General features: G+C 69.3%; 52 protein-coding genes (2 of these 52 only partly in view). 26 read left to right on the forward strand and 26 right to left on the reverse strand.

The annotated features are described in order from the left end of the window. Together dnaE and J4030_RS09075 are read left to right on the forward strand one after the other, a co-directional pair. A protein-coding gene (gene dnaE / locus J4030_RS09070) for a DNA polymerase III subunit alpha (RefSeq protein ID WP_208048897.1) crosses the window boundary here: on the forward strand, positions 1-3,512 show its 3' portion. Its footprint begins 58 nt before the window's first position; only the last 3,512 of its 3,570 coding nucleotides appear in the window; its start codon lies off the left edge, out of view; it ends in the stop codon at positions 3,510-3,512. A gap of 1 nt (position 3,513) precedes the next feature. After that, entirely contained in the window at positions 3,514-5,628 is a 2,115-nt protein-coding gene (locus tag J4030_RS09075) for a S9 family peptidase (RefSeq protein ID WP_208048898.1), read from the forward strand. A 99-nt stretch (positions 5,629-5,727) separates the two neighbouring features. On the opposite strand, the gene J4030_RS09080 is transcribed toward J4030_RS09075, so the two are convergent. Then, positions 5,728-7,227: an amidohydrolase gene (locus tag J4030_RS09080; RefSeq protein ID WP_208048899.1), complete on the reverse strand. Its 1,500-nt coding sequence runs from the start codon at positions 7,225-7,227 to the stop codon at positions 5,728-5,730. Between the two features lie 16 nt (positions 7,228-7,243). Continuing rightward, positions 7,244-7,963 carry a TetR/AcrR family transcriptional regulator gene (locus J4030_RS09085; RefSeq protein WP_208048900.1) on the reverse strand — a complete coding sequence of 240 codons (720 nt, stop codon included), beginning with the start codon at positions 7,961-7,963 and terminating at the stop codon, positions 7,244-7,246. 122 nt (positions 7,964-8,085) lie between these two features. On the opposite strand from J4030_RS09085, the gene J4030_RS09090 reads away from it, so the two are divergent. Further along, positions 8,086-8,574 (forward strand): VOC family protein, encoded by a 489-nt coding sequence (locus tag J4030_RS09090; protein ID WP_208048901.1) that lies wholly within the window; start codon positions 8,086-8,088, stop codon positions 8,572-8,574. Positions 8,575-8,632: 58 nt separating this feature from the next. Here the strand turns inward: J4030_RS09090 and J4030_RS09095 are convergent, their stop codons facing one another. After that, complete coding sequence (locus J4030_RS09095; protein WP_243763115.1) at positions 8,633-8,887, reverse strand: DUF4031 domain-containing protein; 255 nt, start codon at positions 8,885-8,887, stop codon at positions 8,633-8,635. A 129-nt stretch (positions 8,888-9,016) separates the two neighbouring features. Continuing rightward, complete coding sequence (locus J4030_RS09100; protein WP_208048903.1) at positions 9,017-11,185, reverse strand: MMPL family transporter; 2,169 nt, start codon at positions 11,183-11,185, stop codon at positions 9,017-9,019. 296 nt (positions 11,186-11,481) lie between these two features. Here J4030_RS09100 and J4030_RS09105 point away from each other — a divergent pair, with 296 nt between their 5' ends. Continuing rightward, positions 11,482-12,117 carry a hypothetical protein gene (locus J4030_RS09105; protein WP_208048904.1) on the forward strand — a complete coding sequence of 212 codons (636 nt, stop codon included), beginning with the start codon at positions 11,482-11,484 and terminating at the stop codon, positions 12,115-12,117. A 142-nt stretch (positions 12,118-12,259) separates the two neighbouring features. Further along, positions 12,260-12,916, forward strand: coding sequence for a nitroreductase family protein (locus tag J4030_RS09110; protein ID WP_208048905.1), 657 nt, complete (start codon positions 12,260-12,262; stop codon positions 12,914-12,916). A gap of 63 nt (positions 12,917-12,979) precedes the next feature. Here the strand turns inward: J4030_RS09110 and J4030_RS09115 are convergent, their stop codons facing one another. Further along, entirely contained in the window at positions 12,980-13,450 is a 471-nt protein-coding gene (locus J4030_RS09115) for a nuclear transport factor 2 family protein (protein ID WP_208048906.1), read from the reverse strand. A gap of 251 nt (positions 13,451-13,701) precedes the next feature. On the opposite strand from J4030_RS09115, the gene J4030_RS09120 reads away from it, so the two are divergent. The 4 genes from J4030_RS09120 to J4030_RS09135 all read left to right on the forward strand — a co-directional run bounded on the left by J4030_RS09120 (position 13,702) and on the right by J4030_RS09135 (position 17,533). After that, positions 13,702-14,982 (forward strand): alkaline phosphatase family protein, encoded by a 1,281-nt coding sequence (locus J4030_RS09120; protein WP_208048907.1) that lies wholly within the window; start codon positions 13,702-13,704, stop codon positions 14,980-14,982. Further along, a complete protein-coding gene (locus tag J4030_RS09125; RefSeq protein ID WP_208048908.1) occupies positions 14,982-16,109 on the forward strand; it encodes an alkaline phosphatase family protein in 1,128 nt (375 codons plus the stop codon). The genes J4030_RS09120 and J4030_RS09125 overlap by 1 nt, the downstream gene beginning before the upstream one ends. A 210-nt stretch (positions 16,110-16,319) precedes the next feature. Then, positions 16,320-16,625, forward strand: a complete 306-nt coding sequence (locus tag J4030_RS09130; RefSeq protein WP_208048909.1) for a hypothetical protein — start codon at positions 16,320-16,322, stop codon at positions 16,623-16,625. Between the two features lie 239 nt (positions 16,626-16,864). Next, a complete protein-coding gene (locus tag J4030_RS09135; RefSeq protein ID WP_208048910.1) occupies positions 16,865-17,533 on the forward strand; it encodes a DUF6308 family protein in 669 nt (222 codons plus the stop codon). Between the two features lie 416 nt (positions 17,534-17,949). On the opposite strand, the gene glnA is transcribed toward J4030_RS09135, so the two are convergent. After that, positions 17,950-19,374 carry a type I glutamate--ammonia ligase gene (gene glnA / locus J4030_RS09140; protein ID WP_208048911.1) on the reverse strand — a complete coding sequence of 475 codons (1,425 nt, stop codon included), beginning with the start codon at positions 19,372-19,374 and terminating at the stop codon, positions 17,950-17,952. 172 nt (positions 19,375-19,546) lie between these two features. Between glnA and J4030_RS09145 the strand changes: the two genes are divergently transcribed. Continuing rightward, on the forward strand, positions 19,547-19,996 hold the full coding sequence (locus J4030_RS09145) for an RDD family protein (RefSeq protein WP_307864626.1): 450 nt from the start codon (positions 19,547-19,549) through the stop codon (positions 19,994-19,996). Positions 19,997-20,374: 378 nt separating this feature from the next. Here J4030_RS09145 and J4030_RS09150 read toward each other — a convergent pair whose 3' ends face one another. From J4030_RS09150 to lipB, 3 genes are all read right to left on the reverse strand, one after another. Continuing rightward, on the reverse strand, positions 20,375-21,163 hold the full coding sequence (locus J4030_RS09150) for a DUF4191 domain-containing protein (protein ID WP_208048913.1): 789 nt from the start codon (positions 21,161-21,163) through the stop codon (positions 20,375-20,377). A gap of 5 nt (positions 21,164-21,168) precedes the next feature. Next, positions 21,169-22,194, reverse strand: a complete 1,026-nt coding sequence (gene lipA, locus J4030_RS09155) for a lipoyl synthase (protein ID WP_208048914.1) — start codon at positions 22,192-22,194, stop codon at positions 21,169-21,171. Positions 22,195-22,424: 230 nt separating this feature from the next. Beyond that, positions 22,425-23,054: a lipoyl(octanoyl) transferase LipB gene (lipB, locus tag J4030_RS09160; RefSeq protein WP_208048915.1), complete on the reverse strand. Its 630-nt coding sequence runs from the start codon at positions 23,052-23,054 to the stop codon at positions 22,425-22,427. Between the two features lie 92 nt (positions 23,055-23,146). Here lipB and J4030_RS09165 point away from each other — a divergent pair, with 92 nt between their 5' ends. Further along, positions 23,147-24,289 (forward strand): citrate/2-methylcitrate synthase, encoded by a 1,143-nt coding sequence (locus J4030_RS09165; protein WP_208048916.1) that lies wholly within the window; start codon positions 23,147-23,149, stop codon positions 24,287-24,289. A gap of 6 nt (positions 24,290-24,295) precedes the next feature. Here J4030_RS09165 and J4030_RS09170 read toward each other — a convergent pair whose 3' ends face one another. Next, complete coding sequence (locus tag J4030_RS09170; RefSeq protein WP_208048917.1) at positions 24,296-25,465, reverse strand: citrate synthase; 1,170 nt, start codon at positions 25,463-25,465, stop codon at positions 24,296-24,298. Between the two features lie 90 nt (positions 25,466-25,555). Here J4030_RS09170 and J4030_RS09175 point away from each other — a divergent pair, with 90 nt between their 5' ends. Continuing rightward, positions 25,556-27,196: a serine/threonine-protein kinase gene (locus tag J4030_RS09175; RefSeq protein WP_208048918.1), complete on the forward strand. Its 1,641-nt coding sequence runs from the start codon at positions 25,556-25,558 to the stop codon at positions 27,194-27,196. 18 nt (positions 27,197-27,214) lie between these two features. Here J4030_RS09175 and J4030_RS09180 read toward each other — a convergent pair whose 3' ends face one another. From J4030_RS09180 to J4030_RS09210, 7 genes are all read right to left on the reverse strand, one after another. Next, the gene (locus tag J4030_RS09180; protein ID WP_208048919.1) at positions 27,215-28,027 is read right to left on the reverse strand and encodes an ABC transporter permease; all 813 of its coding nucleotides are present in this window, start codon (positions 28,025-28,027) and stop codon (positions 27,215-27,217) included. Next, positions 28,027-28,827, reverse strand: coding sequence for an ABC transporter permease (locus J4030_RS09185; protein ID WP_208048920.1), 801 nt, complete (start codon positions 28,825-28,827; stop codon positions 28,027-28,029). Before J4030_RS09185 ends, J4030_RS09180 begins: the two co-directional genes overlap by 1 nt. After that, positions 28,827-29,741: an ABC transporter ATP-binding protein gene (locus J4030_RS09190; RefSeq protein ID WP_208049037.1), complete on the reverse strand. Its 915-nt coding sequence runs from the start codon at positions 29,739-29,741 to the stop codon at positions 28,827-28,829. The genes J4030_RS09185 and J4030_RS09190 overlap by 1 nt, the downstream gene beginning before the upstream one ends. Before the next feature lie 75 nt (positions 29,742-29,816). Further along, the gene (locus J4030_RS09195) at positions 29,817-30,731 is read right to left on the reverse strand and encodes a TIGR01777 family oxidoreductase (RefSeq protein WP_208048921.1); all 915 of its coding nucleotides are present in this window, start codon (positions 30,729-30,731) and stop codon (positions 29,817-29,819) included. 7 nt (positions 30,732-30,738) lie between these two features. Beyond that, positions 30,739-32,550 carry a 2-oxoglutarate dehydrogenase, E2 component, dihydrolipoamide succinyltransferase gene (sucB, locus tag J4030_RS09200; protein WP_208048922.1) on the reverse strand — a complete coding sequence of 604 codons (1,812 nt, stop codon included), beginning with the start codon at positions 32,548-32,550 and terminating at the stop codon, positions 30,739-30,741. Positions 32,551-32,594: 44 nt separating this feature from the next. After that, complete coding sequence (gene lpdA, locus J4030_RS09205; protein WP_208048923.1) at positions 32,595-33,992, reverse strand: dihydrolipoyl dehydrogenase; 1,398 nt, start codon at positions 33,990-33,992, stop codon at positions 32,595-32,597. 67 nt (positions 33,993-34,059) lie between these two features. Beyond that, positions 34,060-35,553: a leucyl aminopeptidase gene (locus tag J4030_RS09210; protein WP_307864627.1), complete on the reverse strand. Its 1,494-nt coding sequence runs from the start codon at positions 35,551-35,553 to the stop codon at positions 34,060-34,062. Positions 35,554-35,645: 92 nt separating this feature from the next. On the opposite strand from J4030_RS09210, the gene gcvT reads away from it, so the two are divergent. Continuing rightward, a complete protein-coding gene (gene gcvT / locus J4030_RS09215) occupies positions 35,646-36,794 on the forward strand; it encodes a glycine cleavage system aminomethyltransferase GcvT (protein ID WP_208048925.1) in 1,149 nt (382 codons plus the stop codon). 86 nt (positions 36,795-36,880) lie between these two features. Here gcvT and J4030_RS09220 read toward each other — a convergent pair whose 3' ends face one another. Next, positions 36,881-37,387, reverse strand: a complete 507-nt coding sequence (locus tag J4030_RS09220; RefSeq protein WP_208048926.1) for a bifunctional adenosylcobinamide kinase/adenosylcobinamide-phosphate guanylyltransferase — start codon at positions 37,385-37,387, stop codon at positions 36,881-36,883. Positions 37,388-37,528: 141 nt separating this feature from the next. On the opposite strand from J4030_RS09220, the gene J4030_RS09225 reads away from it, so the two are divergent. After that, positions 37,529-38,701 carry an NADP-dependent malic enzyme gene (locus J4030_RS09225; RefSeq protein WP_307864628.1) on the forward strand — a complete coding sequence of 391 codons (1,173 nt, stop codon included), beginning with the start codon at positions 37,529-37,531 and terminating at the stop codon, positions 38,699-38,701. Between the two features lie 102 nt (positions 38,702-38,803). After that, entirely contained in the window at positions 38,804-39,019 is a 216-nt protein-coding gene (locus J4030_RS09230) for a hypothetical protein (protein WP_208048927.1), read from the forward strand. Positions 39,020-39,047: 28 nt separating this feature from the next. Here the strand turns inward: J4030_RS09230 and J4030_RS09235 are convergent, their stop codons facing one another. After that, positions 39,048-39,689: a DUF3043 domain-containing protein gene (locus tag J4030_RS09235; RefSeq protein WP_307864629.1), complete on the reverse strand. Its 642-nt coding sequence runs from the start codon at positions 39,687-39,689 to the stop codon at positions 39,048-39,050. A gap of 39 nt (positions 39,690-39,728) precedes the next feature. Between J4030_RS09235 and J4030_RS09240 the strand changes: the two genes are divergently transcribed. After that, the gene (locus J4030_RS09240) at positions 39,729-41,111 is read left to right on the forward strand and encodes a dipeptidase (protein ID WP_374221988.1); all 1,383 of its coding nucleotides are present in this window, start codon (positions 39,729-39,731) and stop codon (positions 41,109-41,111) included. Next, the gene (locus tag J4030_RS09245) at positions 41,108-42,139 is read left to right on the forward strand and encodes a glutathione S-transferase family protein (RefSeq protein ID WP_208048929.1); all 1,032 of its coding nucleotides are present in this window, start codon (positions 41,108-41,110) and stop codon (positions 42,137-42,139) included. Before J4030_RS09240 ends, J4030_RS09245 begins: the two co-directional genes overlap by 4 nt. Positions 42,140-42,188: 49 nt before the next feature. On the opposite strand, the gene J4030_RS09250 is transcribed toward J4030_RS09245, so the two are convergent. Next, positions 42,189-43,049 carry a DMT family transporter gene (locus J4030_RS09250; protein WP_208048930.1) on the reverse strand — a complete coding sequence of 287 codons (861 nt, stop codon included), beginning with the start codon at positions 43,047-43,049 and terminating at the stop codon, positions 42,189-42,191. Continuing rightward, entirely contained in the window at positions 43,049-43,933 is an 885-nt protein-coding gene (locus J4030_RS09255; protein ID WP_208048931.1) for a MurR/RpiR family transcriptional regulator, read from the reverse strand. Before J4030_RS09255 ends, J4030_RS09250 begins: the two co-directional genes overlap by 1 nt. A 69-nt stretch (positions 43,934-44,002) precedes the next feature. Between J4030_RS09255 and J4030_RS09260 the strand changes: the two genes are divergently transcribed. From J4030_RS09260 to J4030_RS09300, 9 genes are all read left to right on the forward strand, one after another. Beyond that, positions 44,003-44,713, forward strand: a complete 711-nt coding sequence (locus J4030_RS09260; protein WP_208048932.1) for a M50 family metallopeptidase — start codon at positions 44,003-44,005, stop codon at positions 44,711-44,713. Positions 44,714-44,744: 31 nt separating this feature from the next. Continuing rightward, complete coding sequence (locus J4030_RS09265; protein ID WP_208048933.1) at positions 44,745-45,848, forward strand: glycerate kinase; 1,104 nt, start codon at positions 44,745-44,747, stop codon at positions 45,846-45,848. Positions 45,849-46,342: 494 nt separating this feature from the next. After that, positions 46,343-46,723 (forward strand): iron-sulfur cluster assembly accessory protein, encoded by a 381-nt coding sequence (locus J4030_RS09270; protein WP_208048934.1) that lies wholly within the window; start codon positions 46,343-46,345, stop codon positions 46,721-46,723. A 126-nt stretch (positions 46,724-46,849) separates the two neighbouring features. Then, complete coding sequence (locus J4030_RS09275; RefSeq protein WP_208048935.1) at positions 46,850-47,836, forward strand: carbohydrate kinase family protein; 987 nt, start codon at positions 46,850-46,852, stop codon at positions 47,834-47,836. 26 nt (positions 47,837-47,862) lie between these two features. Further along, on the forward strand, positions 47,863-48,552 hold the full coding sequence (gene aat / locus J4030_RS09280; protein WP_307864630.1) for a leucyl/phenylalanyl-tRNA--protein transferase: 690 nt from the start codon (positions 47,863-47,865) through the stop codon (positions 48,550-48,552). Positions 48,553-48,700: 148 nt separating this feature from the next. Continuing rightward, positions 48,701-49,642: a cytochrome c oxidase subunit II gene (gene coxB, locus J4030_RS09285; protein ID WP_307864631.1), complete on the forward strand. Its 942-nt coding sequence runs from the start codon at positions 48,701-48,703 to the stop codon at positions 49,640-49,642. Continuing rightward, complete coding sequence (gene ctaD / locus J4030_RS09290) at positions 49,642-51,408, forward strand: cytochrome c oxidase subunit I (protein ID WP_208048936.1); 1,767 nt, start codon at positions 49,642-49,644, stop codon at positions 51,406-51,408. The genes coxB and ctaD overlap by 1 nt, the downstream gene beginning before the upstream one ends. Beyond that, a complete protein-coding gene (locus J4030_RS09295; RefSeq protein ID WP_208048937.1) occupies positions 51,405-51,806 on the forward strand; it encodes a cytochrome c oxidase subunit 4 in 402 nt (133 codons plus the stop codon). Before ctaD ends, J4030_RS09295 begins: the two co-directional genes overlap by 4 nt. Before the next feature lie 68 nt (positions 51,807-51,874). Continuing rightward, a complete protein-coding gene (locus J4030_RS09300) occupies positions 51,875-52,891 on the forward strand; it encodes an NADP-dependent oxidoreductase (RefSeq protein WP_208048938.1) in 1,017 nt (338 codons plus the stop codon). A gap of 53 nt (positions 52,892-52,944) precedes the next feature. On the opposite strand, the gene J4030_RS09305 is transcribed toward J4030_RS09300, so the two are convergent. The 5 genes in view from J4030_RS09305 to J4030_RS09325 are tightly spaced (at most 52 nt apart) and all read right to left on the reverse strand, a layout consistent with a single transcriptional unit that may run on beyond the window. Next, the gene (locus tag J4030_RS09305; protein WP_208048939.1) at positions 52,945-53,775 is read right to left on the reverse strand and encodes a 2-phosphosulfolactate phosphatase; all 831 of its coding nucleotides are present in this window, start codon (positions 53,773-53,775) and stop codon (positions 52,945-52,947) included. A gap of 28 nt (positions 53,776-53,803) precedes the next feature. Beyond that, positions 53,804-55,624: a ubiquinol-cytochrome c reductase cytochrome b subunit gene (locus tag J4030_RS09310; protein ID WP_208048940.1), complete on the reverse strand. Its 1,821-nt coding sequence runs from the start codon at positions 55,622-55,624 to the stop codon at positions 53,804-53,806. Beyond that, entirely contained in the window at positions 55,621-56,745 is a 1,125-nt protein-coding gene (locus J4030_RS09315; protein ID WP_208048941.1) for a ubiquinol-cytochrome c reductase iron-sulfur subunit, read from the reverse strand. Before J4030_RS09315 ends, J4030_RS09310 begins: the two co-directional genes overlap by 4 nt. Continuing rightward, positions 56,745-57,530, reverse strand: a complete 786-nt coding sequence (locus J4030_RS09320) for a c-type cytochrome (RefSeq protein WP_208048942.1) — start codon at positions 57,528-57,530, stop codon at positions 56,745-56,747. The genes J4030_RS09315 and J4030_RS09320 overlap by 1 nt, the downstream gene beginning before the upstream one ends. A 52-nt stretch (positions 57,531-57,582) precedes the next feature. After that, positions 57,583-57,671, reverse strand: partial view of a heme-copper oxidase subunit III gene (locus tag J4030_RS09325; RefSeq protein ID WP_307864632.1) — the end only. Its footprint extends 565 nt past the window's final position; the window shows 89 of its 654 coding nt (coding positions 566-654); the start codon falls outside the window, past its right edge — the gene reads right to left on this strand; the stop codon is at positions 57,583-57,585.

Genomic DNA, 57,671 nt, shown 5'->3' on the forward strand with positions numbered 1-57,671 from the left:
CGCTGGACGGGGCGGCCAAGATCAAGCCGATGTTCGCCGAGGCGGAGCGGCTCGGGATGCCCGCCATCGCGATGTCGGACCACGGCAACATGTTCGGTGCGTACGAGTTCCAGCTCGCCGCCCAGAACAGCCCGGTCCGGCCCATCATCGGCATCGAGGCGTACGTCGCGCCCTCCACCCGCCACTCGCGCACCCAGGAGTTCTGGGCGAGCTCGCGCGATCGCGACGCCAACGTGGACGGCGAGGGCGGCAAGGACGTCTCAGGAGGCGGCCGCTACACGCACATGACCATGTGGGCGCAGGACGCGCAGGGATTGCGCAACCTGTTCAGGCTGAGCTCGCTGGCCAGCTTCGAGGGCTACTACATGAAGCCCCGGATGGACCGGGAGCTGCTCTCCGAGCACGGCAAGGGCATCATCGCCACCACCGGTTGTCCCTCCGGTGAGGTGCAGACCCGGCTGCGGCTGGGGCAGTACGACGAGGCGATCGCCGCTGCATCGACCTACCAGGACATCTTCGGCGCGGAGAACTACTTCCTGGAGCTGATGGACCACGGACTGTCCATCGAGCGACAGGTGCGCGACGGCCTGCTGAAGATCGCCCGCGAGCTGCACATCCCGCTGCTCGCGACCAACGACAGCCACTACGTCACCGAGGATCAGGCCGACTCGCACGACGACCTGCTGTGCGTCGGGGTCGGCAAGAACAAGGACGACCCGCACCGCTTCAAGTTCAACGGCTCCGGCTACTACCTCAAGACCGCCGAGCAGATGCGTGAGCTGTTCGCGGAGCTGCCGGAGGCGTGTGACAACACGTTGGCGATCGCCGAGCGGATCGGCGACTACAGCGAGGTCTTCGCCCCGGTCGACCGGATGCCGCAGTTCCCGGACGTTCCCGAGGGTCAGACCCAGGCGGCGTACCTGCGCGAACAGATCCAGGTGGGCCTGCAGGAGCGCTACGGCGACGCCGATCCCGGGCCCGAGGTGCTCGAGCGGATCGAGACCGAGATGGCCGTCATCGAACCGATGGGCTTCTCCTCCTACTTCCTGGTGGTCGCGGACATCTGCCGTTACGCGCGCGACAACGGCGTCCCGCTCGGCCCCGGGCGCGGTTCGGCGGCCGGATCGCTGGTGGCCTATCTGACCCGGATCATCGAGGTGGATCCGCTGGAGCACGGCTTGTTGTTCGAGCGGTTCCTCAACCCCGAGCGCATCTCACCGCCCGACGTCGACCTCGACTTCGACGACCGTCAGCGCGACAAGATGGTCCGCTACGTGACGACGAAGTACGGCGCCGAGTACACCGCACAGGTCAACACCTTCAGCACCATCAAGGCCAAGGCGGCCGTCAAGGACGCCAACCGGATCCTGGGTTTCCCGTTCGCTCTCGGCGAGCAGATCAGCAAGGCCATGCCGCCCGACGTCCAGGGCAAGGGCGTGCCGCTCACCGGCCTGTTCGACCCCAAGCACCCGCGGTACGCCGAGGCGGTCGACTTCCGGGCGCTCTACGAGGCGCAACCGGAGGTCCGCAAGGTCGTGGACACCGGGCGCGGACTGGAGGGGATGATCCGCGGCACCGGCGTGCACGCCGCTGCGGTGATCCTGTCCTCCGAACCGCTGCTCGACCTCATCCCGATGCACCGTCGGGACAAGGACGGCACCATCATCGCCGGCTTCTCCTTCCCGCACTGCGAGGAGATGGGCCTGGTCAAGATGGACTTCCTGGGCCTGCGCAACCTGGGCATCATCGATCAGGCGATCCGCAACGTGGAGTCCAACCGCGGCGAGCGGCTCGACACCAAGACCATCCCGCTGGACGACCCCACGACGTACGAGTTGCTGGGCCGCGGTGACACGCTCGGGGTCTTCCAGCTCGACGGCGGCGGCATGCGCACCCTGCTGCGGCAGATGGCGCCCGACGCGTTCGCCGACATCACGGCCGTGCTCGCGCTCTACCGGCCCGGACCGATGGCCGCCAACGCGCACACCGACTACGCCGACCGCAAGAACGCGCGCAAGCCGATCCAGGCCATCCACCCCGAGCTGAAGGAAGCGCTCGACCCGATCCTGGGCGAGACCTACCACCTGCTGGTCTACCAGGAGCAGATCATGGCCATCGCCCGCGAGCTCGCGGGCTACACCCTCGGTGGCGCGGACCTGCTGCGCCGGGCGATGGGCAAGAAGAAGGCCGAGATCCTGGAGAAGGAGTTCGACAACTTCTCCTCAGGGATGGAGAAGAACGGCTTCAGCTCCGAGGCGACGATGGCGTTGTGGGACGTCATGCTGCCCTTCGCGGGGTACGCGTTCAACAAGTCGCACGCCGCGGGCTACGCGCTGGTGTCCTGCTGGACGGCGTACCTCAAGGCCAACTACCCGGCCGAGTACGCCGCCGCGCTGCTGACCAGCGTCGAGGGTGACAAGACCAAGATGGCCACCTACCTGGCCGACACCCGCAAGCTCGGCATCAAGGTGCTGCCTCCGGACGTGAACGAGTCGGTGGCGGACTTCACCGCCGTCGGCACCGACATCCGCTTCGGCCTCGCGGCCGTCCGCAACGTCGGTGGCAACGTCGTGGAGGCCATCGTCAAGGCGCGCGCGGAGAAGGGGCGGTTCGCCTCGTTCGAGGACTTCCTGCGCAAGGTGCCGGCGGTGGTCTGCAACAAGCGCACTATCGAATCCCTCGTCAAGGCAGGGGCCTTCGACGACCTGCAACATCCGCGACAGGGCCTGGTGCATATCCACGAGGCCTATGTCGACGCCGTCGCGGAGGAGAAGCGCTTCGAGGAGCGCGGCCAGGACTCCCTCTTCGGTGGATTCGGCGACGAGGCCGCGATCGAGCTGGCGGCGTTGCCCGCCATCCCTGAGATCGAGTGGGACAAGCCCACCCTGCTGGCGTTCGAGCGGGACATGCTCGGGCTCTACGTCTCTGATCACCCGCTCTTCGGGATCGAGCACATCCTGTCCCAGCACGCCGACATGTCGATCGCCCGGCTGCACGGCGAGGACGCGCCCAAGGACGGCTCGCAGCTGACCATCGCCGGGCTGATCACCGGGATGCAGCTGAAACGCAACAAACGCGGAGAGCTGTGGGCGATCGCGACGGTCGAGGACCTCGAGGGCGCGGTCGAGGTGATGTTCTTCGCGAAGACCTACATGACCGTCTCCACCATGCTCAACCCCGATGTCGTGTGCGTCATCAAGGGGCGTTTCCAGATGCGCGACGACGGTCCGCAGTTGATGGCCTCCGAGCTCACCCTCCCGGAGTTGAAGGGCGACGTGCGCGGCCCGGTCGTGCTGAGCATGCCGCTCGCCCGCGCCAACACCGGTCTGGCGCACAAACTGCGCACCGTGCTCGTCGAGCACCCCGGTGCCACAGAGGTGCACCTGAAACTGCACCAACCCGGTCGATCCGTCACCGTCAAGCTGGAGGACTCCTTGCGCGTCACCGCATCACCCGCCCTGTTCGGCGACCTCAAGGCGTTGCTCGGCCCGTCCTGCCTGGTGGGTGCCTGAGATGGCACTTCACGAGGTCGCAGCTCCGGTCGCACGGCGTACGGCGACGGTGCGCGAGCACCACGGCGACCGTTTCGAGGACCAGTGGGAGTGGTTGCGCGACAAGGAGTCCCGCGAGGTGATCGCCCACCTGGAGGCGGAGAACGCCTACACCCAGGCACGCACCGCGCACCTGCAGCCCCTCGTCGGGATCATCTTCGAGGAGATCAAGGGCCACGTCGTCGAGACCGATGTCGACGTGCCCGTGCGCAAGGGCGAGTGGTGGTACTACTCGCGCACGGCGCAGGGTGCGCAGTACGCCGTGCACTGCCGCGCGCCGTACGTCGGGGGCGCACCCCGTCCGGTGCCTGCCCCGGGCGAGCCGGTCGACGGTGAGGTCGTGCTGCTGGACGAGAACCACGAAGCCGGTGCCCACGAGTTCTTCGAGCTGGGCGGTCTGGAGATCAGCCCGGACGGTCGGCTGCTCGCCCTGCTGGTCGACGTCAGCGGCGACGAGCGCTACGACCTGCAGGTGCGCGACCTCGCCACCGGCATGGTCCTCGACCAGAGCGTGCAGGACGCGCACTACGGGCTCGCGTGGTCCCTCGACGCGGGCACGGTCTTCTACATCCGGCACGACGACGCCTGGCGGCCCCACCAGATCTGGCGCCACGTGGTCGGCGGCGACCCCGCGCAGGACGTGCTGGTCCGCGAAGAGGCCGACCCGGAGTTCGGGATCGGTTTCGAGGTGTCGCGCGACGACCGGTGGATGATCGTGGAGGCGGCGTCGCGCACCAGCAGCGAGGTGCTGCTGGGAGACCTGTCCCGACCCGATGCCGACCTGGTCATGGTCGAGCCCCGCGCGGCCGGCGTGGAGTACTCCGTCGAGGTCGACGGTGACCGGATCTTCATCGCGCACAACCTCGTTCGACCCGACTTCGATCTGGCGCAGGCGCCGGTGGCGACACCCGGTCGGGAGCACTGGACCACGGTGCTCGCACTGCAGGACGGCGAGCGGCTCGAGGGAGTGGACGCGTTCGCGGGCTTCGTGGCGGTGTCGCTGCGCTCGGGCGGCCTGCCCACCGTGCGGGTCTTGCCCAAGGTCGGCACCGGCCTCGGGGAGGCGGTGCACGTGCCGACGGAGAGCCCGTTGGCCGTCGTACGCCTCGGTGCCAACGCCGAGTACGACGAGTCGACGCTGCGCCTGTCGATGGGTTCCTACCTGCTGCCGCCGAGCGTGCTGCAGTTCGACCCGGTCTCCGGTGACGTCCAGCTGCTGAAGCAGCAGGAGGTGCCGGGGTACCGGTCGGCCGACTACCTCGAAGAGCGGCTCTGGGCCCGCGGCGACGATGGCACCCAGGTGCCGATCTCGCTGATCCGTCGCCATGACGTCGTTGCCGATGGGAGCAACCCCGGGCTCGTCTACGGGTACGGCTCCTACGAGATCCCGTCCGACCCGCGGTTCTCCGCGAGTCGTCTCTCCCTGCTCGACCGGGGTGTCGTCTTCGCCGTGGCGCACGTGCGCGGCGGCGGCGAGCTCGGTCGCCGGTGGTGGGACGAAGGCAAGATGCTGGCCAAGCGCAACACCTTCACCGACTTCGTGGCGTGTTCTCGCGCACTGGTCGACGCTGGATGGGTGTCGCCGGATCGCCTTGCCGCAGAGGGTGGTTCGGCAGGAGGCCTGCTCATGGGCGCCGTCGTCAACCTGGCGCCCGAGCTCTACCGGGCCGTGCACGCCGCGGTGCCCTTCGTCGATGCCCTCACCACGATGCTCGATCCGTTGCTGCCGCTCACCGTGGGGGAGTGGCAGGAGTGGGGCGACCCGCTGCACGACCCGGCGATCTACGCGTACATGAAGAGCTACACCCCGTACGAGAACGTCGCCCCGACCGCGTACCCCGCGATCCTGGCGACGACCAGCCTCAACGACACCCGGGTCTTCTACGTCGAACCGGCCAAGTGGGTGCAGCAGTTGCGGGCGACGGTGACCTCGGATCCGGACGATCGGCCGGTGCTGCTGAAGTGCGAGATGGTCGCGGGACACGGCGGCGTGAGCGGTCGGTACGACGCGTGGCGCGACATCGCCTTCGAGTTGGCCTTCCTGCTGGATCAGCTGGGCGCGACCGACCTGCACTGACCGCGCTGCACGACGCGACCGCGGCGCAGCCAAGGCCGAGGGACACAGGCTGACCTGTGTCCCTCGGCCTTGCCCGCGTCATCGTCGGGTGGCGACGCCTCAGAGCGCGTCGTGCACGACCCGGCCGCCCACGAGCGTGGCGGCGACCCCCATCGTTCTCAACGTGTGTGCTGCCGTTGCGGAATCATGAGCGACGGCAAGGGGATCGGCGTCGAGGAGCACCAGGTCTGCCCGCGACCCGACGGTGGGCGTCTGCTGTCCGTCGGTGCTCGCGCAGAGCGCTTCAGCGGGCGTGATGGCCTGCGCCGCTCCCCACGGCCCGCGACTGTCGGCACTGCGGTGCACCGCAGCAGCCATCGCCAACCACGGGTCCAGCGGCGCGACGGGGGCGTCCGACCCGAGCGCGAGTTGGACTCCGGCGTCCACCATCGACCGCAGCATGAACGAGCGGTCGGCGCACCCGGGCCACAGCTGCTCGGACAGGTCGCGGTCGTCGTAGAGCTGCGCCGGTTGCACCGACGCGCGGACCCCTAGCGTCGCCATTCGCGTGATGTCTGCGGGGTCCAGGAGCTGAGCATGCTCGATGGATCCTCGGATCCCGCTGTCCCGGAACGCATCCAGGACCATCGTCGCGGCCGCGTCCCCGATCGCGTGCACGGCCGCGTCGAGGCCGTGCGCGCGTGCCGAGCGCAACGCCTCGAGGAGTTCCTCGGGCGAGACGTTGCAGGTCCCTCGGGTGTCGTGTCCCGCGTACGGTGCGCAGCACAGAGCAGTCATAGTGCCGAGCGACCCGTCGGCGATGATCTTCAGCGGCCCCATCGTGGCGACCGCACCGCCGCCGGGCAGCGGGTCGCCGGTGCGTAGTCCTGCGGCGATGGTCGCCTCGAGGCCGTAGAGGTACGTCGACGCACGGACCCGCAGGGTGTCCAACCCGAGCGGCACCATCCGGCCCCACGTCGCGACCGAGCTCTCGAACTCCATGTCGGTGATGCCGACGACGCCCTTACCGGCTGCGTCCTGCAGCACCGTGCGGTAGGCGTGCACGGGGTCCGGTTCGGCGCCCGGGAGGGCCGCGAGCAGCGGGAAGACGTCGAACCACGCGTTCTCGCTGATCGGGGTGTCGCGCAGCGGCAGGTCGAGCAGTCGCAGCGCCGTGGAGTTCAGCCAGCCGTTGTGCGCGTCGCCGGAGATCAGCACGACCGGCCGGTCCGGGACTGCTTCGTCCAGATCGCGCACGGTGGGGGCACTCGCCCAGCCCGCCGAGCGGTAACCGAAGCCGACGATCGTGCTGTGACGGTCCGTGCTCGCCCGGTCGTGCGACCGGACGATCCGCAGAACGTCACCGGGACTGCTGCTTCCGCTCACGTCGAGCCGCGACAGGGTGTGCGCCCACTGGGTCATGTGGACGTGGTGATCCCACAGGCCCGGTATCAGCCACCGGCCGGCGACATCGATCTCGCGAGAACCGTCGTCGGCCAACGCTGGCCCGATCTCGGAGACATGACCGTCGCGGATGCGCAGATCGATGGGTCCGGACGGTGCGGGACGACCGACGGGGACGATGCGTGCAGCGCGGATGGTGAGGGGTTCGTACTGCACCGCACCAGGGTAGGGGTCAGCCCGTGGGCCCCTTCGCACCCGCCCCGGGGCGACGACCCGTGGTCGAGGTCGCCGCAGGATCGGCGCCCACCACCCCGGCGATGGCAGCGTCCACGACGTACTCGGCCAACTTCGCCACCGTCGCGCGGTCCTGCGCGTGCAAGGGTCCGCGGGTCGCCAGGTCGGAGAGTCCGTGCACGGCCGACCAGCAGGCCCATTCGGCGTTCGATCGGTGTGCGGCGGGCAGCACTCCGACCTCGACCAGCTCGTCTAGGGCGGAGATGAGCAGCACCAGCGGGTGCCGAACCTGGTCGCTGGGCGCGGCATAGTCGTGCGCGCCGGATGGTGCCGGTGTCTGGAAGGCCAGTTGGAACAGTCCCGGCTCGGCCAGTGCGAAGTCGATGTACCCCAGGCCCACCGCGCGCAGGTGCCCGCGTGCACGGCGAGCGGGATCGGCGTCGGCGCCGTCGTCGTCCATCCGAGCCTGCATGGCCAGGCCGGCCTGAGACAACGCCCGGTCGGCCACAGCGGATACCAGCGCGGCGCGGTCGGTGAAGTGCCGGTACGCGGCGCTGGGGCTCACGCCCGCGACGCGGGTGGCCTCGCGCAGACTCAGTGCCTCCGGGCCGCCCGCGCGGACGAGTGCGAGGCCCGCCGTCACCAGTGCGGTTGCCAGGTCACCGTGGTGGTAGCGGTCCTGGGCGGAGGACGCCGTCCCCGGGGTGCCGTCAGTCATCTTGTCGCCCCGTTCCGGCATGTGTACGGTGTGAACATCAGCAAGTGCACGCCGTACACATTACGACTGGATGGCGCGGCTCATCTCTACCGCCCGTCCGTGACGAACCGGGAGAGACCCTCATGAGCACTGAACTGACCACCTGTCTCTGGTTCCCGGGCAACGCCTCGGAGGCCGCCGAGTTCTACGCCGGTGTGTTCCCCGATGTGCGCATCGAGGGTCAGGACGAATACCCCCAGGCGGCGGACGACGCGGGCGCCGGCACGGCCGGGGAGGTCATGACGGTGAGCTTCAGCATCGGCGCGCAGCGTTTCGTCGGTCTGAACGGCGGGCCGGGATTCCCCTTCACCGAGGCCATCTCCTTCCAGATCCCGTGCGCCGATCAGGCAGAGACCGATCGCTACTGGAAGGCGCTCACCGCGGACGGCGGTGAGGAGAGTCAGTGCGGGTGGTGCAAGGACCGCTTCGGCGTCTCATGGCAGGTCGTGCCGACCCGGCTGACGGAGCTGGTCTCCGACCCGGACAAGGACCGCGCCGGCCGGGCGATGCAGGCGATGTTCACGATGCGCAAGATCGACATCGCCGAGATCGAGCGCGCCGCCGCCGGGTGACGGGTTCGGTCAGGCGCACCGGGGCACATCCGACCCGCTGTGCATGTCTGAAGCTGAGCTACCGCTCACGTTGGTGCTTGCGCAGCCCGCTGTCGAGCAACCGCCGGATGAGTTCACGTCCGGCGACCTCCTGCGCGCCGGCGGCGACGACCGCCTCATAGCGCTCCTGCGGCACGTCGTAGTGGTCGCCGTCGTAGAGCCGCTCGGGGAGCCCTGCGGCGAGCGCGAACTCGCGCAATTCGTCGTACGACGTGTCGCTCACCAGGTGCGACCACAACCGTCCGTGCGCCGGCCAGGTCGGCGGGTCGATCATTACGGTCACGCCTCGCAAACTACTCCGGGAGTGCAGCCGCCGGATGAGCGGCTCGGCCGAGTCGACGTACGTCGCCGACGTACGTCGCCGACGTACGTCGGTGACGGTCGAGGGCGCCGGGCGCACCTGTCAGCGGGTTGAGCCGATCAGCCGGCCGGTCTCGTCGTACTCGCGCGGGCCGGCGTGCGTCTCGTCGCGTAGCGGTGAGGGTTGGACGAACAAGACCTTGGCGAGGCCGTCCGGCAGCCACCAGTTGTACTTGCCGAACAGGCTGACCAGGGCGGGCACCAGTAGTGCGCGCACGATGGTCGCGTCGATGAGGATGCCGACGCCGAGCGCCGTACCGAGCACCTTGATGTCCGTGCCGGGTGACGACGCGAGCGCGGCGAACGCGAAGAACAGGATCAGCGCGGCCGAGGTGACCAGGCGCCCGGTGCGCCCGAGGCCGACCGTCACGGCGGCGGCCGTGCTGCCGGTGGCGTCGTACTCCTCCCGCATGCGGGCCAGGATGAACACCTCGTAGTCCATCGACAGGCCGAAGAGGAACGCGAAGATGATGATCGGCAGCCAGAACGTGATCGCGCCGGTGCCCGCGATGTCGAAGACGGTGCCGGAGCCGTGCCCCTCCTGCCAGAAGAAGGTGACGGCGCCGAAGACGGCCGACAGGGAGACCAGGTTCATCACCACGGCCTTGATCGGCAGCAGCACCGAGCGGAACTGGCGCATCAGCAGCACGAACGTGACCAGCGCGATCAGCCCGAGCACGTAGGGGAACTTGTCGTAGACGGCGTTGAAGTAGTCGTCGACGACCGCGCCCTGCCCCGCGATGAGGACGTCGCCGTCGACCGCGCCGTCCACGGCGGTGCGGACCCGGTGCACGACCTGGACTCCGGAACTGTCCACGGTCTCCTTCGTGGGCAGCACGTCCACGACCGCCATCGGCGCACCGGCGGACTTGTTGCCCGTGGCGAACTGGACCCCGTCGACCTTCCCCGCGGCGGCGATCGCCTTGTCCTGCTGATCGGCGGGCACCAGGACGGTGATCGGGGTGAGTACGCCGCCTCCGACGCCCTGCGCGCGCAGGCTGCCCAGCGTCTGCACCGCCGGACCGGTCTTGCCGAGCGACGCGATGTTGGACTGGCCGATCTTGAGGCCGAAGACCGGCGCGATGAGCAACGCCAGCACCACGACGCCGACCCCCACCGCGATGACCCGTCGTTTCACGATCAGCCGCGCCCAGGCGGTCCACCCGCGCGAGGCCCGACCCTCGTGCCGCACCCGCGGCCAATCCACCCGTGGGCCGATCTTGGACAGCATCGCCGGCAGCAGCGTCAACACGACGGCCACGCTGACGAGGGGGATGAGCATGCCGCCGAAACCCATCGAGCGCAGGAACGGCACAGGGACGACGACCAGCGCGACCAGGCTGATCGCCACGGTCGCTCCCGAGGCCAGCACGGCATGGCCCGCGGTGCGCACCGCGGTGACGATCGCCTCGTCGTTGGACTGCCCGTGGGCGCGTTCCTCGCGCCATCGCGACACCAGCAGCAGGGAGTAGTCGATGGCGATGCCGAGGCCGACCAGCGAGATCAGGAACTCGACGACGAAGCTCACGTCACTGAACGTCGTGAGCACCAGGACCAGCAGGAACGTCGTCAGGATGGACACGGCCGCGATGATCAACGGCATCAGCGCGAGGAACGACGCGAACACGAAGAGCAGCACCGCGAGGGCACCGAGCGCGCCCAGGAGCGTCTCGACCAGGACGCTGGGACCGCCGCTCTGGTCGGTGCCGGCGGACAGCAACTGGTACGACGTGGTGCCCGACTCGAAGCCGGCGCGCTTGGCTGCCACGTTCAACGCCTTGCCGAACTCCGCGCCGGAGCTGACCGCGAAACTGGTCGGGGGAGTGGCCTGCACGAGCGCGTACGTGGTCCGGCCGCCGTTGACGACGAACTTCTGATCGCCGGTGGTCGCGAAGTCCACGACGCGGGCTCGGGGGATCGTCGGCACCCGCGTCGCGGCCTGGAAGATCTGCGCGATCTTCGCGGACTGCTGCTGCACGGTCTGGCCCTGGGGCACGGTGACGGTGAGGACCGTCGTGTCGAAACTGCTCACGCCGTACTGCTTGATCAGTGCCTTCTCGGCGGTGTCGCCGGGTTGGCCGGGCAGGGAGAAATCGGTGGTCAGGCGGCCGGGGACCACCCCGGCGGCGGCCGCGCCTCCGATGAATGCCACCAGCCAGAAGAGGCCGACGATCAGTCGGTGGTGAATGACCCAACGAGCGAGGACGTCCATGAGATCTCCGGGTGACGGCGCGGCGAATCACGAGGTGGCGGCAGGTACGGCGACCCGCCAAGTGTCCAGCACGTCACCAGTTCTTGCACAGTCTTTTTGGACGGCGACCGGGCGCCGGCGCTGATGGCCCCACGAGTCTTGACGGCGTTCTTTACCACCCATATAGTTCGCTCGACGCGGACAGCAGGGCCTGTCGGCGCGGGGAATCAGGTCGTCGGCGTCACCGACGACTCAGGGGACACGGAGAATAAACAATGCGTCGATTCGTTACGTCATGTGCGGTTGCTTTGACGGGTATGGCTGTCTCAGCGGGACTGATGGCGGGGGCTCCGACCGCCAGCGCGGCTCAGAGCTGCACCCTCTCCGCACCAGCTCGGGTGTCGGTGTGGCATTCCTACACGGGGGTGCCGTTGCGGGCGTCCGGGGCGTGCACCATCGGCAGCGGCTGGGGCGCCTGGGACCTGATCCACCCGACCCAGGGGAGCCAGGACACCGCCTTCTTCGATGGCACGGCGACGGACACCTGGGACTACTACACGTTCGAGCCGATGGGCCGGATGACTTGGCGACCGAGCGATGCCTACGACAGTTACTCCAACATGCTGTCGCAGAACGCTCCGGTGAGTGAGGTGCGGCTCGGATCCTGGGCCGGCCTGACGGCGACGCGGTCCGGATCCGCGGTGACGCTGAACGTTCGAGCGGTGCGCTACTGGGTCAGCGGTGACAAGAACATCCCGTTCACCTCTGCGGCCGGCACGATCCAATACCGGGCACCCGGAACGACGGCGTGGAAGTCGCTGAAGTACGTGTCCACCAACTCCTCGGGCGCGTACCAGTACCGGTACGCGTCCTCGGCAGCGCGCGACTACCGCGTCGTCCTCAACGGCACCTCGTCGATCTGGAACGCGGCCAGCGCCACCGTTCGCAGGTAGCAGGTGCGCCTCGACGGTGTGCGTGGTGCGCGCACCTGAGCCCCCGACGTCGTCGCCCTATCGCCGTGGGTCCGGACACCGGGGAGGATGTGCGCATGACGGAAGATCTGAACACCGCAACGACCTGTTGTGCGAGGACGCGATGAGTGACTTTCCGCGGTCGCCGCTGGATCCGCTCGAGCTGCTGACGACGACCCGCGCCGTACGCAAACGGCTCGATCTGACCCGGCCGGTACCGCTCGATCTGATCAAGCAGTGCCTGACCATCGCGCTGCAGGGCCCGTCCGGCTCGAACCGTCAGCACTGGCACTGGGTCGTCGTCACGGACCCCGCTCAGAAGTCGGCGATCGGGGACCTGTACCGGCGGGCCGTGCAGCAGTACGCCGCTTCCGCAGGATTCGCCGGGAACCTCGCCGAGGACGACACCGAACGCTCGAGGGTCCAGCATCGGGTCGGCGACAGCGTCCTCCATCTGGGTGAGGTGCTGCGCGACGTCCCCGCGATGCTCATCCCGTGCATCGACACCGGCGGGCCGCTGCCGGAGGGCAACCAGGCCGACATCTGGGGCTCGGTGCTGCCCGCCGCCTGGAGTTTCATGCTGGCCGCTCGGGCGCACGGGTTGGGTACCGCCTGGACGACCTTGCACCTGGACTACGAGCGGGAGGTCGCGGACATCCTCGGGCTTCCCGACGGCGTGCACCAGGCGATGCTGACGCCGATCGCGTACTACACGGGGACGAGCTTCCAACCGGCGCCACGCGAACCCGTCGACGACGTGCTGCACGTCGACCGCTGGTGATCATCGACGCCGGCGGATGACCTGAGGACTGTCATCGCGGCTCGCGACGTCCTGCTGAAGGGGTCAGAGAGTTCGACCGGCACCGGCGAAGGCGTCGCCGCTGAACTCGGAGAAGTCGACCCACAGGTAGGTGTACTGGCGGCTGGCGAAGACCCATCCGTCGCTCGTGCGCTGGAACCGGTCCGACCACACCCCGTTGTTGCGGTAGAAGCGGCCATCCGGCCCGCTGGCCGCCTCGTGGCAGACGGTGCGTGTGGTGGCGGTGTCCCCGTCCAGGTCGACGGTCCCGGGGATCGCGAAGTGGGTGAAGTAGTCGTTGCCCTGCCACAGGTGGCGGAGCATCGCGACGATGTCGTCGGTCCCCGAGGCGGCGATGTCGGTGGGCTTGCCGATGGTCCACCTGGCGTCAGGGGCCCACAGGGTGGCGAAGGTGTCGTAGTCCTCGCGAATCGCGCAGTCGGCGAATCTGGCGATCAGGTCGCGGATCGCCGCCTCGTCGAGCAGTCGGGCGAGTCGAGTCTCGATGGTGGGCATCGCTGTCTCCTGTTGGTGTGTCGTGATCGTCGTGTCCACCAGCGTGCGCGCTCGATCAGGCCTCAACCAGAGAGCGCGCGACCCCAGGACTGGCGGTACCACCTCTCGTGCTCGGCGCGCCACGACCGCCGCCGAGGCGCTAGGACACGTCGTCCCGGCAGCGGTGAACCCAAGATGAACGTTCAACCAACGGCTTGGCCGTTCCGTTCTGCCGGACCTAGCGTCCTCGGCATGACTTCGGTACGGCAGACATGACCTTCTCGCGGCGACAGTTCCTCGGCGCTGCGGCCGCCGTCGGAGGGACGGCATTCGCGACCGACGCGCTCGGCTCACATCTCCCCGCCGCTGCGGCGACCTCGGCGACGCTTCCCGCGCCGAACGCCTCGGGCATCGACCACATCGTGGTGGTGATGATGGAGAACCGATCCTTCGACCACTTCATGGGATGGCTCCCCGGCGCCGACGGCAAGCAGGCCGGACTCACCTACACCGACCGGTACGGCGTTCCCCGTAGCACGTACCACCTCAAGCAGTTCGCGAGCTGCGGCCACGCGGATCCCGACCACTCGTACGAGGGTGGGCGCATCCAGTTCGACGACGGGCGGGTGGACGGCTGGCTTCGCGCCGGCGAGGACGACCTGCTGCCCATCGGCTACTACCAGCAGCCGGACCTGGCGTTCCTCGGTCAGGCCGGCCCGCGCTGGACCGTCTGCGACCGCTACTTCTCGGCCGTGATGGCCGAGACGTACCCCAACCGCTTCTACATGCACGCGGCCCAGACCGACCGCCTGCACAACTCGACCGTGACCGCGACCATGCCGACCATCTGGGACCGGCTGGCCGCAGCCAAGCTCACCGGTCGCTACTACTTCTCCGACATCCCGTTCCTGGCGTTGTGGGGCACGAAGTACCTGTCGATCTCCCGGCCGTTCTCCACGTTCCTCACCGACGCGGCCGCAGGGACCCTGCCGCAGGTCAGCTTCATCGACCCGCGGTTCGAGGACGAGGCCTCCGGTACGTCCTCCGACGACCACCCGCACGCCGACATCCGCGCCGGGGAGCAGTTCCTCAACCAGGTGTACCGCGCCGTCACGACGAGCCCGAACTGGGCGCGCACGTTGCTGGTCGTCAACTTCGACGAGTGGGGCGGCTTCTACGACCACGTCGCGCCCGCAACGGCCCCCGACGTGAGCCCGCAGACCGCGTTGCGCGGGTTCAGGGTGCCGGCGCTCGTCGTCTCGCCCCAAGCACGGCGCAAGTTCGTCGCTCACGGCACCTACGACCACACCTCGGTCCTCAAGGCGATCGAGTGGAGGTGGGGGCTGCCCGCCCTCACGCCGCGCGACTCCGCTGCCCGCAACATCGCCGAGGTCCTCGACTTCGGCACACCTCCCAACCTCTCTGCCCCCGCGTTCGCGCAACCGCCGTTCGTCGCGGCCGCTTGCGCACCCGCCGCGCTGTCGGGGCCGGAACAGGCCGAATGGCCGGACCTGCGCACCAAAGCCCTCGCCGACGGATGGAGTCTCCCGTGATGAGTCGTCAACGGATCGTTCGCCTCGCCCTGGTGATCGTCGCCGCCTGTTTCGCCCTCGGCGTCGCGGCCGCCCAGCCCTGGCTCTCCGGTGGCGCCCGCGCGGTGACAGCGCCTTCGTCCGCGTACCTTCCGCCGGCCAAGCACGTCTTCGTCATCAACATCGAGAACAAGGGGTACGACGCCACGTGGGGCCCCAGCTCGGCGGCGCCGTACCTCTCGAAGACGTTGCGGTCCAAGGGAGTGTTGCTCAACACGTACTACGGCACGGCGCACAACTCTCAGCCCAACTACGTCGCGCAGATCTCGGGCCAGGGCCCAAACAGCCAGATGCAGAGCGACTGTCAGACCTACTCCGACTTCGTCGGGACCGGCACGGCTTCGCCCGGCCAGGCGGTGGGCTCGGGGTGCGTCTTCCCGGCCAGCGTCCCCAACCTCACCGATCAGCTGAAGAGCAAGGGGCTGACCTGGCGCGGCTACATGGAGGACATGGGCACCGCCTGTCGTCATCCCGCCGCCAACAGCGTGGACACGACGCAGAAGGCCAAGCCGGGCGACCAGTACGCGGTGCGACACAACCCGTTCATGTACTTCAAGTCGATCACCAACTCGCCCGACTGCGCTTCTCATGTGGTGGACCTGTCTCAGCTCAGCACCGACCTCACGAGCACGACGACCACCCGCAACTTCACCTACATCACGCCGAACCTGTGTCACGACGGCCATGACACGCCGTGCGTTGACGGGCAGCCGGGCGGACTGACGAGCGTCGACGCCTGGATGAAGGTGTGGGTCCCCAAGATCCTTGCCTCACCCGCCTTCAAGAGCGACGGCATCCTCGCCATCACCGCGGATGAGTCCGACAGCCCTCAGGCCGATGCCTCGGCCTGCTGCGGCGAGGGGCCCGGCCCGAACTCACCGCTGCCCGGCATCGTCGGGCTCGGTGGGGGAAAGATCGGCGCCCTCGTGATCTCGCCCTACACGAAGCCGAACACGTGGAGCACCACCTCGTACAACCACTACTCGCTGCTGGCGTCGATCGAGGACGTCTTCGGGCTCCCACGGCTCGGGTACGCGCAGACGCCGGGCCTGAACCGATTCGGCCTCGACGTCTACAACGCGCGCTGACCCGCGCCACGCAGCCGCCGACTGGTGGCATCAGAGGATCTACGCCTCCAACCACAGGCGGCGGTTGACCTGAGACATCTTCTCGTCGACCGCCGTCTCAGGAGCTGAGAGAGCTGTTCTAGCTGTCGTGACCGATCAGACGGTTGTTCTCCGTTGCCCGGCTGCAGATACTTCGACGGGCTGTCACCGGTCCCGCTTAGCGTGCGTGTCATGGTTCAGCGCGCCAGCCTTGCCGACATCTCCAGCCTGACCGACAGGAGCACCGTGATGGTGCGCGCCACGGTCCGGCACCTGCAGCTCAAGAGAAACATTCTTGGCGACCTTTGGGCTGCGCTGAAAATTCACGACAACGGTGTCTCAGGGACAGTTCTCGTTTTCTCCAGAACGTATGCCGGCTTGGCGCGGGAAGGTCTGATCGAAGGCGCGTTGTGCGACCTCCTCGTAGAGGTCCATTTCGGGCAGGACGGTAAACCGAAGATGCGCCTGGACTCTTGGTCGATCGCCACTGATGCTTGATTGCGCCACCTCATCATGGAGTCGTGTGCCCCCGCCGCTCGCGCTGGACTGTGCGACCCTCGCTGCCGGATCAAGCTGGTTTCATGTCGTCCTGTACCTGTGGATGCAACCGTTCTGTGGGTCACAGAAGGCGTCCTTGGTGGATTCGGCCACTCCTGACCAGGCACGCTCGGTCTCGAATCGAGACGCTTTTTCCGCGACCAGCGCATCTCCGGCTGATATGCGAGATGCTGCGCGATATGACTACTTACGACGGACTGACCCTTACCCCTTCGCTGCAACCAGGTGCGCAGGATCAGGCGGTCGCCGTGTTGAAGGAGTACTTCACCCACCGAGGCGCATCGGGCAACCTTCTGTATAGCGGCGGGGCATTCGATGGGTGGGACCCATCGGGCACGCGAACAGCGAGCGAGAACATTTTCACTGCTGATGACATTGTCGCCGTCTCGCTTCTTTCAGTCGACGTTCCCGGCCAGGCGGCGATATCGATCTTGGAGACTCGCCGCAACGAGTTCGCCACCTTGTTGGGGGCAGTCGGGCCCGATCGTGACCTCGTGGACGAACCGTCGATCGAGGAGGGAGTGTTTCCAGGCTGGCCTCTGTGGCGGGCACTGATGGATCTACCCGGCATGGGCCCGACGACTGTGAGCAAGATCCTTGCCCGCAAGCGGCCACGTTTAATTCCTGTTTACGACTCAGTCATCAGGACGCACGTCTTCAACAATTCCGGCATGCAGTGGGTGCCGCTCTGGAATGCACTCCGAGCTGACGATGGCGCGCAGCAACAGCAGCTCGTTCAACTCCGAGCGTCGGCCGGGTTGCCGGAGTACATCAGTCCGCTCCGTATTTTCGATGTGCTGGCGTGGATGGACGGCACAGGCCGTACTCAGGCGCTTCTTGCTCGGTGAGCTCGGCGCTGCCATTTCAAATTCTCACCTGGCTTCGTCTGGCCCATTGTCCGGAATGACAGTTCCAATCCGACCCGAGAGCCCGCGCGAGCAGCCATGGGTGCGGTGGCGGCTGCTCGCGCGGACTTGTTGGTCGACACGACACAATTGACGTGCCGGCGTATCCGCGCCACGCAGGCCCGGTGGCTCACAGCGCCTATGCGAATCGAGATCAGCAGGTGTTCTCGTGCCTCCCACGACAAACGGCAGTCGACCTGAGAGATGCTCAGGTCGACCGCCGTTCTGTAGCGTCCAGAAACAGCTCTAGTGGTTCGTGCTCGATCAGATGGCTGTTCTTTCTACGACATCTGATCCGTCGCTCCGGGAAAGGCGGAACCTTCGCTGCGCTCCGGTCCCACCTATCCCTGCACGACTACTCAGATGTCGTAGTACATCTCAAACTCGTGCGGGTGCGGACGGAAGCGGAGCGGGTCCACCTCGTTGGTGCGCTTGTAGTCGATCCACGTCTCGACCAGGTCCTCGGTGAAGACACCGCCCTCGGTGAGGTAGTCGTGGTCGGCCTCGAGCGCGTCGAGCACGTCCGGCAGCGACCCCGGCACCTGGCCGATGTTCTCCAGCTCCTCCGGGGGCAGCTCGTAGAGGTCCTTGTCGACCGGCTCCGGCGGCTCAATGCGGTTCTTGATGCCGTCCAGGCCGGCCATCAGCTGCGCCGCGAAGCAGAGGTAGGGGTTCGCCGACGGGTCGGGGATCCGGAACTCGATGCGCTTGGCCTTCGGCGACGTGCCCGCGATCGGGATGCGGATACACGCCGAGCGGTTGCGTGCGGAGTAGACGAGGTTCACCGGCGCCTCGTAGCCCGGCACCAGACGGTGATAGGAGTTCATCGTCGGGTTCGTGAACGCCAGCAGCGACGGCGCGTGCTTCAGCAACCCGCCGACGTACCAGCGAGCAATGTCCGAGAGGCCGCCGTACCCGTTCTCGTCGAAGAACAGCGCCTCGCCGTCCTTCCAGAGCGACTGGTGGGTGTGCATGCCCGACCCGTTGTCACCGAAGAGCGGCTTCGGCATGAACGTGACGGTCTTGCCCGCCGCGAACGCCGTGTTCTTCACGATGTACTTGAACTTCATCATGTCGTCGCCGGCGCCGAGCAGCGTCGAGAACTGATAGTTGATCTCCTGCTGGCCGGCGGTGCCCACCTCGTGGTGCGCGCGCTCGACCTTCAGGTCCACGCTCTCCAGGCCCACCACGATGTCGTCGCGCAGGTCGGCGAAGTGGTCGACCGGCGGCACCGGGAAGTACCCGCCCTTGTAGCGCGGCTTGTAACCCTGGTTGCCGCCCTCTTCCTCACGACCGGTGTTCCAGGCGCCCTCGACGGAGTCGATGAAGTAGTAGCCGGCGTTCTGCTTGGTCTCAAAACGGACGTCGTCGAAGATATAGAACTCCGCCTCGGCGCCGAAGTACGCCGTGTCGGCGATCCCGGTCGACTTCAGGTAGGCCTCGGCCTTCGCCGCGATGTTGCGCGGGTCGCGGCTGTACCGCTCGTCCGTGAAGGGGTCGACGATGGAGAAGTTCATAACCAGCGTCTTGTGCTTACGGAACGGGTCCACGAACGCCGACTTGGGGTCGGGGATCAGCTTCATGTCCGACTCGTGGATGGCCTGGAACCCGCGGATCGACGAACCGTCGAACATCGCGCCCTCGGTGAACGAGTCCTCGCTGATGGTCGAGGCCGGCACGTTGAAATGCTGCATCACACCGGGGAGGTCGCAGAAGCGCACATCGACGAACTGGACGTCTTCGTCCTTGATGAACTTCAGGACCTCATCGCTGGTGTTGAACATGAAACCTCCATGGCTGTGGAAAAAGGGCCGCGCGCCGTCACCTGGCAGACCCACGCGCGGTGCGTCGAACCTAGCGGACCGCCATTACCCGCCCATGACTGAAGCGTTTCGCGGGTGTTACACGGTGGGATGCCGGTCTCACGACCTGGACCGCGGTCACTACGCTGACCCCGTGGTATCACCCCAGTCCTCCCCGCCCACGGATCCCGCCGCCGACGCGGGGTGGCCGGGCAAGCGCTTCGGATGCGCCGAGGAGGGCGTGACGTCGGTGGCACGACTCAGCCCGCGCGTCATCGCGCTGGTGATCGACTGGGCGCTGTGCAGCGTCATCGCCGCCGGCCTGCTCGGCTACCGCTGGGGAGGGTCCGGCAGCTCCGGTTTCGCACCCCTGCTGGTCTTCGCCGTGGAGAACATCCTGCTCGTCGGTGTCGCGGGTTCGACGATCGGTCATTGGATCGTCGGCGTACGCGTCACCCGCCTCGACGGAGCGGTCGCCGGACCCGTCGCGGCCATCATCCGCGCGGTGCTGCTCTGCGTCGTCATCCCGGCGCTCATCTTCGACACCGACCAGCGCGGGCTGCACGACAAACTCGCACGCACCATCCTGGTCCGTACGCGCTAGGCGGCAGGTGCGGCGTACGAGCGTCGTTTGGGCCCACTCGGCCCGAAACGAGCTGGCCCAAAGGGTTTAGCTGTTCGTTTGGGCCCGCTCGGCCTCAAACGCGCCGGTACACGGGACGTGGGCGCTCGTTATGGCCCGCTCGGCCCGAAACGAGCTGCTCGGAAGGGCTCAGCTGTTCGTTTGGGCCCGTTCGGCCTCAAACGCGCCGGTACGCGGGACGTGCGCGCTCGTTATGGCCCGCTCGGCCCAAGAGGACCGCTTCCGTGCAACAGGAACTCTGTGCGGCAGCGGCTGTTCTTTCTGCGGCCGCTGCCTCCGCACTCCGCTCCGGCCGGATGCCTCGCTGCGCTCGCCCTCCGACCTACGCTGCGTGCTCCGTCAGCGGCCGCGCAACGACTTGCGGTCGGCCCGCGCCGAGCGCGGGTCCATGCCCTTGGGGATCGGCGGCTTGACGCCGCCCAGCGCCCGCAGCCGCTTGTTCACGGCCTGCACCTCGGCGTCGGTCAGCTTCTTGGGCAGCTTGGTCATCGTCGCGGTCAGCTTGCTCACGGCGACGGCGTCCTCACCCTCACCGACGCGCAATGTGTGCACCGGCACCTCCGGACCCGACACCCGGGCGACCCGCTTGCGCTCGGACTCCAGCAGCTTCGTCGCGCCACCGCGCGGGCCTTCGCCGACCAGCACCACGCCGGCCCGCCCGACGGCGCGGAACACCATGGCAGCGTTCTGCATCTCGCTCATCTTGCGCGCCCGACCGGAGTCGGCGGCCACGGGCTCCTGCTCGTAGTACCAGCCCTTGCGCAGCCCGCTCATCGCAGCGCTCGTCGCACCGGGCTGACCCTCGAGCTGTCCGTACGCCGCCTTCTGCGCCAGCCGCCCGAAGAGCAGCATCGCCAGGATCACGCCGAGGAAGACACCGAGGATGCCGAGGTAGATCGGGTGCTGGACGGCGATACCGATCACCAGCAGCACGACGAACCCCAGCAGGAACGCGCCGATCAGGTAGAACGGGATGCGCGGGTTCTGCTTGCTCGCGAGCGTGTAGAGGGTCTTGATCTGCGCGACCCGCCCCGGCTCGCCCCCGTCGGCCGGCGTCGCTCCGGAGGCCTCGTTCTTCTTCTTCCGGGAGAACCGGCTCTTCTTCGCGGGTGTGGGTGTCGCCGACATGGGTGTCAGGATACGTGCGGCAGGGCGCGCTCCACGAGCGACGCCGCCTCCTGACGGGCGGGTGAGGACGCCGCAGCCGCCAGGTGCGCGAGGTTGGCCGGGAGCTCGCGCCCCGAACGCTCCATCGCCTGGGCGTAGAGCCGCCCGGCCCGGTACGACGAGCGCACCAGCGGCCCGCTCATGACGCCCTTGAAGCCGAGGTCCTCCGCGACCTCCGACCAGTGCACGAACTCCTGCGGCTTGACCCACCGGTCCACCGGGTGGTGACGGGGGGAGGGGCGCAGGTACTGGGTGATGGTGATCAGGTCGGTGCCGGCCTCGTGCAGGTCGCGCAGGGCCTGCTCGATCTCGTGGTCCTCCTCGCCCATCCCCAGGATGAGGTTGGACTTGGTGACCAGCCCGGCGTCCTTGCCCATCGTGATGACCGACAGCGAACGCTCGTACTTGAACGCCGGCCGGATGCGCTTGAAGATGCGCGGCACCGTCTCGACGTTGTGCGCGAAGACCTCGGGAGCCGCTTCGATCACAGCTCCGACCTGCTCGGGCACGGCGTTGAAGTCGGGGATCAGGATCTCCACTCCGGTGCCCGGGTTGTGCTCGTGCACCTGGCGGATCGTCTCGGCGTAGAGCCATGCGCCGCCGTCCTCGAGGTCGTCGCGCGCGACACCGGTGATGGTCGCGTAGCGCAGACCCATCTGCTGCACGGAGTCGGCGACCCGGCGGGGCTCGTCACGGTCCAGGTCGGCCGGCCGGCCGGTGTCGATCTGGCAGAAGTCACAGCGCCGAGTGCACTGCTCGCCACCGATGAGGAAGGTCGCCTCGCGGTCCTCCCAGCATTCGAAGATGTTGGGGCAGCCCGCCTCCTGGCAGACCGTGTGCAGGCCCTCGTTCTTCACCAGGTTGTGCAGCGAGGTGTACGCGGGGCCCATCTTGGCCGTCGTACGGATCCATTCCGGTTTGCGCTCGATCGGGGTCTCGCTGTTGCGCGCCTCGACGCGCAACATGCGCCGTCCCTCCGGTGCCACGGTCACGGTCTCGCTGCTCCCTTGCCTTCGATGTCGGGCATCACGCCCAGCTCTACCCCCTGGCGCAACCGCCGCGGGAGAGGCTTTGTTCCAGGGTACGCGGGAGCCGCGGACCGATTGCCGTTGCCTTCCAGCGGGTCCACGCTCGCCACGGGGGCGCGGTGCCTAGGCTCGGGCGATGAACGAATCGAGCGTTCCGGACGTCGACGCGCGGACGGCACTCGTCGCGGCGTCCCTCAGCCCAGGATGTCCGGCAGACGCTTCTGCACGAACGGCAGCACCTCGTGCACCGAGACGTCGCGGCCCAGTTCCTGGCTGAGGGAGGTGACGCCGGCGTCCGGGATCCCGCACGGGACGATCGTGTTGGACCACGACAGGTCGCAGTCGCAGTTGAGCGCGAAGCCGTGCATGGTCACGTCGCGGCTGACCCGGATGCCGATCGCGCCGACCTTGCGCTCGGGCTTGCCGTCGGACGCGGCGAACCACACCCCGCTGCGACCCTCGACGCGTCCCGCGGCCAGGCCGAGGTCGGCGCACACGTCGATCATCAGCTGTTCGAGGCGGCGGACGTGGCCGACGACGTCGATCGGGTTCGGCAGTCGCACGATCGGATATCCGACGAGCTGTCCCGGGCCGTGCCAGGTGATCTTCCCGCCGCGGTCCACGTCGATCACGGGCGTGCCGTCGAACGGCCGCTCGTGCGGCTCGGTCCGCTTGCCCGCGGTGTAGACGGCCGCGTGCTCCAGGAGCAGCACCGTGTCCTCCTGCTCGCCGGCAACGACCCGGGCATGCACCTCGCGTTGGGTGTCCCAGGCGGCCTGGTAATCGACGAGATCGGGGGCGAAGCCGAGCTGTTCGATGCGCATCGTTCGAGCGTACGCCGGGCCCTCCTGTACTCCCGCGTCACATTGACGCGATCAACATTGGCGCGACGTCCCGCCCTGGAGATGCTGGCGCGATGACACAGACAGCTGACTCCCACCCCCTGATCGCGCCTCCGGGACTGGCCGGCGTGGTCGTCGCCGACACGGCGCTCGGAGACGTCCGGGGCACCGAGGGGTTCTTCCACTATCGGCAGTACGACGCCACCGGGCTCGCGCGCGACCGGACCGTGGAGGACGTCTGGCACCTGCTGCTCCGCGGCGACCTGCCGGACCCTGAGGCCACCCGCGCCTGGCGCGAGGAGATCGCCGAGCACGTGCTCCCAACCGACCGGTACGCCGACCAGCTCACCGCGGTGCTGCGGGCCGCACCGACTCGAGCACCGTTGTCGTCGTTGCGGACTGCCATCTCGGCGTACGGCGTCCTCACCGGTGACGAGCCGCTGTGGGACCTGGACGACGCGGCGCGGCAGCAGGCGGCGATGCGGACGGCGGCCGCGGTCCCGTGGCTCGTCGCGGCGGCGTACGCGGTCGGGCGCGGAGAGGAGCCGCGTGCGGCACGCCCCGAGCTCGGGTACGTCGGGAACTACCTGTGGATGGTCACCGGTGTGGTGCCGGACGAACGCGCCGTGCGAGCGCTCGGCCGGTATCTGTGCCTGACGGTCGATCACGGGTTCAACGCCTCGACGTTCACCGCGCGGGTGGTCGCCTCGACGGGCGCCGACCTGACGGCGTGCGTCGTCGCGGCTATCGGTGCGCTGTCCGGTCCGTTGCACGGCGGCGCGCCGAGCCGCGCCCTCGATGCGCTCGACGAGATCGGCACGGTCGAGAACGCCGCACCGTGGGCTCGGGCGCAGCTCGCCGCCGGGCAGCGGGTGATGGGGTTCGGCCACGCCGTCTACCGAGGGCTGGACCCCCGCTCGGAACTGTTGCGGGAGACCGCGACCGAGCTGGGCGGTGACACCGCGGAGCTGGCGGTGCAGGTCGAGCGGGAGGTCGTGCGAGTGCTCGACGAGGCCAAGCCGGACCGGCCGCTGCGCGCGAACGTCGAGTTCTACGCCGGTGTGGTGATGCAGGAGTGTGGGATCCCGCGAGAGCTGTTCACACCGACCTTCGCGTGTAGCCGGGTCATCGGCTGGACGGCGCACATCCTCGAGCAGGCGAGCGGTCGCAAGATCTTCCGACCGAGCTCGCGCTACGTGGGACCGCCTGTGCAGTAACGCTGTTCAGTCACCCGTGTAGATCGCGCGCGGCCGGAACCGCAGCGGGTGGCCCTGCTCCTCGATCCCGTGTGCGACGAAGCCGGCGATCCGGGCCACGGAGAAGATCGTCTCCCCGCTACCGCGCGGCAGGTCGAGGGCGACGCTCAGAGCCGCCAGCGCGAGGTCGACGTTCGGGTAGCCGCCTCCGCGACGGTGCACCTCGAGACGGAGCGCGTCTGCGCACGCGACCACCTGCGGACAGCGCTCCTCCAAGATGCCGAGCAACGCCTCCGCACGCGGGTCGATCCCGCGGTAGACGGCGTGGCCGAATCCGGCGGTCGCCCCGTCCTCTCCGTAGGCCGCGACCCGTGCGCCCCGTTGCATGCTCTGCCGCAGCAGGCTCTCGGCCACCACGGACGCGCCGCCGTGCCGCGGACCGCCCAACGCCGACAAGCCGGCCAGCACGACGAGGTACGGCGGGGCGCCGGTGCCTGCCGCCGTGCGGGCGGCGAGCGTGGAGGTCGCGAGCTCGTGGTCGGCCAGCAGCACCAGTGCGGCGTTCAGCAGTGCGGTCTCACCGGTGTCGACGGGGCGGCCGAGCAACCCGAACCCGAGGCGTTCCGCGAGGGTGCCCTGCGATGGTCCGTCAGCCGTCCCGACCGCTGCCACGCCGGCCAGCAGGGCCGCGTGCCCGGCCTGCGCGAACCGGGCGGAGGTGAGGATCGTGGTCGGTGGCGTGCGGTCGTGCAGCAGGTGGACTGCCATCCGTACGCGGTCCGCGCCCGTGGCGCCGGGACGGCACACTCGTCGTACCTCGCACGCGACCGCATCCGTCGACGATGTCGCCGCCCAGTCGAACTCTTCGCTCTCCCAGAGTAGTTCGGCCACGCGCTCGTACGCCGTGTCCGCGGCGAGCCGAGTCGCATCCGTGCCGCGGTAGAGCAGCACACCCTCGGGGATGAGCGAGGTGATCCTCGTGTCGATGGTGAGCTCGAACCGCCCCGCCACGGAGCGCCGGTGCCGCTCGGCGAGAGCCAGCACCTCCGCTCTCCGGAAGCGGGACCCGTCGTGCCGCGACCCGTTCAGGTCGCCTCGCGTGAGGATCCCGCGGCTCACGTACGCGTAGACGGTGCGGACCTGGACGCCGAGCAGCTCGGCGGCGGCCGCGGTGCTGATCAGGTCGACGTCGTCCACGAGAGGCAACGCTAGTTCCCGCATGGACGGGGGCGGGGGCTGTGGACAACTTCTGCGGGCGACAACCCGTGGGTGGCACGGTCGGCTGTCATGGACGGGCGACCGCAGGCGGACCCTTCCGGCGTCCCACCGCAGGTGCCGGGGTACGACGTGCTGCACCGGCTCGGTACCGGCGGGTCGGGTCGGGTGTGGGCTGTTCGCAGGGCTGACGGGGTACGGCTGGCCGCCAAGTTCGTCGACCTCGACGACGGTGAGGTCCTGCAGCACGAGGCGTCCTTGCTGCGGGCGCTGCGGCACGAGCACGTGGTGCGGCTCTACGACCTCGTCGTCGCGCAGGACGGCGGTCCGGTCCTCGTGATGCAGCTGGCCGAGGGCGGGTCCCTCGCCGAGAGTCTGCGCACCCGTGACCACCTCACGCCCGGTGAACTCGTCACCGTGCTGTGCCCGGTCGCCCGGGCTCTGCACGATCTGCACAGCATGGGCCTGGTGCACGGCGACCTCAGCCCCGGCAACATCCTGTTCACCGAGGAGGGCAAACCGCTGATCGCCGACCTGGGCTTCTCCCATGTGGCAGGGCACGACGGTGTCCCGCTGTGGGTCACGGAGAGCTGGGCCGCACCCGAGACGCTGGCGGGCGATCGGGTCACCCCCGCGAGCGACGCGTACTCGCTCGGTGCGATCGCCTGGACCGCCCTTGTCGGCGCCGCTCCCGAGCCGGCCGCGCTCCGCCCCGACCTGGCGGACCTCGCACCGCACCTCAGCGCCGAGCTGCGGGATCTGGTGCTCTCCTGCCTGTCGCACACCCCGTCCGCACGTCCGACGCCCGAGGACTTCGCGGTCGCGTTGTGGGCGACGGCACCCGCGGCGCCCGCGCCGGTGCAGGGCTCGGCGGGGCGGCGGACGGCGCCGGAAGGAGCGGCGGACGACCCGGGAGTGCAGCTGACCCGGCGGATGCGGGAGGTCGCAGGGCGGGAGGACGGGAGCCGCGAGGGTCGCTCGCGCACCGGGGTCGCCGCACGCGGGAGTGAGCCCGGCGGAGCCAGGCCGTGGGAGGGAATCGGGCGGCACAGCGCGCGGGATGCACCCAGTGCGTGGTGGCGCCGCCCGGTCGTCGCTCGTACGGCGGGTGCGGCCGCGTTCGTCGGGTTGGTCGCCGGCGGGCTGATGCTGGTCGGAGACGGCTCGTCCGCGGGTGCCGGCCGGGCGGCGCCGACGACCGCGAGCGGTAGATCGAGCAGCGCCCCGCCGACCGGTGCGACCCCGGTCCCTCTCGCCGCCCGTTCCTCGCAGAGCGCGCCGGGTGCGACCCCGTCGACCGCATCGCACTTCCCGGCGTTGTCGCCGCAGCAACGTCTGGCCCGGTACCCGGTGGGCGTGCTGCAGTTGCTCGTCGATGCACGGGCGCACGCATGGGTCACCGGGAAGCCGGCAGATCTGCGGTCCGCGGTGCGGGCCGGGTCGGCCGCGTACCGCTCGGACACGACCGACCTGGGCATCGCCCGCGCCGACGGAATGTGCTACTCCCGATTGGCATTCCGGGTCCGCAGCGCGCGGACAACCTCGACGAGAGGCGGAGTGACGCATTTGCTGGCGGTGATCGACCGCTCGGCGTACGGCGTGTCCGGGCCGGACGGCACTCGCACCGTCGCCGCGAGTGCGGGGGAGCGGACCGACGTCTCCCTGGCCTGGACGCCGGACGGGTGGCGGATCACGGCGTGGACCGCGGCGTGACGCGTGAGCTCGACGACCTCAGGTGAGCAGCAGCACCGAGAGTCGTCGACCGGCGACGCGGGTGCCGATCAGACCGAGAGCCAGCAGATAGAGCACCGACACGAGGGACGCGATGCCCACCTGACCGGTGGTGAGCTCCCGGCACAGCACGACACCTCGGTAGAGCGGCGTGCACTCCACGATCCACCGCAGCCATTCCGGGAACGCCGACACCGGGAAGAAGGTCGCCGAGAAGAGGAAGAGCGGCAGCGTGCCGAGCGTGACGTATTCGAAGTCCTGCCAGCTGCGCATCCAGGTGGTGAGCGCCATGCCCATCCCTGCGAAGCCGAACCCGATGAGCAGCGCCGCCGGAAGAGCGAGCACCGCCCACCAGCTATGCACCAGCCCCAGCGCGGTCATCACGACGAGGAACGCCGCGGAGTAGATACCGCCGCGCAGGAGGGCCCAGGTGATCTCCCCTCTCGCGACGTCGCCCGTCGTGCGCGGCGTGGCGAGGATCTGGTCGTAGAGCTTCTGATACTTCAACTTGAAGAACACGTTGAAGGTGGTGTCGAAGATGGCGCCGTTCATGGCCGAGGCCGCGAGCATCCCCGGTGCCACGAACTCCGCGTACGGGACCGACCGGCCGCCGACGTCGAACCCGTGCACCAGCTTGCCCACCCCGATGCCGATGGACAGCAGGTAGAGCACCGGTTCGAGGAACCCGGTCAGGAAGATGATCCAGCCACGGCGGTAGACCAGGTAGTTGCGGTAGATGAGGATTCCGGTCGCGGCGGCGCGGGACAGTTCGCGTCCCCGGTCGCGGGTGATCGGTGCGGAGAGGACCGCCATCAGAAGATCAGCCGCCGGGTCAGGCTGCGCACGGCCAGCCATCCGCCGACCGCCGCGAGCACCACCAGATAGGCGAGGTGTAAGACGACCGGCCCGATCTCGCTCGTGCCGAGGGCGAACATCCGGGTCAGGTCCACGCCCTGCCACAGCGGGCTGACGCGAGCGATCGCCTCCAGCGGCCCGGGGAGATCGGACAGCGGGAAGAAGGCACCGGAGAAGAGGGTCAGAGGGATCATCAGGAGCCGGAAGATCAGCGTGAAGCCCATCTCGTTCCGCAACCCGGCCGAGTAGGCGTAGATGGGCGTGGCGAACGCCAGACCGAGCAGCAGCTGCACCAGGACCACGGCGCAGGCGCCGAGCACGGAGTGGAAGATGCCGAAGAAGGCCAGCACCGCGGTGAAGACCACCGAGGTCATGGCCAGCCGCAGGACGACGAATCCGAGGTGGGCCACCACCAGATCGACCACGCGCAGGGGTGTGGCGACCATGGAGAAGTAGGTCTTGCTCCACTTGAGCATGCCCAGCACCGGATAGGTGACCTCGCCGATCGCGACCTGCATGGACTGCGCGGCGAGCATCCCCGGCACGACGAACTGCAGGTAGCTGTGCGCGCCCTCGAGCCGGTGCGGGTCGACGCGCACGAACCCCCCGAGCAGCACCCCCATCGCGACCACGTACAGCAGGGGGTTGACGAAGCTGGTCACGACACTGCCCCGCCAGGTGCGGCGGTAGAGGGTGAGCCAGTAGTCGAACAGACGCCACGCCTGGAAGAACCCCGGCCGGCCCGTCGCCGCGCTCATCAGTCGACCAGGCTGCGACCGGTGAGCCGCAAGAAGACGTCTTCGAGGGTGGAGCGCCGCACGAGTACGGCGGTCGGCGTCAGTCCGCGCTCACCGACCTTGGCGAGGGTCTCCTCACCGTGCTGGGTGTAGAGCAGCAACCGGTCCGGGAGCACCTCGACCCGGTCGGCGAGATCGCGCACCCGCTCGGCCATGTCCTGGTGCTCTCCGACGCCGAAGCGCAGCTCTGCGACCTCCCGGGTGGAGTGTTCAGCGATCAACCGCAGCGGCGACCCCTCGGCCACGATCTGGCCCTTGTCCATCACGACGAGCCGGTCGCACAGCTGCTCGGCCTCGTCCATGTAGTGGGTCGTGAGCACGAGGGTGACGCCCTGCTGTTTGAGGCGGAACAGTTTGTCCCACAACAGGTGCCGGGCCTGGGGGTCCAGGCCGGTGGTGGGCTCGTCGAGCAGCAGCAGCTCGGGTTCGTTGATCAGCGATCGGGCGATGGTGAGCCGGCGTTTCATCCCGCCGGACAGGTCCTCGACCTTCGCCTGGGCCCGCTCCGTCAGCTGCGCGAACTCCAGCAGCTCATCCGCCCGTGCCCGCACAGCGGCGCGCGAGATGCCGAAGTACCGGCCGTAGACGATCAGGTTGTCGCGCACGCTGAGGTCGTTGTCGAGTGTGTCCTCCTGCGGGCAGATGCCGATCCGGGCGCGGATCTGCGACCCGTGGGTGGCGGGGTCCATCGACAGGATCCGCAACTCACCGGAGGTGACGGGAGAGACGGCGGCGATCATCCGCATGGTCGAGGACTTGCCGGCACCGTTGGGCCCGAGGAAGCCGAACGATTCGCCGCGGTGGACCTGCACGTCGATGCCGCGTACCGCCTCGAACGTCCCGAAACTCTTGTGCAGCGACCGGGCCTCGATCATCGGGTCGTCAGGTCGGGTGGGCACCCGGCGAACCTACCCGCCGTACGTCGTGGCAGAGGCCGGACACGGCGGTCGTCAGCGAGCGAGCCAGTCGGCAACTTCCGCCAGGTCGTTGTGGACCCAGGTGAAGCCGCTGTCCTGCAGCACCTTCGGTTGCATCCGCAGACTCGTCATGATCTCCGAGGCTAGCTCGCCCAGCACCGCGCGCAGCGCGAACGACGGCGCGGGCAGCACCGCGGGCCGGTGCAGCGCGCGTCCCAGCGCCTGCATGAAGTCGGCCTGCCGGGCGGGGGAGGGACTGCTCATGTTCACCGGGCCGGTGATCTCCGGGTGGTCGATCAGGTGCACGATCGCGCGCACCTGGTCCTCCAACGAGATCCACGACCACCACTGACGCCCGGAGCCGAGCGGGCCGCCGAGCCCGAGCTTGGCCAACCGCAGCACCTGCTCCATCGACCCGCCGTGGGGATCGAGGACGAGGCTGGTCCGCAGGAAGCACACCGGGTGGCCGGCGGCTGCCGCGGGCGCCGTCGCCGCCTCCCACACCTGGGTGACCCCGGCGAGGAAGGAGTCGCCGGGCGCACCGGACTCGTCGACCACGTCGTCGCCGCGCTCGCCGTAGTAGGACATCCCGGACGCGCTGACGAGGTGCACCGGAGCCTCGAGCGAGGTCAGCACGTGGGCCAGCGTCGCGGTCGAGGAGACCCGCGAGTCGGTGATCGTGCGCTTGTACGCCGCCGTCCACCGGTGATCGCCGATCCCGGCGCCCGCGAGGTTGACCGCCGCGGTCACCCCGCGCAGGTCGGCCTCGTCCAGCTCGGCCTTGGCCGGGTCCCACTGCACCTCGTCCGCGGCACCGGGCGCGTGCCGCACCAGCTTGACGACCTCGTCGCCGCGGGCCGTGAGGTGCTGGATGAGGGCAGTGCCGATCATCCCGGAGGATCCGGTGATCGCGATCCGTTGCGCCGGCCGTGCGCCCGACTGCGTCATGACGCGATCAGACCTCGAACGCGCCGTCTTCCAGGCGCTCCTTGACGGTGCCGAGGAAGCGAGCGGCGTCGGCGCCGTCGACGATCCGGTGGTCGTAGGACAACGCGAGGTAGACCATCGAGCGGATCGCGATCGTCTCGCCGCCGTCGGCGTCGCCGATGACCACCGCCCGCTTGACGACCGACCCGGTGCCGAGGATCGCGACCTGCGGCTGGTTGATGATCGGGGTGTCGAAGAGCGCGCCCCGGCTGCCGGTGTTGGTCAGCGTGAAGGTGCCGCCGCCCAGCTCGTCGGGAGTCACCTTGTTGTCGCGGGTACGCGCGGCAAGGTCGCCGATCTTGCGCGCCAGCCCGGCGATGTTCAGGTCGCCGGCGTGCTGGATGACGGGGACGAAGAGTCCCTTCTCCGTGTCGACGGCGATCCCGAGGTTCTCACCGGAGTGGTAGACGATCGTGTCGTCCTCCACGCTGGCGTTGAGGACCGGGTGGGTCTTGAGCGCCTCGACGGCGGCGAGCGCGAAGAACGGCAGGAAGCTGAGCTTGACGCCCTCGCGCTCGGCGAAACCGGCCTTCGCGCGGTCGCGCAGTCGGGCGATCCGGGTGACGTCGACCTCGACGACCGTGGTGAGCTGCGCCGAGACCTGCAGCGACTCGACCATCCGGGTCGCGATGAGGCGGCGCATCCGGGTCATCTTCTCGGTGGTGCCGCGCTTGGCGGACACGTCGATCGACGGAGGCGCCGGCGTGTTCCCGGCCGCAGGTGCCGCCGTCTCCGTCGGTGCCGCAGGTGCCTTCGCGGCCTGGGCAGCCTCCAGCACGTCCTGCTTGCGGATCCGGCCGCCGATCCCGGTGCCCTTGACCGAGGCGAGATCAACGTCGTGCTGGGTCGCGAGCTTGCGGACCAGCGGCGTCACGTACGACGACCCACCGTCGCCGTCCGAGGGCTTCGCCGGCTCGGACTGTTGCAGGGCGGGCGCCTTCGCCGGCTCGGACTTCTCGGCTGCGGGCGCCTCCGCCTTCGGCTCGGGCGCTGCGGCCTTCTGCTCCGGCTCGGGCTCGGACTTCGTGGTCTCCTCGTCCTTGGTGGGAGGCGGCACCGATGCCGCGGCCGGTGCCTCGCTGCTGCCGGAGCTGCCGGCGTCGTTCCCACCGGAGGACGCGCCACCGATGACGGCCAGCTTCGCGCCGACCTCGACGGTCTCGTCCTCCTGCACCAGGATCTTGCTCAGCGTGCCGGCGGCGGGGGAGGGCACCTCCGTGTCGACCTTGTCGGTCGAGACCTCCAGCAGTGGTTCGTCGACCGCGACCTCATCACCCTCGGCCTTCAGCCACCGGGTGATGGTGCCCTCGGTGACCGACTCGCCGAGAGCCGGCATGGTCACCGTCTCGCCCTCGGAATCCGACGCGTCAGACCCGCCCGCGCCATCGGACGGCGCCTGGGCAGGTGGTGCGTCCTCGGTGTTCTTCTCGTCCGGCTCGGCGGCCGCGGAGGGCTCGGCGGTCTCAGCGGGTTGCGCTGCCTCCGCCTCGGCGGGCTGAGCGGCCGCGCCCTCGGACCCGCTGTCCGCGGAGTCGCCACCGGCGCCGTCGCCCACGACGGCCAGGTCGGCGCCGACCTCGACGGTCTCGTCCTCCTGCACCAGGATCTCCTGCAGCGTGCCGGCCACCGGCGAGGGGATCTCGGTGTCGACCTTGTCGGTCGAGACCTCCAGCAGCGGCTCGTCGACGGCGACCTCGTCGCCCACCTGCTTCAGCCACCGGGTCACGGTGCCTTCGGTGACGGATTCTCCGAGTGCAGGCATGGTCACGCGTTCAGACATGGCCGACATTCTCCTTCATGTTCAGGCGGTGTGGTGGGCGGGTCTCAGGAGTGGGCGTGCAACGGTTTCCCGGCGAGCGCGAGGTGTGCTTCGCCGAGCGCTTCGTTCTGGGTGGGGTGGGCGTGCACGAGCGGCGCGACGTCGTCGGGCAGGGCCTCCCAGCCGACGATCAACTGCGCCTCACCGGCCTGCTCGCTCATCCGGGCGCCGATCATGTGCACCCCGACGACCGGGCCGTCGGCGCGGCGTACGAGCTTGACGAACCCCTGGGTCTGCAGGATCTGGCTCTTGCCGTTGCCGCCCAGGTTGTACTCGTACGTCGACACCTCGTCGCCGTACTCCTCGCGGGCGCGCGCCTCCGTCATCCCGACGGCGGTGATCTCCGGCTCGCAGTAGGTGACCCGGGGGATGGTCTGCTCATCCACCGGGGCCGGCGCGAGGCCGGCGATGTCCTCGGCGACGAAGATGCCCTGAGCGAAGCCGCGGTGCGCGAGCTGCAGCCCCGGCACGATGTCGCCGACCGCGTAGACGCCGGCAACGCCGGTGCGGCAGCGCTCGTCGGTGGGGACGAAGCCGCGCTCGAGGGTGACGCCGGCTTCCTCGTACCCCAGACCCTCGGTCACCGGACCGCGGCCGACGGCGACCAGCAGCAGGTCGGCCTCGAGCGTGTCGCCGGACTCGAGGGTGATGGTCACGGCATCCGGACCGTCGGTCGCGGACGCGAACCGGGCGCCGGTGCGCACGGTGATCTTGCGCTTCTTGAACGCCCGCTCCAGCGCCTTGGAGACGGCCTCGTCCTCACCGGCCACGAGCCGGGGCAGCGCCTCGACGACGGTCACCTGGGCACCGAACGACCTGTAGACGGAGGCGAACTCGACTCCGATGACGCCGCCGCCGAGTACGACCACCCGCTCGGGGACATGGTCGAGGGTGAGCGCCTGTGCGCTGGTCGCGATCCGACTGCCGACCTCCAGGCCGGGCAGCAGTCGCGGCTGCGAACCGGTCGCGAGCACCACGTGCCGACCGGTGAGCACCCGGTGGCCGACGGTGACCGTGGTGGGGGAGCTCAACCGACCGGTGCCCTCGACGTACTCCACCTTGTGCGCGGAGACCAGGCCCTGCAGGCCTTTGTAGAGGCGGGAGATCACCCCGTCCTTGTACGAGTGCACCCCCGGCATGTCGATGCCCTCGAGCGAGGCCTTCACCCCGAACTTCGCGCTCTCCCGGGCGGCGTCGGCCACCTCGGCCGCGTGCAGCAGCGCCTTGGTAGGGATGCAGCCCTGGTGCAGGCAGGTGCCGCCGAGCTTGCCCTGCTCCACCAGCGCGACGCTCAGGCCGAGCTCGGTGGCGCGCAACGCGCAGGCGTAGCCGCCGCTGCCGCCTCCCAGCACCACGATGTCGAAGGTGTCGGTCTGGTCGGTCCCGGGGTCCGCGGACGTCATACGGGTCAACGCTCCTTTGCGTCAGTGATGTTCGGGTCGGCAGCTTCTCAGCCGCGGGATGGTGCGGTCAGGCCCGGCCCTCGGCGAGCGTCACCAGGGTGCGCACGGCGTACCCGGTGCCACCGAACGGCGTGTAACCGTAGGGCTTCTCGCTGTACGCAGGTCCGGCGATGTCGAGGTGCGCCCACGGCAACTGGCTCCCGTTCGCGCCGTCGCCGACGAACTCGCGCAGGAAGAGCGCGGCGCTGATGAGGCCACCGGGTCGCCCGCCCGTGTGCTTGATGTCGGCGATCTTGGAGTCGAGGCCGGCGCGCAGGTGCTCCAGCAGCGGCATCGGCCACGCGGCCTCGCCGGCCCGTCCCGCGGCATCGACGATCTCCTCGCGCACGGAGTCCTCGTTGCTGACGACGGCGGCCGTCTGGTCACCGAGCGCCACGACGGCCGCGCCGGTCAGGGTGGCCACGTCGATCGTCAGGTCCGGGGTCAGTCGCGAGGCGAGGCTGAGTCCGTCAGCCATGACGAGGCGGCCCTCGGCGTCGGTGTTGATGATCTCGACGGTCTTGCCGTTGGGCATCCGGACGACGTCGCCGGGGCGCTGCGCGTCCGCACCCGTGAGGTTCTCGGCCAGGCAGAGGTAGCCGGTCACCGCCACGGGCAGCCCGAGGGCGGCGACTGCCTCGATGGTCGCCGCGACGGCGGCCGCCCCGCCCATGTCGCTCTTCATCGTGATCATGCCGTCGGCGGGCTTGATGCACAGGCCGCCGGAGTCGAAGGTGATGCCCTTGCCGACCAGCGCCAGGTGAGTCGCGGCCTTGCGGGGCTTGTAGGTGAGCGTCACCAGACGCGGCGGGCGGGCCGAGCCGCGGCCGACACCGATCAGTCCGCCGCACTCGTCCTTGGCCAGCTGCGCCTCCTCGGCGACCTCGACCTTGACCTTGGTGCCCGAGAAGCGCTCGCGCACCGCCTGGGCGAACGACTCGGGGTAGAGGTCCAGCGGCGGCATGTTGACCAGGTCGCGCGCCCAGTTCTGCGCAGCGGCCACCGTCTGGGCGCGCGCCACGAGAGCCTTCGCGTCCTTACCGGAGGGGCTGGCCGCGTGCACCTTCAGGGAGGCGACCGGCGCCTTGTTCTCTCCGGTCTTGTACGCCGTGTACGCGTACGCCCCGAAGAGACCGCCCTCGACCGTCGCCGTCAGCAGCGCCGAGTCCGCGCCGGGCAGCGCCAGATACGCCGAGACGGTGCCCTTCAGCTTGGTGATCGCGGCCCCGGCCGCGCGGCGTACGGCCTCGGCGTCGGTGGCGGTCGGCTCGTCGGCCAGGCCGGAGCCGGTCGTGACCACCAGGTCACCCGCACCGGGGACGCCGGTGAACTTCAGCACCTCGTCGGCCGCCCCGGTGGCCTGGACCGCGGACAGCAGCGTGTCCAGATGCGCCCAGGCCTCGTCGGTGAGGGCGGGGGTGCGCACGCCGACCGCCCCCTTCGCGCCCTTGCGGGTCAGCACGACCGTCACGTCTGCTCCGTCGGGAGCGGTCTTGGCGGTCAGGGAAACGGTGGTCGTCACGTGTGTCGTCCTCGTCTTCATCGTCGTCGGTGGTGCGGGGGCGGTGAATGCCTCTCGCGACTGTACGCGCGGCCCACAGCTACCGTGACGCCATGACCTCGTTGCCCCCCGACGCCGCCGCCCTGCCCGCCTCCGACGTGCCAGCGCGCACCTCGCCGCTCGACGAACGCCACCGCGCCCTCGGCGCGAAGATGGCCGACTTCGGCGGGTGGCAGATGCCGATCGAGTACGCCGGCGGCGGGGTGCTGCGCGAACACACCGCCGTCCGTGAGCGGGTCGGCATCTTCGACGTCAGCCACCTCGGCAAGGCCTCGGTCCGCGGGCCGGGCGCCGCCGACTTCGTCAACCGGTGCTTCACCAACGACCTGCGCAAGATCGCACCGCCGAAGGCGCAGTACACGATGTGCTGCGACGAGGCGACCGGCGGCGTGGTCGACGACCTGATCCAGTACTTCACCAGCGAGGACGAGGTCTTCCTGGTCCCCAACGCGGCCAACACCGCCGAGGTCGTACGCCGCCTGCAGGCCGCCGCCCCGGACGGCATCGAGGTGCGCGACCAGCACGAGGACTACGGGATCGTGGCGGTGCAGGGTCCGCGCAGCGCCGAGGTGCTGCAGAAGCTCGGACTGCCCACCGACCTGGACTACATGTCCTTCACCAGCGCCGCTACGAGCTGGCAGGGCCGCGACATCATCGTGCTGCGCTCGGGATACACCGGTGAGAAGGGGTTCGAGCTGGTGCCGCGGTGGGCGGACACGCCGGCTCTGTGGGACGCGCTGATGGACGCGATCCACGACCTGGACGGGCTGCCCTGCGGTCTCGGGGCGCGCGACACGCTGCGCACCGAGATGGGTTACCCGCTGCACGGCAACGACCTGTCCATGCGGATCACCCCCAACATGGCGCGCGCCGGCTGGGCCGTGGGCTGGGGCAAGGACCAGTTCTGGGGCAAGGACGTCCTCGCCGAGCAGAAGGCCGAGAAGTCCTGCCGGCTCGCCTGGGGTCTGCTGGCCACGGGTCGCGGAATCCCGCGCGCGCACTGCGCCGTGACCCGTGAGGACGGCACTGTCGTCGGCGAGGTCACGTCCGGCACGATGTCGCCCACCCTGAAGCAGGGGATCGCGCTCGCGCTGCTGGACCGCGGCATCACCGCAGGCGACGAGCTCGTGGTCGACGTACGCGGTCGCGCGCTGCCCGTGACGGTGGTCAAGCCGCCGTTCGTGCAGGTGCAGCCGAGCTGACTCACGCTGACGGCGTTCGCGTCCGTTGACGGTGTTCGAACGCCGTCAACCGTGCCGAACGCCGTCAGGCTGTGGCGCAGGAGTCGTCAGTCGATGCGGACCGAGTCCGACAGGTCCAGCGCGCGGCCGGCCACGATCAGATGGGTGCGCTTGCTGGCCACCGAGACCGCGGCATTGACCTCTTCGAGCACGTCGCGCAGCCGCCGGTTGCGGTCGTCCTCCGGGATCGCCGTCAGGCCGACCTCGCGGCTGAGGGCCACGGAGTCGTACGGCGCGTGCATCCAGAGCGCCCCGAACTCGGCGATCGCCTCGCGCACGGTGGCGAGGCGCGCCTCGTCGCCGGACCAGGCGTCGTGGTGGTCGAGCAGGCCGCTGACCCAGGTCTCGAGGGAGTCCACCAGCACCGGCGTGCGCCCGCGCAGGATGGTGCGGGTCAGGTCGTCGGCCCGCACGGTGGTCCACTCGTCCGGGTACTGGTCGGTCACCGGTTCGCCGGGGAAGACCACCGTGACCGGCGAATCCGCCGGCAGTAACGCTGCGGCGTACCTGCGCGCCGACCGTGCCGTGCCGCCGAGGACCAACGTCGTGCTCATTCGGACAGGGTAGGGGCTCGCGACGCGCCCGGCAGCGGGTTGCAGGTAGCGCCCCCCGACGCCCGCGTGGTTGGGTGACCCGGGCCCACCGCGGTACCAGTCGATGGCCCGCCCGCCCCGAGACACAGAGGTGTACCCAGCGTGACCGAACAGCCCGCCCCACCCGTGCCAGCCCCTTCGCAGCCGGACATCTCCGGGCCGGTGTTCGAGGCCCACGAGGGCGGCAAGTTGGAGTCGGTCCCGACCAAGCCGCTGCGCGACCGCGCGGACCTGGCGCTGCTCTACACCCCCGGCGTCGCCGACGTATGCCGTGCGATCGCGATCGACCCGTCCCTGTCGTTCCGCTTCACCACGCGTCGCAACACGGTCGCCGTCGTCACCGATGGCACAGCGGTGCTGGGCCTCGGTGACATCGGCCCGGTCGCCGCGCTGCCGGTCATGGAGGGCAAGGCGGTGCTCTTCAAGCACTTCGCGGGGGTCGACTCGGTGCCGGTGTGTCTCGAGACGGGGACCGTGGAGGAGATCGTGGAAGCGGTCGCCCGCCTCGCCCCGACGTACGGCGGCATCAATCTGGAGGACATCTCCGCGCCGCGCTGCTTCGCCATCGAGGAGCAGTTGAAGGCACGCCTGGACATCCCGGTCTTCCACGACGACCAGCACGGCACCGCCATCGTCTCGCTCGCGGCGCTGATCAACGCCGCGAAGGTCGTCGGCCGGGAGTTGGAGACGCTGCGGGTGGTGATCTCGGGTGCGGGCGCCGCCGGAGTCGCGATCGCCAACATCCTCCTCCGTCGGGGCGTCGCCGATGTCGTCGTCTGCGACTCGCGTGGTGTGGTGCACTCCGGGCGCACCGATCTGGCGGAGCACAAGGTGCGGGTGGCAGCGACCACCAACCCGCGCGGTGTCACGGGGGTACTCGCGGACGCGATGCTTGGCGCGGACGTCTTCATCGGCGTGTCCGGTGGGAGCGTGCCCGAGGAGATCGTCGCCACGATGTCCTCGGATGCCATCGTCTTCGCCCTCGCCAACCCTGACCCTGAGGTTCACCCTGAGGTTGCTGCTCGCCACGCACGCGTCGTGGCCACGGGGCGCTCGGATTACCCCAACCAGATCAACAACGTGCTGGCATTTCCGGGGCTCTTCCGCGGCGCGCTCGACTCGGGTGCCAGCGGCATCACCGAGGCCATGAAGCTGGCGGCCGCACAGGCGATCGCCGACCTCGTCGAAGCGCCGGTGGCCGACCTCGTCGTGCCCAGCGTCTTCGACGAACGCGTCGCGACCGCGGTCGCCGCCGCGGTCGCTGCGCACGCCTGAGGCGAACCGGGGGAGTGTCGTCCCTCTGCAGGAAAGTGACCGCAGTGCCGACTACCGACCGGCGTACGGCGGGTGTCGCCGCCCGCGCATAGGCTCGCCCGCATGAGCGATGCCTGGACCTGGACGTATGCCGACCGCGACGGTGGGGAGCTGACCGGCACCACGATGGTGACCTCGGCGTTCCCGACGCAGAGCGACGCCGAGTCGTGGCTCGGGCAGAGCTGGCGCGAACTCGCCGACGCCGGCGTCGCGTCGGTGACGCTCCTGGAGAACGGCGAGGTCGTCTACGGGCCGATGAGCCTGTCCGACGAGCTCTAGTCCGGCAACCGGAGCAGAGGGAGCGGCGTCAGCGAGTCTTGACCGCCGCGCCGGCCCGGCCGGGCGCGGGGATGTCGTCCAGCGGGATCCCGCGCGGCACCTGCGGCTTGGGCATCCGGGTGAAGCGCATCTGGAAGGCGCGCATCCCGGCATACCACCACGCGCCCTTCGGCGGCGCCTCGCCGGTCGACTCCACGATCCGCTTCTTCAGGCGGCGCCACATGAACGCCGCGTCGATGACGCTGACCACGGCGATCGCCCACACCACCAGAAGGCCGTTGGTCTTGAGCACGTTGCTGGGCAGCACGACCGAGCCGATCAGGATGATCAGCATCAGCGGCAGCACCACCTCGCCGATCCGCAGACGAGCGTCGACGTAGTTGCGGATGTAGCGCTTGACGGGTCCGCGGTCGCGGGGCATCAGCGCGCTCTCGTCGCCGCGCGCCATGGCCTCGCGCTGCGCGATCCGGGACTTGCGCTGCTCGTCGCGGGACGCCGACTTGGCGACCTTGCGGTCCTCCGGCACCAGGGGCTGGCGGCGGGCGGCCTGCTGGTCGCGGCGCTTCGGGGTGGGTCGACCCTTCTTGCCATCCTTGGTGAGGACCACCCCTTCGCCGGTCTCAGGGGTGCTCGTGGTGGTGACGGGTTCGGACTTGCTGCGGCCTAACACGCTGATGATTCTACGGGCGTCCGGACTACGGTGGCCGCCGTGACTGACGAAGACGCAGCAACCACGCCCTCTGGGTCCGAGACCACCTCGCGACTGCGCACGCGGATCGCCGACCTGATGCCCGGCGTACGCGCCGATCTCGAGTCCCTGACCGCGATCCCCAGCGTGTCGCTCGACTCCTTCGACCAGACCCAGGTCGACCGCAGCGCCGAGGCGGTCGCCGAGCTGCTGCGCGCCGAAGGTCTGAGCGTCGAGATCGTCCGCGAGGGCGGCCGGCCCGCGGTTATCGGACACCTTCCCGCCCCCGACGGCGCGCCGACCGTGCTGCTCTACGCCCACCACGACGTGCAGCCGCCCGGCGATGAGAAGGACTGGGACAGCCCGCCGTTCGAGCCCGTCGAGCGCGGCGGACGGCTCTACGGCCGCGGCGCCGCCGACGACAAGGCCGGCGTCATGGCGCACATCGCCGCGATCCGCGCGCATGACGGTCACCCGCCCGTCGGTGTCACGGTGTTCGTCGAGGGGGAGGAGGAGGTCGGGTCCGACTCGCTTGCCACCATCCTGGAGCGGCACGGTGACCGGCTGCGCGCAGACGCCATCGTGCTGGCCGACTCCACCAACTGGGATATCGGCATTCCAGCGCTCACCACGACCCTGCGCGGGATGATCCGGGTCGTCGTCTCGGTGCGCACCCTCGACCACAGCGTGCACTCGGGCATGTACGGCGGTCCGGTGCCGGACGCGATCACCGCGCTCGTCCGCCTGCTGGCCTCCCTGCACGACGACCAGGGCACGGTGGCCGTCCAGGGCCTGTGCGGAGGCAAGGCCTCCGACCTGGGGTACGACGAGGCGCGGCTGCGTCTGGAGTCCGGCCTCCTCGAGGGCGTGCAGGTCATCGGCTCCGGCGATCTGTTGTCCGATCTGTGGACCCGGCCCGCCATCACCACGATCGGCATCGACGCCCCGTCGGTCGACACGGCGTCGAACACGCTCGCCGCGTCCGCGCGCGCCAAGGTCTCCATGCGCATCGCTCCCGACGAGGACCCGCGGGAGGCCTATCGGCTGCTGCAGGACCACCTGCGCGAGCACACGCCCTGGGGCGCGCAGGTCGAGGTGACCCTGGACGACGAGGGTGCCGGCTTCGCGGCGGAAGCGCGCGGGCCGGTCCAGGACCAGGCGCGGGCGGCGTTCCGCGATGCCTGGGACGGCACCGAGCCGGTCGACATCGGGGTGGGCGGGTCGATCCCGTTCGTCGCGGCGTTCGCCGAGCGCTTCCCGCAGGCGGCGATCCTGGTGACCGGCGTCGAGGATCCCGACACCCGCGCGCACGGAGCGAACGAGAGCCTGCACCTGGGGGAGTTCGAGCGGGTCTGCCGTGCGGAGGCGTTCCTGCTGGAGCGGCTGGGGACAATGGGCGCATGACCGCCTACGTCGAACCCAGCTTCGAACGCGACACCAACTACATCGACGACCGGATCACCCAGGACTCCCCGACGTGGCCGGTCGAGCCCGGGCGCTACCGGCTCGTGGTGAGCCGCGCGTGCCCCTGGGCCAGTCGCCTCACGACGGTACGACGGCTGCTCGGCCTGGAGGACGCCATCTCACTCGGGCTGTGCGGCCCCACCCACGACCAGGACAGTTGGACCTTCGACCTGGACCCGGGCGGGGTGGACCCCGTGCTCAAGATGCCGCGTCTCAAGGACGCGTTCGAGAACCGGCAGCCCGGCTACCCGCGCGGGATCACGGTGCCCGCGCTGGTCGACGTCCCGACCCGCTCGGTGGTCACCAACGACTTCGCCCAGATGGACATCGACCTCATCGAGCAGTGGGGCGCCTTCCACCGGGGCGGCGCACCCGACCTCTACCCGCAGGCGCTGCGGGAGGAGATGGACCCGGTGATGAAGCGGATCTACACCGAGGTCAACAACGGGGTGTACCGCTGCGGTTTCGCCGGTGAGCAGGCGGCGTACGACGCAGCGTACGACCGGCTCTTCACCGCGCTGGACTGGCTGGAGGAACGTCTGACGGGCCGGCGCTACCTCGTCGGCGACCACATCACGCTGGCCGACGTGCGGCTCTTCACGACCCTGGTGCGCTTCGATCCGGTCTACCACGGGCACTTCAAGTGCAACCGGGGCAAGCTGATCGAGTTCCCGGCGCTGTGGGCCTACGCCCGTGATCTGTTCCAGACGCCCGGTTTCGGCGACACCGTCGACTTCGAGCAGATCAAGCGGCACTACTACGTCGTGCACGCCGACATCAACCCCACCGGCATCGTGCCGAAGGGCCCGGACCTGTCCGGTTGGATGGCCGCGCACGGGCGGGAGTCGTTGGGCGGCAGTGCATTCGGCGATGGGACCGCTCCCGGCGCGATCGCCGAGGGCGAGCGGGTGGACCCGGCGCACAACCCGGCCGTGGGCACGGACGGGCTGCTGCACCGCCCGAGCTGACCCGTCGTACGGCGGCCACGTCGCGTCGCCAGGGCGCTGCGGCGCGCCCTCAGAGGCTGATCGCCGCGATGCCCAGGAGGACGATCGCGGCGCCGGCGATGCGGCGTGCGAGATGGCCCTCGTGGAAGAGCCGCCATGCGAGGAGCGAGCCGATCACGATCGAGGATTCACGCAGCGGTGCGACGAGGGCGACGGGCGCGGTCCGCATGGCCGTGAGCACGAGGACGTAGGCGAGCGGGGAGAAGACGGCGACCGTGAGGACCGGCACGACGTTCCTGCGGACGGCGTCGGCGATGTCGCCGCGTCGTCGCAGGGCGCTCGGGGTCAGGATCAGACTCTGCAACAGGAGCGTGCCGGCGTAGTAGCTCACGGGTGCCAGGTTCAGCGACGTGACCGAGAAGCTGTCCCAGAGGGTGTAGGCGGCGATCGTGGCACCCGTGGCGGTGCCCCAGCGCATGCCGTGCGCGGGACGACGTCGCCCACTGCCGAGGGGGTTGCCCGCGACGACGAGGATGCCGCCCACGACACCGAGAGCACCGAGCATCGCGACCCAGCTGGGCCGTTCGCCGAGCAGCAGGACTGCGACGAGCATGGTCAACACGGGCCCGGTGCCGCGGGCGACGGGGTAGACGACGCCGAGTTCGGCGCGGTCGTAGCCGGCCTGGAGGGTGAGGGAGTACGCGACGTGCAAACCGGCCGAGACGATCGAGCCGAGCGCGAGCCGCCCGTCGAGTGGCTGTGCGCCGGTCCACACGAGGGCGATGCCGATGGGGACCCACAGCAGCGCTGACGCGCACGTGTAGGCCCAGACGAAGAGGACGGTGTCGCCGCGTTTGTACTTCGACGCCAGGTTCCAGATCGCATGCGCCACCGCCGCGACGAGGACGATGCCGACGGTGCCGGCGTGCATCAGGAGATGTCGGGGAGGTCGATGCCCGCACGCTCGGCGCGACCGACCCGGTCCGGGTCGCGAAAGGCGAGAGCGGCGGCGAGCGCGTCGAGGACCACGAGCTGGGCGAGCCTGCTTCCCGCCGCCGCCATCTGGGTCGGCAGGGGAGCGCCGCCGACGACGAGGGCGATGTCCGCGAGGGTCGACAGCGGCGTCTTGTACTGATTGGTGATCGCGATGAGCGTGGCGCCCGCGGAGGACGCCGCGTCGGCGACGGCCAGCGTCGACGCCGTGCGTCCGGTCGAGCTGACGGCGATCACGACGTCGTGGACGTCGAGGAGCCGCATCGCGATCATCGCCGACTCGTGGTCCTGGATACCGGCGGTCCGCACGCCGAGCGCCCGCAGGCGGAAGACGGCATCCGCGGCGACCGTCGCGGAGGGACCCGCCCCGAAGGCGATCACCTGCCCGGCTCGGCGTACGGCGGCGACCGCTTCGTCGAGAGCGGCAAGGCTCACAGCGCCGCTCAGCGCGGTGAGAGCGTCGGTCCCAGCGCGGACGGACGTCTCGAGCACAGCGGCGGTCGACGCGTCCTCGGCGAGCGCCTCGGGGGGCGCGAAGAACTCCGTCGTCCCCCGGGCGCGGGCGATCTGGAGCTTGAGCTCGGTGAAACCGTCGAACCCGATCGCCCGGGCGGCGCGCACGACGCTCGGGGCGGATACGCCGGCACGGGCGGCGACCTGCGCCGTGGTGCTCGTGCCGACGAACAGCGGGTCGGACAGGAGGAGCGTCACGACCTTCGCCTCGCTCGCGGCGAGGTCACCGCTGCGGGCGTGCACACTGCCCAGCCATTTGCCCAGCGCGTCGTCGCGCGGTGAAACTCTGTTACCCAGGAGAGGGTTCACGCGTAACAGCGTAACCATCGAACCGCTGTACTGCTCGCTCACCACAGCCGGGTGGGGCATCCTCCCGGGATGAGCAGCGCAGCCGACCTGTGGGACCGGGTCACCGCCGCGGCGCCCCCGCCGTCCCGCGAGGTCGTCGTCGGCACCGCCCTGCTCGCCCTGGTCATCGTCTGCTGGGCGCCGGTCTGGCGGGTCGCGCGCTCCGGGATCACGCTGGCGCACGAGGGGTCACATGCGCTCGCGGCGCTGAGTGTCGGCCGGTCGCTGCACGGCGTCCAGGTGCACCGCGACACCTCGGGGGTGACGGTCTCCCGGGGGCCCGCGCGCGGCGCCGGGGCCATCGCCACCTTCGCGGCCGGTTATCCGGGACCGGCGGTGCTCGGTGCGCTCGGCGCGTGGGTGCTGTCCCGCGGGTACGCGGCGGGCGTGCTCTGGGCGGTGCTGCTCGTGCTCGCGGCCATGACGCTGCAGATCCGCAACTGGTACGGCGCGCTCGTGCTGCTGGCGTGCGCTCTACCGGTCGGCGCGATCACCTGGTGGTGCAGCCCGCCCGTCCAGTCCGGCTTCGCGCACCTGCTGATGTGGTTCCTGCTGCTGGGGTCCCCGCGTACCGTCCTGGACCTGCAACGCAACCGGCGCTACGAGAACGGCCGGTCCGACGCCGACCAGCTCGCGGCCCTCACCCGGATCCCCGCGGCGCTCTGGATCGCGGCCTTCGCGCTCCTCAGCCTCGCCGTCATGGTCCTCGGCGGGGCGCTGCTGCTCGGCAGGGTGGGCTGATCCGGCGCACGGTCCGGGGGAGAATGACGGCGTGCGAGTGCTCGTGACCAGTGACGCGATCGGCGCAGCCACCCCCTCCGAGGTCGTCGACCTCATCCGGGCGGCCTGGCTGCAGCGGTCTCCTGCGGTGACCGTCGATGCCCTCCCACTGTCCCGCGGAGGGCGCGGTTTCGCGGCAGCCACAGCCAGGATCGACGGCGCCCGCGAGGAACCGCTGGCCGTGGACGGCGCGCTCGCGACCGCCGTCCTGCTGCCCGACGGCAGCGCAGTGCTCGAGGCCGCGCAGGCGCAGGCCGGCCGCTCGTCGTACCCGGTCGGCGCCCTCCTGGTCGCCGCATCGGAGCTGCCCGGCGTACGCCGGATCGTCGTCGGTGTGGGCGATCTACGCTGCCTCGACGGCGGGCTGGGCATGCTCCAGGCGATGGCCGGGCGCGACGACGACCCTGCCGAGGCCGAGCTGGGGTGGCTGCGTGAGACGCGGGTGGCGTGGCGGGGCACGCCGATCGTCGTGGCGACGTCGGAGGCGTTGCCCCTGCTGGGATTCCACGGTGCCGCAGCGCACGCCGAGGAGGCACTCGGGCTCAGCCGGCAGGAATCCCAGGAGGCCGAGAACGCGCTGGGGGCCTACCTCGACCGCACCCGCCGCGCGCTGCCTCCGCGTCGCGATCTGCTCACCGGCAAGGACCGGCGGCTGGATCGCGAGCCGGGTGCGGGCTCCGGGGGCGGTGTCGCCTTCGGACTCGGACTCATCGGCGCGCAGTTGCGTCCCGGCGCGCAGGTGAGCGCCGAGCTTGCCGGCTTAGGTAGCGCGGTCGCGGGCACTGACCTGGTGGTGATCGGCGAGGACGTCTTCGACTGGCGCTCGCTGCAGGACACGGTGCTCGCGCACGTCGGTGAGATCGCGGCCGGTCTCGGCAGACCCGTGGTCGTCCTGTCCCGGGAAGCGCATGTCGGACGACGGGAATCCGCATCGCTCGGGGTGAGCGGCGTCTACTCGGCGGTGCCCGCCGGGCGGCTGTCGGCCGACGTACGACGGGAGGACTCGAGCGGCTCGGACGCTCCGAGCGCACCGGACCCGTCCGAGATGGTCGCCCAGCTCGCCGCCCGCGTCGCCGGCACGTGGACGCCGGCCTGACCTCGTCCACTCGTTCGTCTCGGCCCGCTCGGCCCCAGAACGTGTGCTCACCGGGCACGTCCGCTCCCGTTGTGGCCCGCTCGCCCCGAAACGTCCGCTCACGGGACACTCCCGCCTTCGTTTGGGCCCGCTCGGCCCAGAACGTGCGCTCACCGGACACGTGCCCGCGCGTTTGGGCCCGCTCGCCCCCAGAACGCGCGCGCACCGGACACGTCCGCTCTCGTTTGGGCCCGCTCGCCCCCAGAACGCGCGCGCACCGGACACGTCCGCTCTCGTTTGGGCCCGCTCGCCCCCGGACGTGTGAACGGCGAGCGAGCGACTCACCGAGCGGGATCGGATCGGGCCGTCACGGCTGCCGACCACGACGACGTACCCTTGAGGTGGTGATCGCGTACCGCGTCCGGGAACAATTCGCAGGACCGCGCGGTTGCCAGCAACGAACGTTGATCGTGCCGCACTCGGCGCGATCATCCCGCCAGTCCAGTGGAGGATCCATGAGCGTGGACAGCAGCACCACCGTTTCGACGCCGACCACCGAGGCGCCCCAGACCCACGGCGTCGAACTCAGCGAGCTCGCGGCCGGCAAGGTCAGGAGCCTCCTGGAGCAGGAGGGTCGCGACGACCTGCGCCTGCGCGTCGGCGTGCAGCCCGGCGGCTGCTCCGGCCTCATCTACCAGCTCTACTTCGACGAGCGCAGCCTCGACGGTGACCTGGTGCGTGACTTCGACGGTGTCGAGGTCGTGGTGGACCGGATGAGCGCGCCCTACCTCGACGGCGCCAGCATCGACTTCTCTGACACGATCGAGAAGCAGGGCTTCACCATCGACAACCCCAACGCGGGCAGTTCCTGCGCCTGCGGAGACAGCTTCAGCTGATCGTCCGCATCCGCTCGTAACGACCGAGAGGCCCGAACCCGTCACCGGGTTCGGGCCTCTTGCGTTGTCCGACCGCACCTCGGCGCGGTTTCGGCCAGCCGGGTGATGCCGGATAGGTTGCACGCCATGAAGATCGCCATCACCGGCTCCATCGCCACCGACCACCTGATGACCTTCCGTGGCCGGTTCGCCGACTCCCTCGTCCCGGAACAGCTGAACAAGATCTCGCTGTCCTTCCTCGCCGAGGAGTTGCAGATCCGTCGAGGCGGGGTCGCCGCGAACATCGGATTCGGGATGGCGGTCCTGGGCGAGCACCCGTTGCTGGTCGGAGCCGTCGGGGAGGACTTCGCGTCGTACCGGTCCTGGCTGGAGCGCCATGGCGTCGATTGCGAGTCGGTGCGGGTCTCCGAGACCAAGCACACGGCGCGCTTCGTGTGCACCACCGACGACGACCAGGCGCAGATCGCCACGTTCTACGCCGGCGCGATGGGGGAGGCACGGGAGATCGAGCTCGGCCCGGTCGCGGCACGCGTGGGGGGTCTTGACCTGGTGCTGGTCGGCGCCAACGACCCCGAGGGCATGCGCCGGCATTCCGACGAATGCCGTTCGCGCGGAATTCCGTTCGTCGCCGACCCCTCCCAGCAGCTGGCGTTCGCCGACGGCCCGTTCATCCGCGAGCTCATCACCGGCGCCACCTACCTGATGACCAACGAGTACGAGGCGCACCTCACCGAGCAGAAGACCGGCTGGACCAGTGAGCAGATCCTCGAGCACGTCGGCGTACGCGTCATCACCCGCGGCCGCGACGGCGCGCGGATCCTGCGCAAGGGGGCCGACCCGATCGACGTGCCCATCGCCGGCGAGGTCGCGAGCGTGGACCCCACCGGTGTCGGCGACGCCTTCCGCGCCGGATTCCTCTGCGGCCTCGCCTGGGATCTGGACCTGGTCACCTGCGCCCAGATCGGCTCGACCCTCGCGACGTACGTCGTGGAGACGGTCGGCACCCAGGAGTACGTCCTCGGCCGCGCCCACTTCCTCGGACGGCTGGCCGCGGCGTACGGCGACGACGCGGCGGCGACCGTGCAGGCCAGGTTGCGCATCCCGCGCGACTGAGACGACCCAGGACGGCAGGTCGACCCGTGTCGCCGATCGAACCGGCACCGTCGCAGTGGTCGCTGCGGTTCGATCCCGCGCACCCGTCGGACCTGGTGGCGATCGGCGCCGATCTCGAACCCGGCACGTTGCTCGCGGCGTACCGCACGGGCCTGTTCCCGATGGGCACCGGCGCCGAGGGCGGACCGCCGATGGGCTGGTGGTCGCCCGTGGACCGCGGCGTGCTGCTGCCGGGTGAGCACCACGTGTCCCGCTCGCTGCGCCGCTCCCGACGACGTTTCACCACCAGCATCGATCGGGATTTCGACGGCGTGGTGGGCGCCTGCGCGGACCCTGGTCGGGACGGGCGCTGGATCACCCCCTCGGTGGTCGGGGCCTACCGCCGCATGTACGAGCTCGGCTGGGCGCACTCCGTCGAGGTGTGGGACGAGGACGGCACGTTGGCCGGCGGTCTGTACGGCGTAGCGATCGGTGCGTTCTTCGCGGGGGAGTCGATGTTCCACCACGTGACCGACGCCGGGAAGGTCGCCGTGTGGGTGCTGGCCGAGCAGGTGCTGGCCGCGGGTGCGCCGGGGCTGATCGATGTGCAGTGGCACACCGATCACCTGGGCACGCTCGGGGTCCGGGAGATCGACCGTCGCAGCTATCTGCGACTGCTGGACCGGGCGGTCACCGGGACCTTGCCGTCCGCGTTCGCAGGGACCGTTTCGCGCTGAATCACCGGGGCAGACGTCACGGCACCGACACGGTCAGCGCCCACCCGGCGTACCGGGAGCATGCAACGGGCGGCCCGGTGCCTTCCAGGGCTCCCCGGACGCGGGTGCCGCCCTGCCTCAACGTGTGGGCCTGGGATAAGGTTTCGTCGTGTCCGGAACCCGTGAAAACCAGTCCGGCGGGACCTCGCGCCGACCCGTGAAGCCGCCCCGGTCGTTGCGCCGTCGGCTGGGATACGTCGCAGTGGTGGCGCTCAGCGCGACCGCCCTGTCCGGCTGCACCGCGCAGCAGCGCCGCGGCTTCCTCCCGCACGGCATCACCAAGGTGTCCCCGGGCATCACCGACTTCTGGGTCGCGTCGTGGCTGTGGGCCCTCGGCGTCGGTGTGCTCGTCTGGGGTCTGATCATCTACAGCGCGGTCCGCTACCGCCGTAAGAAGACCGACACCGGGCTGCCCCCGCAGCTGGCCTACAACGTGCCGATCGAGATCCTCTACACCGTCGTCCCGGTGATCATGGTGGCCGTGCTCTTCGGCAAGACCGTCGAGCTGGAGAACAAGATGCTCGACACCTCCGGCACCCCGCAGAACACCGTGAACGTCATCGGCAAGCAGTGGTCCTGGGACTTCAACTACGTCAACGACAAGACGTACGACACCGGCGAGCAGGCCGTGCTGAACGGCAAGCCCGGCGCCGAGAAGACCATCCCGACGCTGTACCTGCCGGTCAACAAGCGCACCGAGTTCATCCTCACCTCCCGTGACGTGATCCACGACTTCTGGGTGATCGCGTTCCTGCAGAAGATGGACATGATCCCGGGCAAGGTCAACAAGTTCGATGTCACGCCGACCCAGATCGGTACCTACCGCGGCAAGTGCGCGGAATTGTGCGGCGCCTACCACTCCCAGATGTTGTTCAACGTCAAGGTGGTGAACGCCGCCGACTACGCCAAGCAGATGCAGCGACTGCGCGCGGCCGGTCAGTCCGGCTTCCTGTCCAACGCGCTCAACCGGTCCGGTTTTGAGAACGGTCAGCAGCAGTACCTGCCGTCCGGCCTCAACTCCTCGGACGTCGTCAACGTTGGGAGCAAGTGATGGCGAGCACCACGGCAGATCGGACCCGGGGCGCAGGTGACTTCCGCGAGACGGCCGCACCGACCCGCGAGCGTCAGCTCGGTCGCACCATCGTCAAGTGGATCACCGCGACCGATCACAAGGTCATCGGCCACCTGTACTTCATCACCTCCTTCGCCTGGTTCCTGATCGGCGGCCTGCTGGCCCTGCTCATCCGCGCGGAGCTGTGGGCGCCGGGGCTGCAGATCGTGGACAACCCCGAGCAGTACAACCAGCTGTTCACCATGCACGGCACGATCATGCTGCTGCTGTTCGCGACGCCGCTCTTCGCGGGTTTCGCGAACGCGCTGATGCCGTTGCAGATCGGCTCGCCGGACGTGGCGTTCCCCCGGCTGAACATGTTCGCCTACTGGCTCTACCTCTTCGGTGGCCTCATCGCCGCCGGTGGCTTCCTCACCCCGCAGGGCGCCGCGGCGTTCGGCTGGTTCGCCTACGCGCCGCTGTCCAACTCGGTCTACAGCCCGGGTGTCGGTGGCAACCTGTGGGTCTTCGGCCTGGCCCTCGCCGGGTTCGGCACGATCCTCGGGTCGGTCAACTTCATCACCACGATCGTGTGCATGCGCGCTCCCGGTATGACGATGTTCCGGATGCCGATGTTCGTCTGGACCGTCCTCATCACCTCGATCCTGGTGATCGTGGTCTTCCCGGTGCTGGCCGCCGCGCTGTTCGCGCTGGGCGCCGACCGGGTGATGGGTGCGCACGTCTTCGACTCCCAGAACGCCGGAGCGATGCTCTGGGAGCACATGTTCTGGTTCTTCGGGCACCCCGAGGTCTACATCATCGCGTTGCCGTTCTTCGGGATCATCTCCGAGGTGCTGCCGGTGTTCTCCCGCAAGCCGCTCTTCGGTTACAAGACGCTGGTCTTCGCGACCATCGCCATCGCGGCCCTGTCGGTGAGCGTGTGGGCGCACCACATGTACGCGACCGGTCAGGTGCTGCTGCCGTTCTTCGCGGTGATGACGATGCTCATCGCCGTGCCGACCGGAGTGAAGTTCTTCAACTGGATCGGCACCATGTGGGGCGGCTCGATCACCTTCGAGACACCCATGCTCTGGGCGATCGGCTTCCTGGTCACCTTCCTCTTCGGCGGCCTGACCGGCGTCATCCTGGCCAGTCCTGCCCTCGACCTGAACCTGTCGGACTCCTACTTCGTGGTCGCGCACTTCCACTATGTGGTGTTCGGCACCGTCGTGTTCGCGATGTTCGCCGGGTGGTACTTCTGGTGGCCCAAGCTGACCGGCCGGATGCTCGACGAACGCCTCGGCAAGCTGCACTTCTGGCTGCTGTTCATCGGCTTCCACACGACGTTCCTCATCCAGCACTGGCTGGGTGTGGAGGGCATGCCCCGGCGCTACGCCGACTACCTGCCGGAGGACGGCTTCCAGTGGATGAACGACGTGTCCACCGTCGGCTCGTTCATCCTCGGCGTCTCGATGCTGCCGTTCATCTACAACGTCTACAAGACCTGGCGCACGGCGCCGCTGGTCGAGACCGACGACCCGTGGGGGTACGGCGCGTCACTGGAGTGGGCGACCTCGTGCCCGCCGCCGCGGCACAACTTCGACTCCATCCCGCGGATCCGCTCCGAGCGCCCGGCGTTCGATCTGCACCACCCGGAGGTCGCGGCGACGTCGGTCGCGCCTGCTCCCGACGCGTTGTCCAAGCTGATGGGCCCTAGTGACCGCGGGTCGCAGACCATGGGCGGCGAACGGAAGGCTGACCGATGAAGGTCGAGTACAAGCTGTTCAGCATCCTGTTCAGCTTCTCCGCTGTGATGGGCGTGATCTACGGGTTCTTCACCCACTGGCACGAGCCGGTCGGCGTGGTGGGTCTTTTCCTGACCGCCGGACTCTGCCTGATGATCGCGTTCTTCCTGTGGTTCACCGGCCGCAAGATCGACCTGCGCCCGGACGACAACCCCGACGCCTTGATCAGCGATGTCGAGGGCGACTTCGGCTTCTTCAGCCCGCACTCGTGGTGGCCGCTCTTCCTCGGCCTCTCCGGCGCGATCGTCTTCCTCGGGTTAGCGGTCGGTTGGTGGATGGTCATCATCGGGATACCGCTGCTGGCCCTGTCCGCCATCGGCTGGGTGTTCGAGTACTTCCGGGGTGAAGAGGCGATCTGATCGCCCTCCCGCAGCTGCAGGACGCCGGCGCCGCAGCGGCGTGGGCACTTCGATGATCTGAGACGGCCGTGACCCAGACAACCCGTATCACCCTGCAGGCTCGCCCGAAGGGTGAGCCCATCGACAGCGACTTCCGCGTCGAGCAGGCCGAGCTGGATCAGCCCGGGCAGGATCAGGTGTTGCTGGAGACGCTCTACCTCTCGCTCGATCCCTACATGCGCGGCCGGATGAGCGACGCACCGTCGTACGCCGCTCCGGTGCAGATCGGCCAGACGATGGTCGGGGCCACCGTGTCCCGGGTGCTGCAGGCCCCAGGTGGACAATTCGCGCCGGGCGACGTGGTGCTGGGGTACGGCGGGTGGCAGAGCCACTCCGTCGAGCCGGTCTCCTACCTGCAGAAGGTCGACACCGGCACCGCACCCGTCAGCACGGCACTCGGCGTCCTCGGGATGCCCGGGTTCACCGCGTACGCAGGCCTGCTGCAGATCGGTAGGCCGCAGTCTGGCGAGACCGTCGTGGTGGCCGCGGCCAGTGGCCCGGTGGGAAGCGCGGTCGGACAGATCGCGAAGCTGCGCGGCGCCCGTGCGGTGGCCATCGCCGGTGGCCAGGCGAAGGTCGACTACTGCCGCGAGATCGGCTTCGACGCCGCCGTCGACCACCGGTCCGAGAGCTTCCGCGACGATCTGGCGGCAGCGACGCCGGACGGCGTCGACGTCTACTTCGAGAACGTCGGCGGTGCGGTCTGGGACGCGGTGCTGCCCCGTCTCAACACGTACGCGCGGGTGCCGGTCTGCGGCCTGGTGTCGGTCTACAACGCGACCTCACTGCCGGAGGGTCCGGACCGCTCGGGGGTGCTGATGGGCACGATCCTGCGCAAGAGCCTGAACGTGCGCGGGTTCATCCAGACCGAGTTCGTCGCGGACCACTTCGCCGACTTCCAGCGCGAGATGTCCGGCTGGGTCTCCTCGGGCCAGGTGCAGTACCGCGAGGACGTCGTCGAGGGGCTGGACCACACCGTGGAGGCGTTCCGCGGGCTGCTCGCCGGTCGCAACTTCGGCAAGCTCGTCGTGAAGGTGGCCGAGTAGTCCGAGCGGCCTACCCGGCCGGTGCGGTTGTCAGCAAATTACTGACGCCCGCATCACCATCGTGCTGACCATGACTCGGGGTCGGCGCTGAAGTATCCGTCGCGCAGCACCGGCACTGCCTGCAGGGTGTGGAGCTCGGCAGCGATCCGCACATCCTGGCCGTAGCCGCGGTGGGTCAGTTCACGCCCGCTGGCGCACTCCCGCAACGCGCCCAGCAGGTCGTCCTCGACTGCCCGATACGCGGCCACGGCCATCCGCGCCTCGAGGGACAGGTCCACCGGCTGCAGGTCGAGCGCCGCGATGATTGCGCCTGCACCCCACAGGTCCTCGTACGCCGGCCGCAGCGAGTCGTCGGGCCAGCGTTCGCCCGCAGGCACCACCAGGACGGTGGCTCCCGGGTCGGTTGCACGGCGGGCACGGAGCCACTCGCCGACCGCGTCGGCATTGAGCAGGCAGCCGGCGACCACCTGGACGCCGGCGTCGGCGAGCAGGGTCGCGACGGTGGACCCGTTGGGGGAGGGGAGCAGCAGGTCGGGGACCGTCGCCGCTGTCACCACGGATCCGGGGGACAGCCCGACCGTCTCCGGACCTCCCTGCTCTCGGTCCCGCCCTGCGGCCAACTGCACCCCGAGCTCGTCTGCCCGACGGCGGGCGCCATCACCTGCCCAGCGGTACGGGTGGACGCGCGCACCCCGCGACGTCGCCAACGTCACGGTCGTGGTGAAACTGAGGACGTCGACGACGACCGCGACGGTGCGGGGTACCGACGGTGCGGGCGTGCCCTTCCCCGCGCGGTCCACGAGCCGGGCGGCCATCGGCCCCCACTCACACCGCACCACAGACGACTGCTGCCGATGTGCGTGGAGCACATCGGCAGCAGTCATGTCTCGCGAGACTATCCCGCGCGCGGGATCAGGACGGTTCCTGGTCCTGCGGGTGAGAGTAAGCGTGTCCGGACGAGAGCTCCTCGGCCCCACCGTGCATGTGGTGGTCGAATTCGTCGCTGTCGATCTCCAGCCGGTCCCCGTCCTCGGCCGACTCGATCGATTCGAATGCCTGCCCGTCGTGATGCGCGGCAGCCAGCTCGGCGGGCGTGATGGCCTCGATCCGGTCGTTGAAGTAGAAGTGCGACAGCCGGGCCCGCATCTTGTCCTTGGCGATCTGACGTCGGCCGACACCGTTGGAGTCGGCTTCCGTCGGGGCCGCGATCGGCCGGTGCGTCTCGTAGGACACCAGACGCCAACGGTCGTGCTCGGACAGCGGGGTGTGCGCCTCGAAGAAGCGACCCTCCGCCGTCCGGATGAGACGACCGGACTCCTTGCCGTGCAGGACCAGATCGCGATCACTGCGCTGCAGCGACATGCACAGCCGCTTGGTGATCCAGAAGACCAACGGCGGGAGGATGAAGATCGATGCCTGCATCACGTGCGTGATGTCGTTGATCGACAGATGCAGCGTGATCGCCATGATGTCGTTGCCGGAGGCCACGAACAGCACGAAGTAGAACGCGATGAATCCCATGCCGATCGCCGTACGGGTCGGCGCGTTGCGCGGACGGTCGAGCAGGTGATGCTCGCGCTTGTCACCGGTGATCCACGCCTCGAGGAACGGATAGACCCCCAGCGCGGTGAAGATGACCGGGATGAGCAGGATCGCACCGATCATCACGTTCAGGCTGAAGGTGTGCCCCAGCAAGGTGAACTCCCACCACCCGGGCGACAGTCGCAGCGCGCCGTCGGCGAAGCCCATGTACCAGTCGGGCTGAGCGCCGGCGGTGACCATGGTCGGCTCGTACGGGCCGTACATCCAGATCGGGTTGATCGTGACGAGACCGGAGATCAGCGCCGTGATGCCGAACACGATGAAGAAGAAGCCACCCGCCTTGGCGGTGTAGACCGGCATCAGCTTGAAGCCGACGACGTTGTGGTCCGAGCGACCCGGGCCGGGGAACTGGGTGTGCTTGTGCACGATCAGCAGGATCATGTGTGCCGCGAAGAGGCCCATGATGATCGCCGGCAGCAACAAGACGTGCACCGTGAACAGGCGAGGGATGATCTCGCTTCCCGGGAACGCACCGCCGAACACGAAGTACGCCACGTAGCTGCCGATCACCGGGATCGAGAGCATGAAGCCCTGTGCCGCGCGGATACCCGTACCGGACAGCAGGTCGTCCGGAAGCGAGTAACCGGCGAAGCCCTCGACCATCGCGAGCATGAAGAGCAGCACGCCGATGACCCAGTTGATCTCGCGCGGCTTGCGGAACGCGCCGGTGAAGAACACTCGGAACATGTGCAGCATGATCGCGACGAGGAAGAGCAGTGCCGCCCAGTGGTGGATCTGCCGGATCAGCAGGCCGCCGCGGACGTCCATCGAGATGTCGACGGTGGACTTGTAGGCCTCGCTCATCTGCTGGCCCTGCAGCGGGGTGTAGGACCCGTGGTAGATGGTCTCACCCATGCTCGGCACGTACCAGAACGTGAGGAAGGTCCCGGTGATCAGCAGGATGATCAGCGAGTACATCGCGACCTCACCGAGCATGAACGACCAGTGGTCCGGGAAGACCTTGTTCATCAGGTAGCGGATGCCCTTGGCGCCGCCGGTGCGCTCGTCCATCCAGTTGGCGACGCCGCCGACAGCACCTCCGCCCTTTTTCTTGGGGGCGGTGGACGTCTCGTCGTCGCCGCGCAGTGCGTCGGCGGGTCGACCGGTACCGGTGTGTGCGTCGGAGGTCATGCGCGCTCCCAGAAGCTAGGACCGACGGGCTCTTGGAATCCTTGGTCAGCGACGAGGTAACCCGCGTCGTTCACCGAGATCTTCAGCTGGGGCAGACGGCGCTTCGCCGGGCCGAAGATGACCTCGCAGTCGTTCGTCATGTCGAACGTCGACTGGTGGCAGGGGCAGAGCAGGTGGTGCGTCGTGTGTTCGTAGAGGCCGACGGGGCAACCGACGTGCGTGCAGATCTTGGAGTAGGCGACCACGCCCTGGATGCCCCAACTGGCTTCCTTGGCGTTCTTGATGTCGCTCTCCTGCATGCTGACCAGCAGCACCGCGGCCTTGACCTTGGCGTCCTGCGGGTTCTGGACGTCGTCGATGCCCTCGGGCAGCACGTGGAAGACGCTGCCCAGGGTGACGTCGGACAGCCGGATCGGGGTGTTCTCCGGGTCGCGCATCAACCGGCGGCCCTTGCCGTTCAGCTTGCGGTCCCAGAGGGTGACGCCCAGGTTGTCGTGCGGCAACGGGCCAAGGGAGCCCACCAGCTGCAGGCCGAGGGGTACGACGAACAGGCCGAGCGCACCGCCGAGGGAGTACTTGATCAGCGGCCTGCGGGTGAGCTGTGTCGACTCGGCACTGTCGGTCAGGATCTTGACGGTGCCTTCGCGGTCCTCATCGGGGGAGCGCAGCGTGTGGCGCTCCTCCACGACCTCGGTGTCGGACATCAGGGTCTTGGCCCAGTGCACGGCGCCCAGGCCGATGCACAGCAGCGAGATCCCGAGCGTCACACCCAGCGCGACGTGCAGCGCCTTGGTCGCCCCGATGAGCGGCAGCGTGACGATCTCGCCCTTGCCGACGACGATGTAGGAGATCACGAACAGCAGGGTGGCCAGCATCGAGACGCCGAAGAGACTGGCGACCTGACGCTCCGAGCGCTTCGCGGCAGCCGGGTCGTCGTCGCCGAGGCGGTGGACGTGCTCGGGCAGGCCGGGGTTCTCGAACCGCTCCGGCAGCGCTCCGCTGCCCTCGTGGTGACCGTCACCCAGGTTGATCAGGTCCGAGCCCTGGCGGCCGTGGTCCCCAGGCTCGGGCTGGTGCTCGGAGTGGTCGTGCCGCTCCGGGCCGGTGAACGAAGTAGTCATCAGGCCGCCTTCCGTCCCAGCCAGACCGCGGCGCCGATGAGCAGGCCGATGCCGATGGTCCAGGCGAACATGCCTTCGGTGACCGGGCCGAGGTTGCCGAGGGTGTGACCACCCTGGCTCGGCTCGTTCTTGACGTTCTTCAGGTAGGCGATGACGTCCTTCTTGTCCTGAGGAGACAGGTTGGTGTCGTTGAAGACCGGCATCGACTGCGGGCCGGTGAGCATCGCCTCGTACATCTGCTTGCCGCTGACGTCCATGAGGTTGGGCGCGTACTTGCCACGGGTGAGAGCGCCACCGGAACCGGCGAAGTTGTGGCACATGGCGCAGTTGACCCGGAACAGCTCACCACCCTTGGCGATGTTGCCACCGAGGCTCGTGTACTTGCTGGAGGGGATCGCCGGGCCGGCGCCGAGGGAGGCGACGTACTCCGCGAGCTGCTTGATCTGCGTGGAGGTGAACTGCACGTTGCTGCTGTTGCGCGCGGCCTGCACCGACGGGTTGGACAGCGGCATCCGGCCGCTGCTCACCTGGAAGTCCACCGCGGCGGCACCCACCCCGACCAGCGACGGGTTGTTCTCGCGACCGTCGGCGTTGACCCCGTGGCACGTCGCGCAGTTCGCGAGGAACAACGACTTGCCCGACTTGAGATCCGAGCTGGATCCCACGGCGGCACCCGCGCTGCTGGGCGCCAGGAGGGCGTAGAGGCCACCGGTGATCACCAGGCCGAGGAGAAGCACCAGCACGATCGATGCCGGGTGCCTACGTTGTGCGGCGAGCGAGCTCACGAGGCGCAGATCCTGTCGTCGGGGAGGAAGGCGGAACGGGGCGGGAAGGTCATCACTGCAGCAGGTAGATGGTCGCGAACAGGGCGATCCACACCACGTCCACGAAGTGCCAGTAGTACGAGGTCACGATCGCGCCGGTGG

Origin of the sequence: Allobranchiibius sp. CTAmp26, from assembly GCF_017565405.1 — a bacterium.
GTDB lineage: Bacteria > Actinomycetota > Actinomycetes > Actinomycetales > Dermatophilaceae > Allobranchiibius.

Excerpts from the sequence above, each read along its gene's own strand:
- J4030_RS09165 (WP_208048916.1), top strand. The coding sequence starts at position 23,147 with ATGACACAGACAGCTGACTCCCACCCCCTGATCGCGCCTCCGGGACTG.
- ctaD (WP_208048936.1), top strand. The coding sequence starts at position 49,642 with ATGGCGAGCACCACGGCAGATCGGACCCGGGGCGCAGGTGACTTCCGC.
- J4030_RS09130 (WP_208048909.1), top strand. The coding sequence starts at position 16,320 with ATGGTTCAGCGCGCCAGCCTTGCCGACATCTCCAGCCTGACCGACAGG.
- J4030_RS09180 (WP_208048919.1), bottom strand. The coding sequence starts at position 28,027 with ATGGCGGTCCTCTCCGCACCGATCACCCGCGACCGGGGACGCGAACTG.
- J4030_RS09230 (WP_208048927.1), top strand. The coding sequence starts at position 38,804 with ATGAGCGATGCCTGGACCTGGACGTATGCCGACCGCGACGGTGGGGAG.
- J4030_RS09260 (WP_208048932.1), top strand. The coding sequence starts at position 44,003 with ATGAGCAGCGCAGCCGACCTGTGGGACCGGGTCACCGCCGCGGCGCCC.
- lpdA (WP_208048923.1), bottom strand. The coding sequence starts at position 33,992 with ATGACGTCCGCGGACCCCGGGACCGACCAGACCGACACCTTCGACATC.
- J4030_RS09270 (WP_208048934.1), top strand. The coding sequence starts at position 46,343 with ATGAGCGTGGACAGCAGCACCACCGTTTCGACGCCGACCACCGAGGCG.
- lipB (WP_208048915.1), bottom strand. The coding sequence starts at position 23,054 with ATGCGCATCGAACAGCTCGGCTTCGCCCCCGATCTCGTCGATTACCAG.
- sucB (WP_208048922.1), bottom strand. The coding sequence starts at position 32,550 with ATGTCTGAACGCGTGACCATGCCTGCACTCGGAGAATCCGTCACCGAA.
- J4030_RS09125 (WP_208048908.1), top strand. The coding sequence starts at position 14,982 with ATGAGTCGTCAACGGATCGTTCGCCTCGCCCTGGTGATCGTCGCCGCC.
- J4030_RS09190 (WP_208049037.1), bottom strand. The coding sequence starts at position 29,741 with ATGATCGAGGCCCGGTCGCTGCACAAGAGTTTCGGGACGTTCGAGGCG.
- J4030_RS09245 (WP_208048929.1), top strand. The coding sequence starts at position 41,108 with ATGACCGCCTACGTCGAACCCAGCTTCGAACGCGACACCAACTACATC.
- J4030_RS09250 (WP_208048930.1), bottom strand. The coding sequence starts at position 43,049 with ATGCACGCCGGCACCGTCGGCATCGTCCTCGTCGCGGCGGTGGCGCAT.
- J4030_RS09275 (WP_208048935.1), top strand. The coding sequence starts at position 46,850 with ATGAAGATCGCCATCACCGGCTCCATCGCCACCGACCACCTGATGACC.
- gcvT (WP_208048925.1), top strand. The coding sequence starts at position 35,646 with ATGACCTCGTTGCCCCCCGACGCCGCCGCCCTGCCCGCCTCCGACGTG.
- J4030_RS09315 (WP_208048941.1), bottom strand. The coding sequence starts at position 56,745 with ATGACTACTTCGTTCACCGGCCCGGAGCGGCACGACCACTCCGAGCAC.
- J4030_RS09175 (WP_208048918.1), top strand. The coding sequence starts at position 25,556 with ATGGACGGGCGACCGCAGGCGGACCCTTCCGGCGTCCCACCGCAGGTG.
- J4030_RS09105 (WP_208048904.1), top strand. The coding sequence starts at position 11,482 with ATGGCTGTCTCAGCGGGACTGATGGCGGGGGCTCCGACCGCCAGCGCG.
- J4030_RS09295 (WP_208048937.1), top strand. The coding sequence starts at position 51,405 with ATGAAGGTCGAGTACAAGCTGTTCAGCATCCTGTTCAGCTTCTCCGCT.
- J4030_RS09135 (WP_208048910.1), top strand. The coding sequence starts at position 16,865 with ATGACTACTTACGACGGACTGACCCTTACCCCTTCGCTGCAACCAGGT.
- J4030_RS09095 (WP_243763115.1), bottom strand. The coding sequence starts at position 8,887 with ATGATCGACCCGCCGACCTGGCCGGCGCACGGACGGTTGTGGTCGCAC.
- J4030_RS09310 (WP_208048940.1), bottom strand. The coding sequence starts at position 55,624 with ATGACCTCCGACGCACACACCGGTACCGGTCGACCCGCCGACGCACTG.
- J4030_RS09110 (WP_208048905.1), top strand. The coding sequence starts at position 12,260 with ATGAGTGACTTTCCGCGGTCGCCGCTGGATCCGCTCGAGCTGCTGACG.
- J4030_RS09120 (WP_208048907.1), top strand. The coding sequence starts at position 13,702 with ATGACCTTCTCGCGGCGACAGTTCCTCGGCGCTGCGGCCGCCGTCGGA.
- J4030_RS09115 (WP_208048906.1), bottom strand. The coding sequence starts at position 13,450 with ATGCCCACCATCGAGACTCGACTCGCCCGACTGCTCGACGAGGCGGCG.
- J4030_RS09185 (WP_208048920.1), bottom strand. The coding sequence starts at position 28,827 with ATGAGCGCGGCGACGGGCCGGCCGGGGTTCTTCCAGGCGTGGCGTCTG.
- J4030_RS09220 (WP_208048926.1), bottom strand. The coding sequence starts at position 37,387 with ATGAGCACGACGTTGGTCCTCGGCGGCACGGCACGGTCGGCGCGCAGG.
- J4030_RS09305 (WP_208048939.1), bottom strand. The coding sequence starts at position 53,775 with ATGACTGCTGCCGATGTGCTCCACGCACATCGGCAGCAGTCGTCTGTG.
- J4030_RS09100 (WP_208048903.1), bottom strand. The coding sequence starts at position 11,185 with ATGGACGTCCTCGCTCGTTGGGTCATTCACCACCGACTGATCGTCGGC.
- J4030_RS09075 (WP_208048898.1), top strand. The coding sequence starts at position 3,514 with ATGGCACTTCACGAGGTCGCAGCTCCGGTCGCACGGCGTACGGCGACG.
- J4030_RS09090 (WP_208048901.1), top strand. The coding sequence starts at position 8,086 with ATGAGCACTGAACTGACCACCTGTCTCTGGTTCCCGGGCAACGCCTCG.
- glnA (WP_208048911.1), bottom strand. The coding sequence starts at position 19,374 with ATGTTCAACACCAGCGATGAGGTCCTGAAGTTCATCAAGGACGAAGAC.
- J4030_RS09150 (WP_208048913.1), bottom strand. The coding sequence starts at position 21,163 with ATGTCGGCGACACCCACACCCGCGAAGAAGAGCCGGTTCTCCCGGAAG.
- J4030_RS09085 (WP_208048900.1), bottom strand. The coding sequence starts at position 7,963 with ATGACTGACGGCACCCCGGGGACGGCGTCCTCCGCCCAGGACCGCTAC.
- J4030_RS09195 (WP_208048921.1), bottom strand. The coding sequence starts at position 30,731 with ATGACGCAGTCGGGCGCACGGCCGGCGCAACGGATCGCGATCACCGGA.